A 56,616-nucleotide genomic window follows, 5' to 3' on the forward strand; every position below is an offset into this window, starting at 1 on the left:
GCCCCTGCGGCTTCAACCGTCCTTGGAGCTAGATGACCATGAGTGTGGAAACTCAAAAAGAAACCCTGGGCTTCCAGACCGAGGTGAAGCAACTGCTTCACCTGATGATCCATTCCCTCTATTCGAACAAGGAAATCTTCCTCCGCGAGCTGATTTCCAACGCCTCCGACGCCGCCGATAAGCTGCGTTTCGAAGCCCTGGCCAAGCCTGAGCTGCTCGAAGGCGGTGCCGAGCTGAAGATCCGCGTGAGCTTCGACAAGGACGCCAAGACCGTCACCCTCGAAGACAACGGCATCGGCATGAGCCGCGATGAGGTCATCGCCCACCTCGGCACCATCGCCAAGTCCGGCACCGCCGACTTCCTGAAGAACCTGTCGGGCGACCAGAAGAAGGATTCGCACCTGATCGGCCAGTTCGGCGTGGGCTTCTACTCCGCCTTCATCGTCGCCGACAAGGTGGACGTGTTCACCCGTCGCGCCGGCCTCTCCGCCGCCGATGGCGTGCACTGGTCCTCCCGCGGCGAGGGCGAATTCGACATCGCCAACGTCGAGAAGGCCGAGCGCGGCACCCGCATCGTCCTGCACCTGAAAGCCGGCGAGGAAGAGTTCGCCGATGGCTGGCGCCTGCGCAACGTCATCAAGAAGTACTCCGACCACATCGCCCTGCCCATCGAACTGCCGAAGGAGCACCACGGCGAAGAGAAGGACAAACCGGCCGAGCCGGAGTGGGAAACCGTCAACCGCGCCAGCGCCCTGTGGACCCGCCCGCGCACCGAGGTGAAGGACGAGGAGTACCAGGAGTTCTACAAGCACATCGCCCATGACTTCGAGAACCCGCTGTCCTGGAGCCACAACAAGGTCGAGGGCAAGCTGGAATACACCTCGCTGCTCTACGTACCGGGCCGCGCACCGTTCGACCTGTACCACCGCGAAGCGCCGAAGGGCCTCAAGCTCTACGTCCAGCGCGTGTTCATCATGGACCAGGCCGAGCAGTTCCTGCCGCTGTACCTGCGCTTCATCAAGGGCGTGGTGGACTCCAACGACCTGTCCCTGAACGTCTCCCGCGAGATCCTCCAGAACGGCCCGGTGATCGACTCCATGAAGTCGGCACTGACCAAGCGCGTGCTGGACATGCTGGAGAAACTGGCCAAGAACGAACCCGAGCAATACAAGGGCTTCTGGAAGAACTTCGGCCAGGTCCTCAAGGAAGGCCCGGCGGAAGACTTCGCCAACAAGGAGAAGATCGCCGGCCTGCTGCGCTTCGCCTCCACCCACGACGAGAGCGGCGAGCAGAGCGTCGGCCTGGCCGACTACCTCGGCCGCCTGAAGGATGGCCAGGACAAGGTCTACTACCTCACCGGCGAGTCCTACGCCCAGGTGAAGAACAGCCCGCACCTGGAAGTCTTCCGCAAGAAAGGCATCGAAGTGCTGCTGCTCACCGACCGCATCGACGAGTGGCTGATGAGCTACCTCACCGAGTTCGACGGCAAGCAGTTCGTCGACGTCGCCCGTGGCGACCTGGACCTCGGCAAGCTGGACTCGGAAGAGGACAAGAAGGCCCAGGAAGAAGTCGCCAAGGCCAAGGAAGGGCTGGTGGAGCGCCTGAAGGGCGCACTGGGCGAGCAGGTGGCCGAGGTGCGTGTCTCCCACCGCCTGACCGACTCCCCGGCGATCCTCGCCATCGGCGAACAGGACCTGGGCCTGCAGATGCGCCAGATCCTCGAAGCCAGCGGGCAGAAGGTGCCGGACTCCAAGCCCATCTTCGAGTTCAACCCCAGCCACCCGCTGATCGAGAAGCTGGACAACGAGCAGGATGAAGAGCGCTTCGGCGAGCTGTCCCACATCCTCTTCGACCAGGCCGCCCTGGCCGCCGGCGACAGCCTGAAGGACCCGGCCGCCTACGTGCGCCGCCTGAACAAGCTGCTGGTGGAACTCTCCGCCTGAGTCGAACGGTCGTAACCGCTGCCATGAAAAAGCCCGCGTCAGCGGGCTTTTTCATGGGGCATTGGCGATCAGAAGATGCCTTTCTTGCTGGCCTCCAGGATGGTGGCCTTGTTGTTGTCGTAGTGAACCTGGTTGATTTTGGTGAAGGGGTTGGCCACGAAGGCGCCCGGAAGCAGGAGGATCTGGATCCAGGTGCGGACGCCATCCTCCTTGGTCAGCGTGGCCAGCACCTGCCCGTTGCGATCGCGGTAGATGGTTTCGGTGATCACGCGGTCTTCACCGGTTGCCGGGATGACGCCGAGTGTGAAGCCGCTGATGAACGCTAGCGCCATGCTCCCGTGGCCATCGTTGGTCACCTTGACCTCCGCCGTGATGTCGGCATCGCCAAAGCCTTCGTTGACCGACGAGAACAGGTTCGACTCCTGGTAGGCCTTGCCAACGATGTCGGACCACGACTTGACCACGGCCGGTGCAGCCGTGCTGTCCGCATCGTTCATCTTCATCCGGCCTTCCACGACATAACGCAGCGAAGGCTTCTGTTCCTTGGCCGCCGGCCAGGCGCCCAGGTCAGCGGTTTCGCCGGAGCGGAAGCCCGCGCAACCGGTGAGCAGGGCCAGGCCCAGGAAGAGGGCGGAGATTCGCAGGAGACGGGTCATTTCGTGTGTTTCCCAAGGTCGGATTGATACTGGTTGAGCAGGTCGTCGAGCGCGCTGCGGCGCTCCGGGCTGCCGTTGACGGTGCCCATCGAGTAGAGCGAGACGCTGTGTTCGGCGTGCTGGCGGGTCTGGTAGCTGTAGAGCAGCTTGCCCTGCGCATCGCTGACCTGGAGGCGGCCGCTGACGTTGGACTCGTCGATGTGGGTCGTGCCGCCGAACCAGATGTAGCCGGTCAGGGTCACGATGGCGAAGGGGAAGTAGCCGCCATAGGGCCGACGGTGGACGTTGTAGGTGTCGAAGCTGAACGAGAGCACCTGGTCATCGGCCGCGACGGCCTGGCCGGGCATGCGCACATTGCTGAACCGATTGCTCGCCTTGAGGTAGTTGCCCAGGCTGAGGGTCATGCCGGTGGACTGGGTCTTTCCGGCATTCCAGTTGACGAAGGTCTTGTCGGTGACCTCCACGCTGGCCAGGGCGACGCTTTGCTGGCTGGTGGTGGCGGTCTTGTCGGGAGTGGGGAAATCCGTGCCCTGGGGCACGGTAGCGCACCCCGTCAGCATGGACAGGGCGAGAAGGACAGCGGCGAAAGGCCCCTTCATGTCACGCTCCTTGTGAGGGAAATGGTCGAGTGTTCTTGGCGCCGGAAAAACGGCGGCGGAATGATGCCGATATGATGGCTCGCTCGCAATGGGGCGCGGTGAATCCGTGCAGCGAAACGCGAAACCCTGCACGAATGGCCGGCGGAGCCTGTCCAAACGGTCGCATGCGCTCGGTGCGCGGTGGCGCTAAGCTCCACTGCCGGCCGATGAGGCCCGCCGAGTGGCTGCCCAATCCCATCCGTCCCGAGAGAGGTGATCCATGACCCAGATCCGCGCCCATGCCATCCGTTACGAACTCGACGGGCAGGCCTTCGAAGGCCAACTGGTCTACGACCCCAGCGTGCAGGACCCGCGCCCCGGGCTGGTGATGGCGCCCAACTGGTTCGGCATCACCGAGACTGCCGTGGAAACGGCGCGCCAGGTGGCCGAGGAGCGGCGTGTGGTGCTGGTGGCGGATCTCTATGGCGCCGAGGTGCGGCCGAAGGATGCCGAGGCGGCGGCTGCCGCCATGCAACCGCTGAAGGAGGATCGTGCCTTGCTGCGCCGTCGCATGCAGGCTGCGCTGCAGGCCCTGCTGGAGCAACACGCGGTGGCCATCGACCCTCAGCGTCTTGCGGCCTTCGGCTTCTGCTTCGGCGGCACCTGCGCGCTGGAGCTGGGCCGAGCGGGGGCTGAGCTCAAGGCTTTCGTCTCCTTCCATGGCGCGCTGGACACCCCCGACCCCACCGACGCCCGCCACATCAAGGGCGCCGTGCTGGTGCTGGACGGCGCCTCCGACCCGCTGGTGCCGCGCACGCAACTGCCGGTCTTCGCCGAGGAAATGAGCGCCGCCGGGGTCGACTGGCAACTGCTCAGTTACGGCGGAGCGGTGCATTCCTTCACCGATCCCGAGGCGAATCGCCCCGGCGTCGCGCAGTACAACCCCAAGGTGGCGCGACGGGCCTTCGCCGCCATGGACGCGTTGCTGGACGAAGTCTTCCTGTAGCGGCCAGCCGGCGCTTGGCAAGGGGGCGGGATGATGGCATTTTGCCGGAGCCCCGCCCCCTGATTTCCGCTCATCGGCATTTGACCGGATGGGCAAGAGGGCATTGACTCCAGACACGCCAGTCGCTGCCCTCGAGACCCACCCGATGTTCGAGTTCTCCCGGTTCTTCTTCGACAACGACCAGCCCACGCTGCTGGTCTTCGGCAGTCACAATCCCTGGCTGGTGCTGTTGTCGGTCTGCATCGCCATCTTCACCTCCGGCATGGCCCTGCAACTGGCCGGCATGGCCCGTCTCAGCCGCGTCCCGCTGTACCGCCAACTGGCCATCGGCACCGGTGCCGTGGCCCTGGGTGGCGGGGTCTGGGCCATGCACTTCATCGGCATGCTGGCCTTCCAGCTGTGCGCCGCCGTGCGCTACGACCCCGGCCTGACCGTGCTCTCCATGCTGCCCAGCCTGTTCGCCTCCTGGGTGGCACTCAACCTGCTGGCCCGTCGCCGGGTGTCGCCGGTGCAGTTCGTCATGGGTGGCGTGCTGGTGGGGGCGGGGATCGGCGCCATGCACTACAGCGGCATGGCGGCCATGCAACTGGCGCCGCTGCTGCGCTACGACCCGCTGATGTTCGGGCTGTCGATCCTGGTCGCCGTGGTGCTGGCGATCATTGCCCTTTGGGTGCGTTTCGGCCTGCGGGGACGCGTCAGCGGGGTGCGCGCCATCCTGCTCAGCGGCACGGTGATGGGGCTGGCCATCAGCGGCATGCACTACACCGGCATGGCGGCGGCGCGTTTCACCGGCATCGAGGAATTCAGCATGCCGCAGCCGGTGGTGGGCGCGGCCTACCTGGCGATGGCGGTGGCCATGGCCACCGTAGCGCTGAGCCTGCTGGTGGCGGCGGTCAACGGCCTGTTGCGCTACCGCGAGCTGTTCCGCGAGCTGGAGGCCGGCCGCGACCACCTCAACTCGCTGCTGGATGCCGCCTTCGAGGTGATCTTCACCATCGACCACCAGGGCGTCATCCGCTCCGTCAACAATGCCGTCTCCGGCCTGTATGGCTGGCAACCCGAGGAGCTGATCGGGCGCCACATGAGCCTGCTGATGCCCGAGCGGCATTCCCGGCAGTTCACCGAGGCGCTGGAGCAATACCGGCTGACCGGGATGTCCCGTCTTTCCGGCAGCGAGCTGGAGGTGTCGGGCATCGGCCGCGATGGGCGGGAGATTCCCGTGCGGGTCAGCCTGGGCGTGACCCAGCGCGACGGCAACCCCTGGTTCGTGGTGTTCGTCGCCGACATCAGCGAGCGCAAGGCCATGGAGCAGGCCCTGCGTGACAGCGAGCAGCAGTACCGGTCGCTGATCCGCAACATACCCGGCGTGTCCTTCCGCTGCCTGATGGACGAGCGCTGCAGCACCCGCTTCGTCAGCGACGCGGTGCGCCGCGTCACCGGCTGGCCGGCGGAGTCCTTCATGAGTGGCGAGCGTTCGCTGATCGAGCTGTGCCACCCGGATGACCGCGAGCGGGTGCTGGACGAGGTCAACGACGCCGCCCGCCTGGGGCGCAGCTACGTGGTGGAGTACCGCCTGTTCGACCGCGATGGCCACGAGCACTGGGTGTGGGAGAGCGGTAGCGTCGACGTCGATGCCCAGGGCGTGCCGCGCTGGGTGGACGGCGTGATGCTGGACCAGACCGAGACCAAGCTGCGCAACGCCGAATACGAGGGCAAGGTGACCGCCATCAGCAAGGCCATGGCGCTGATCGAGTTCGACCTCACCGGCCACGTGCTGGAGGTGAACGAGAACTTCCTCGACCTGTTCGGCTACACCCGCGAGGAGCTGATCGGCCAGCACCACCGCATCTTCTGCGACGCCGACCTGGTGGCCAGCGAGCGCTACCGCCTGTTCTGGGAAGACCTGCGCGAGGGCCATTTCCGCTCCGGGGAGTACCGCCGGCTCGGCAAGGACGGGCGCGATGTGTGGATCCAGGCCACCTACAACCCGATCCTCGATGCCGACGGCCGCCCCTTCAAGATCCTCAAGCTGGCCACCGACCTGACCCCACGGCGGATGATGGAGCAGGACCTGCGCAACGCCCGCGACCGCGCCGAGCAGGCCGCCGCCGCCCGCAGCAGCTTCCTGGCCAACATGAGCCACGAGATCCGCACGCCGATGAACGCCATCATCGGCTTCACCGAACTGCTGCTGGACACGCCCCTGGGCGAAACCCAGCGCCGCCACCTGCGCACCGTGCAGCACTCCTCGCGCTCCCTGCTGGGGTTGCTCAACGACATCCTCGACACCGCCAAGCTCGACCGGGGCGCCATCGAGCTGGAGGACATCGATTTCTCCCTGCGCGAACTCTGCGAACAGGTCTGCGACTCCCAGCGCCTGGGCGCCGAGCGCAAGGGGCTGAGCCTGGAGCTGGACTACGCCGAGCACCTGGGCGACTACTTCCGCGGCGACCCGTTGCGCCTGCAGCAGGTGGTCACCAACCTGCTGGGCAACGCCGTCAAGTTCACCGAGCGCGGCCGCGTGCGCCTGGTGGTGGACGGCGCCCCCGGCGCCCTGCGCCTGGCCATCCACGACACCGGCATCGGCATCGCCGCCGATCGCCTGGAGAAGATCTTCGACCCCTTCGCCCAGGCCGACGCCTCCATGAGCCGGCGTTTTGGCGGCACCGGGCTGGGCACCACCATCTCCCGCCAACTGGTGGAGCTGATGGGCGGGCGCATCCGCGTCGAGAGCCGGGAAGGCGAGGGCAGCGTGTTCACCGTCGAGGTGCCGCTGGCCGCCGGTGAGCGTGCCCACGTCAATGCGCTGCGCCAGAGCGCACCCACTTTGCCGCCGTTGCGCATCCTGGCAGCGGACGACGTGGCGCAGAACCTGGAGCTGCTCACCCTCAACCTCGAACGCCTGGGGCACCGCGTGCACGGCGTGGAAGACGGTGCGGCCGCGGTCGCCGCCTTTGGCGAGCAGGCCTTCGACCTGGTCCTGATGGACGTGCAGATGCCCGGCATGGATGGCCTGGAAGCCAGCTGTGCGATCCGCCAGCGCGAGCAGGCCGAAGGCCGGCGCCCGGTGCCGATCATCGCCCTGACCGCCAGCGTGCTCGACCGCGACCGGCAGAACGCGCTGGACGCCGGCATGAACGGCTTTGCCGGCAAGCCCCTGGACATGGCCGAGCTGCTGCACGAGATGGCCCGGCTGCTGGGCGTGGAGCCGGGCCGTTATACCGACCCGGCAGCGGCCCAGGCGCCGGCGGACCCGGATGCGCTGTTCGACTGGGTCCGGGGCCAGCAGCTGTGGGGCGGCGCCGTGCAGATGGCCGCCGCCATCGTGCGCTTCCTCGACGAGCAGGAGCGGCTCCTCGGCCACCTGCGCGAGGCTGTCCGGCAGGGCGACTTCAGCGACGTGGTGGCCAACGCCCACCGCCTGCGCGGCGCCGCCGCCAACCTCGGGCTGGACGAGATGGCCGCCTGCGCCGCCGAGCTGGAACATGCCGGCAGCGGCGGCCAGCCGCAGGCCCTGGAGGCGCTGCTGCAGCAACTGGCGGCTATCATGACCAGGGTCCGCGCCGCGGTCCCGGTGTTCCCGGCGGAGGCCGAGGTGGCGTCTGCGCCGGTCCCGCGGGAGGCCCTGCTGGAGGCCAGTCGCCGTCTGGCCGCCGAGCTGGCCCGTGGCGGGCTGGACGACGACGCCCTCGCCCTGTTGCGCCAGGGGCTGGAGGGGCAGGCGGCCCAGGCACGCCTGCACGCGCTGCAACATGCCATTGACGATTTCGACTTCGACCAGGCCCTCCAGCAGCTCACCGAGCTGCAGGCCTGGCTGGAGACAGGAGAGCTATCCCCATCATGAGCCCGACTTCGCCGGACCCGCGCCAGTGCCTGCTGCTGGTGGACGACGAACCCACCAACCTGCAGGTGCTGCGCCACATCCTCCAGGACGACTACCGCCTGCTGTTCGCCAAGGACGGGCCCAAGGCCCTGGAACTGGCCGGCCGCGAGCGGCCCGCCCTGGTCCTGCTGGACGTGATGATGCCGGGCATGACCGGCCATGAGGTGTGCCAGCAGCTCAAGAACGACCCGGCCACCCGCGAGATCCCGGTGATCTTCGTCACCGCCCTGGCCGATACCGAGGATGAGGCCAAGGGCTTCGAGGTCGGCGCCGTCGACTACATCACCAAGCCGGTCAGCCCGGCCATCGTCAAGGCGCGGGTGCGCACCCACCTGTCCCTGGTGCGCATGGACGAACTCAAGCGCACCCGCCTGGAGATCGTCCAGCGGCTCGGCCTCGCCGCCGAATACAAGGACAACGAGACCGGCCTGCACGTCATCCGCATGAGCCATTACTCGCGCATCCTCGCCCGCGCCCTGGGCTGGAGCGAGGCCGACTGCGACGACCTGCTCAACGCCGCACCGATGCACGACGTGGGCAAGATCGGCATCCCCGATGCCGTGCTGCGCAAGCCCGGCAAGCTGGATGCGGACGAGTGGGCGGTGATGCGCCAGCACGTCAGCATCGGCGCCAAGATCATCGGCGAGCACCCCTCCGGGTTGCTGCGCATGGCCCAGCGCATCGCCCTGACCCACCACGAGAAGTGGGACGGCAGCGGCTACCCCAACGGCCTGGCGGGTGAAGGCATCCCCATCGAGGGCCGCATCGTCGCCATTGCCGACGTGTTCGACGCCCTCACCAGCGAGCGTCCCTACAAGCAGGCCTGGCCGGTGGAGGAGGCGGTGGCCTTCCTCCGCGAGCAGAGCGGCCAGCACTTCGACCCGGACCTGGTGGAGCTGTTCATCCAGCAACTGCCCGCCGTGCTGGAGGTCAAGGCGCGCTGGGCCGAGGGGCGCACGGCGTAACCGCGCCCCAGGTTGGGCCGGGCGGCGCTCGGCTTCAGCGCACCGCCGTCTTCACGCCAAAACAATGCCCCAGTTCGGGGAAGCGCCCCTGGCGCACGTCCTCGGCATAGGCCGCCAGGGCCTGCTCGATGCTCGGCGCCAGCGCCGCATAGCGCTTGACGAAGCGCGGCTGGTAGTCACCGAACAGGCCCAGCGCATCCTCGGCCACCAGCACCTGGCCGTCGCAGGCCGGTGACGCGCCGATGCCGATGGTGGGGATCGCCAGTTCCTCGCTCAGGTGCCGGGCCAGCGGCTCGGCGATGCCTTCCAGCACCACCGCGAAGGCACCGGCTGCCTGCATCGCCAGGGCATCGCGGCGTACCCGCTCGGCGCCGGCTGCCTCCAGCCCCTGGGCCTTGAAGCCGCCCAGCACGTTCACCTGCTGTGGCATCAGCCCCACGTGGGCCAGCACCGGTACGCCGCGCGCCACCAGGAAGGCCACGGTTTCGGCCAGTGCCTCGCCGGCCTCCAGCTTCACCGCGGCCGCTCCGGTTTCCCGCAGCACCCGCGCCGCGGCGTGGAAGGCCTGCTCCGGGCTGGCCTGGTAGCTGCCGAAGGGCAGGTCGACTGCCACGCAGGCCCGTTCTGAGCCGCGCATCACCGCCTGGCCGTGGGCGATCATCATCTCCAGGCTCACCCCCAGCGTGCTGGGCAGCCCGTAGAGCACCATGCCCAGCGAGTCGCCGACGATGATCAGGTCCGCCTGGGCGTCCACCCAGCGCGCCATCGGCGTGCTGTAGGCGGTCAGCGACACGATGCTGCCGGGGCCCTTGCGCCGGGCGAGTTCGGGGACGCTGATGCGGGAAACGCGGGTGTGGCTGCTCATGACGGACTCCGGGGGAGGGCAATGGAAACGCGAGGCAGGCTACCATCGGCCTTTCGCTTCCCACTTGAGCAGAAGAGACAGCCCATGCCGCACCGGGGACAAGATGCCGTGATCCCGCCGATACCCACCTGCGCGCGCCTGCCGCGCCCGGTGTACCCGCGCATGTTCGACATTCCGGGAGGCCACCCCATCGCCCTGCACAGCCACCCCTGGGTGCAGTTCACCTACGCCCGCTCCGGGCTCATGCAGGTGCTGACCGAAGACCACAGCTACCTGGTGCCGCCACAGTGCGCCCTGTGGGTCCCGCCGGGCCTGGCCCACACCGCCTCCAGCGAGGGCACCCTGGAATTCCGCAGCCTCTACCTGGACGCCAGCATCCTCGATGGCTTCCAGCGGCCCTGTGCCGTGCTGCAGGTCACCCCGTTGCTGCGGGAACTGATGGAGCGCGCCGCCAACTTCACCCCGGACTACCCCGAGGACGGCGTCGAAGCGCGCCTGCTGCGGGTGCTGGTGGACGAGATCCGCGCCTTGCCCGAGGCGCCCTTCAAGCTGCCGCTGCCCACCGACCCGCGCCTCAGGCGCATCACCGACAGCCTGCGCGCCGACCCCGGCGACGGGCGTGGCATCGAGGCCTGGGCCCAGGAGGTGGGCGCCACCCGCCGCACCCTCGCACGGCTGTTCCAGGCCCAGACGCGACTCTCCTTCAGCGAGTGGCGGCAACGCCTGCGCCTGCTCGCCGCGCTGCCACGCCTGGCCGAAGGCGTCAGCGTCACCGCCCTGGCGGGCGAGCTCGGCTACGACTCCACCTCCGCCTTCATCGCCCTGTTCCAGCGCCACTACGGCTGCACCCCGGGTGCCTGGGCCAAGCGCCTGGGCGGGGCCGCCTGACCGACGCGGGAGGCCGCCCAACCGGCGCGCCTTCCCCTGCCTGACCTGACCGTCGCCCGGGGGCGAGGGTGACCGATGCTGCCGATTTGGGTTAACGCGCCCGGGGGGATCTCCCTAGGATCGAACCTGCCTGTGATTGCACAACAACAAGCTCCATCCGGTTCCCGGGCGAACCTCACATCGGCTGCCTCATACAACAAGGTCAAGAAAATGAGCGTATCTATGTCGGTCAACGGCTCCTCATCCAACGAGCTGAGGCGCGGCGCACTGGGCGTCGGCTTCATCATCTTCTTCGTGGTCTCCGCCGCCAGCCCGCTGAGCGTCATCGCTGGCGGCTTCCCCATCGGCATCATGCTGGGCAACGGCCCGGGCACGCCGGCGCTGCTGGTCCTGGCGCTGCTGGTGCTGCTGGCGTTCTCGGTCGGCTACACCACCATGTCCCGCCATGTGACCAACGCCGGCGGCTTCTACGCCTTCTCCTCCCGGGGGCTTGGCGGGCTGGCGGGTGGTGCCGCCGGCGTCCTCGCCATGTGCGCCTATAACATCCTCCAGGTGGGGCTCTACGGCATGTTCGGCGGCGTCGCGGCCGGCACCCTGTCCAGCGTCTTCGGGCTGGACCTGCCCTGGTGGGCGTACTCGCTGCTGGCCATGCTGAGCATCGCGATCCTCGGCTACCGCAACATCGACCTCTCGGCACGGCTGCTGTCGGTCATCGTCATCGCCGAGTACCTGGCGATCCTCACCCTCGACGTGGCGATCCTGCGCAGCGGCGGCGACAGCGGCATCAACTTCGCCTCCTTCGAGCCGACCCACGTCCTCAGCGGCGCGCCCGCCATCGGCCTGCTGTTCTGCTTCGCCGCCTTCATCGGCTTCGAGGCCACCACCATCTACGGCGAAGAGGCCAAGGACCCGCAGCGCACCATCCCCATCGCCACCTACGCCTCGGTCCTGCTGATCGGCTGCTTCTACGCGCTGTCCATCTGGTCCCTGGTGATCGGCGTCGGGGTCGACAAGATCGTCCCGACCCTGCTGGCCCTGCCGGACCCGACCACCTTCATCTACGGCATGTCCGACCACTTCGTCGGGCCGGGCCTGACCTCGCTGATCCGCGTGCTGTTCATGGTCAGCATCTATGCCGGCCTGCTGGCCTTCCACAACGCCGCCGCCCGCTACTTCTACGCCATCGGCCGCGACGGCCTGCTGCCGCGCCAGCTCGGCACCACCCACCGGCTGCACCAGAGCCCGCACATGGGGTCGGCCCTGCAGAGCCTGATCGCGGCGGTGGTGGTGCTGGCCTTCGCCGCCCTGGGGGCCGACCCGATCCTGCAGCTGTTCGCCTGGTTCTCCAGCCTCGCCACCCTCTGCCTGGTGCTGCTGATGGCACTGACCTCGGCGGCGGTGCTGGTGTACTTCAGTCGCCACCCCGAGCTGCGCCTGGGCATCCTGCGCAGCCGCATCCTCCCGGGCTTCTCCTGCATCGCCCTGCTGGGTGTGCTGGGCATCGCGGTGCTGCACTTCGACGTGCTCACCGGCTCCAGCAAGCTCCTGTCCTACGGCCTGTGCGCGGTGATCCCGGTGGCGCTGCTGCTCGGCGTCGCCATGGCGGCGCGGCTGCGCAAGCTCTCCCCCGAGCGCTTCCACGCCCTGGGCAGCCACAAGCTGTAGCGGCGCCTTTCCCAACGCAAACCCTGTAGCCGCCGGCCCAAGCGGTGGCACGTGAATGGAAGACGGTCATGCACGACTATCGAATGCTCATCGACGGCGCCTGGGTAGCAGGCGAAAACGGTCACTTCGAGGTGATCAACCCCGCCAGCGGACGTGCCTTCGCGCAGTGTCCCGCCGGCTCCCTGGAGCAGGTCGACCAGGCCGTACACGCGGCCCAGGTGGCCTTCCGCCAATGGCGGCTTAGCAGCCACGCCACCCGCTGCACGGCCCTGCAGCGCATCGCCGACGACATCGAGGCCGAAGCCGAGGCCCTGGCCACCCTGGTGGTGCAGGAGCAGGGCAAGCCCTTCGCCCTGGCGATGTCGGAGATCATGGGCGGCGCCGCCTGGACCCGCTACAGCGCCGAGAGCGAGATCCCCGTGCGGCTGGTGGAGGACACCCCGACCCAGCGCATCGAACTGCACCACAAGCCGCTGGGCGTGGTGGCCTCCATCACCCCCTGGAACTGGCCGTTCATGATCGCCGTGTGGCACATCATGCCCGCCCTGCGCTCCGGCAACTGCGTGGTCAGCAAACCCTCCAGCCTCACGCCCCTGAGCACCCTCAAGCTGGTGGAGATCATCGCCCGCCACGTGCCCCGGGGCGTGATCAACATCGTCACCGGCGAGCGCGGCTTCGGCGGCGCCATCGCCAGCCACCCGGGCATCCGCAAGATCGTCTTCACCGGCTCCACCGCCACCGGCCAGAGCGTGATGCGTGCCGCCGCCGGCAACCTCAAGCGGCTGACCCTGGAACTGGGCGGCAACGATGCCGGCATCGTCCTGCCCGGCACGCCGGTGGAGCAGGTGGCCGAGGCCATCTTCCAGGCCGCCTTCCTCAACATGGGGCAGACCTGCGCCGCGCTGAAGCGCCTCTACATCCATGAGTCCCAGTACCAGGCGTTCTCCCAGGCCCTGGTCGAACTGGCCGGGCGCCAGGTGATCGGCGACGGCCTAGAAGCCGACGTCACCTTCGGCCCGGTTCAGAACGCCGAGCAACTGGCGCTCGTGGAGAACCTGGTGGCCGATGCCCAGGCCCAGGGCGGTCGCGTGCTGTGCGGTGGCGCACGGCTGGACCGGGAGGGCTTCTTCTACCCGCCGACCCTGGTTGCCGACGTCACCGACGGCCAGCGCCTGGTGGACGAGGAGCAGTTCGGCCCCGTGCTGCCGCTGATCGCCTACCGCGATGTCGAGGACGTCCTGGCCCGCGCCAACGCCAGCGACATGGGCCTGGGCGGCTCCGTCTGGGGCGCCGATGCCGGCGAGGCCCAGGCACTCGCCCAGCGCCTGGAAAGCGGCGTGGCCTGGGTCAACTGCCACGCCCAGATCCAGCCCAACACCCCCTTCGGCGGCTGCAAGCTTTCCGGCTTCGGCGTCGAGTTCGGATTGGAGGGCCTGCTGGAGTTCACCACCCAGCAGTTGCTCTACGTACGCAAGCAAGAAGGCCAGTGAGGAGCAGCACCATGTACGAGCGCTACAAGACCGCCGAGAAGAAGTTCTGGCACCCCATGAGTGCCTCCGCCGCCGCCCATCGCGGCAAGACCCTGGTCATCGCCCGGGGCGACGGCAACCACATCACCGACATCGACGGCAACCGCCTGCTGGATGGCGTCGGCGGGCTGTGGAACGTCAACGTCGGGCACAACCGCGCCGAAGTGAAGGCCGCCATCGCCGCGCAGCTGGACGAGCTGGCCTACTACCAGACCTTCGACGGCATCGCCCATCCCCGGGTCTTCGACCTGGCCGACCGGCTCACCGCGATGTTCGCCCAGGAGCGCATGACCCGGGTGCTGTTCAACTCCGGCGGATCGGACGCCGTGGAAACCGCCCTGAAGATGGCCCGCCAGTACTGGATCGCCGCCGGCCAGCCCGGTCGCACGCGCTTCCTGTCGCTGCGCAACGGCTACCACGGCGTGCACATCGGTGGCACCTCGGTGGGGGGCAACGGCGTGTACCACTACAACCACGGCCCGCTGCTGGGCGGCTGCCACCTGCTGGACACCCCCTGGCTCTACCGCAACCCCTGGGACTGCCGCGACCCGGAGCAACTGGTGGAGCACTGCATCCGCCAGCTCGAAGAGCAGATCGCCCTGCTCGGCGCCCAGACCATCGCCGCCTTCATCGCCGAGCCGGTGCAGGGCGCCGGTGGCGTGATCGTGCCGCCGGCCACCTACTGGAAGCGCCTGCGCGAGGTCTGCGACCGCCACGAAATCCTGCTGATCGCCGACGAAGTGGTCACCGGCTTCGGCCGCTCCGGCTGCATGCTCGGCAGCCGTGGCTGGGGCGTCGCCCCCGACATCCTCTGCCTGGCCAAGGGCATCTCCGCCGGCTACATCCCCCTGGGCGCCACGCTGTTCAACCAGCGCATCAGCGACGCCATCGAGCACGGCCCCGGCTTCAGCAACGTGGTCATGCACGGCTACACCTACAGCGGGCACCCCACCGCCTGCGCCGCCGCCCTGGCGGTGCTGGACATCGTCGAAGCCGAGGACCTGCCCGGCAACGCCGCACGGGTCGGGGCGGCGCTCATCGAGCAACTGCTGCCCCTGGCCGAACGCTACGACGTGGTGGGCGAGGTGCGTGGCAAGGGGCTGATGATCGCCCTCGACCTGGTGGCCGACAAACGCACCCGGCAACCCCTGGACCCGGCTGCTGGCCACGCCGCACGCATTGCCGAGAGCGCCCGTGCCGAAGGCGTGCTGGTACGTCCGGTGGGCAACAAGATCATCCTCTCGCCGCCGCTGACCCTGACCCAGGACGAAGCCGGCACCCTCGCGGCCGCGCTCGACGCAGCGCTCGCCCAGAACCGCTGACCACGCGGCCCCGCCCGCGCGGCCAGTGCCGCGCGGGCCTTCCTCTGCCCAGAAGACCTACAACAACCTCCCAGCGCGGATGAGGAGCATCAGTCATGCAGCAACGAAAAACCGGCAAGGCCATCACCGGCGGATTCATCCTGGCCCTGGGGCTCGGCGGCCAGGCCAGCGCCCATGAGCTCTACGCCGACGACGACACCCACCTGAACGCGGATGTCCTCGCCGTGTTCGGCTGGATGAACAGCCGCAAGAACTACGACGGCACCTCGGGCGGCTCCACCTGGCGCGAAGGCTTCGTCAAGTACGGCCTCAGCGGCGACCAGGGGCTTGGCGGCCGTGGCAGCGCCTACGGCGCCCTCAACTGGGTCAGCTCCGGCACCTGGGGCGATGGCGATGCCGGCGGCAACACGATCGGCCGCGAGCGCACCACCCGGATCGAGGACGCCTACCTGGGCTGGCGCTCCGGCGACCTGCTGCCGCAACTGGGCCAGGACGGCCTGGACCTCTCCGCCGGCCGCCAAGTGGTCAAGCTGGGGCGCGGCTTCATCGTCAACGACGACGGTCCCAACCTCGGCCAGGGCCCGGCCGACGGCGCCCTCGACCGCGGCGGTGCCTACTACATCGCCGCACGCCATGCCTTCGACCGCACCGCCGTCGTGCGCCTGGGCGGCGAGGACGGCCTGCACGGCAGCGCGGTGTGGCTGAAGTCGGACAACCGCGCCCAGGCCGAAACCGAGCTTGCCGCCGGCACCCTGGACTACACCGGCCAGGCCGGCACCCTGGGCCTGACCTGGGTACACGGCCTTGACGTGGCTGACCGCTGGGCCAGCGACTTCCAGAAGCAGCGCGAAGGCATGGACATCGCCAGCCTGCGCGGGGAGGGCGATGCCGGCATCGAACACGCCCACTTCGCCTTCGAGTACGCCTGGCAGGACAAGGACGCCGGCCGCGAGAAGGCCTGGTACGCCGAGGCCGGCTACACCTTCGCCGAGCTGCCCTGGACGCCGGACATCACCTACCGCTACACCCGCTACTCCGAAGGCTGGGATGCGCTGTTCACCGGCCTCAGCACCACCTACGGCACCTGGTTCCAGGGCGAGGTGGCGGCCAACTACGCCGGGCCGTTCAACCGCAACACCGGCATCCACCACCTTGGCCTGACGCTGCAACCCACCGAGACGGTGAAGGTCGGCGCGCTGTACTTCGACTTCCGCACCCTGCACGACCGCCAGAGCCTCGACCTGGATGCCCGCGAGCTGGACCTCTACGTCGAATGGGCGGCCACCGAGCACCTGATCATCACGCCGCTGATCGGTCTCTACCAGCCGGACAAAAGCGCCAGCAACGGCGGCAACCAGGTGGGCGGTAATGGCACCAATGTCTACAGCCAGTTGGTGGTGGCGGTGCCGTTCTAGGACAGGAGGCAGGCCTGCCGCTGGCGTTCAGGCCCGTTATCGACCCCATGCAGCGGATTGCAAATCCGCTGCATGTTCCCCCGGCGTCAGCCGCCCGAACCCCCTTGCCGCTGCATGTTGGCGGCGATGCGGCGGGTGGTGTCCACCAGCATGTCGGTCACCGTTTCCTGGCGCAGCAGCTTGAAGTCGTGGGTGGGGCCGACCACGGAGAGGCTGCCGAGGATGCTCTTGTCATCGAGGCTGAGGATGGGCGCGGCGATGCCGGTGAGGCCGATGTTCAGCTCGTCGCGGGTCAGGCAGTAGCCGTCCTTGCGGATGCGCTTGGCGGCCCGTGCGAACTCCGACCAGCTGCCGGCGCTGTAGGGGTTGCCGGGGTCCTTCGAAATGCGTTCCTCGAACAGCTTCTGCAGGCGCTTGCCCTTCTGGTAGGCCACCAGCACCTTCGACTGTGCGCCCCGGAACAGGGGCAGCGGCTGCCCCCGGCCGAAGGCGAAGTGGTAGGTGTCGCTGTTCTCGGTGATGTAGGTGTTGATGATGCGGTCGTCGTAGAAGACGCTGGCGAACACCGCCAGCCCGGTCTCTTCCGCCAGGGCATGCATCAGCTCGCGGCCGGCGCTGAGGATCGGGTCGTACTGCCGCATCATCCAGTCCAGTTCGATGATGCGTGGCCCCAGTCCATAGCTGCCGGCACCCACCCGGGTGAGCAGGCCGGCTTCGCACAAGTCCTTCACGTAGCGGTACACCGTGGCGCGGGAAAGCCCCATGCGCGAGGCGATGGTGTCCGGGTCCACCTGGAGTTGGTCGGGGCCGAAGAGGTCGAGGACGGCCAGGGTCTTGCTCAAGCTGCTCATTGGGGGCGTACCTGCGGGGCGGGCTGGGCGGTGGACGGAACGATACCGCGTTATGGCGTTTGAAAGGGGCTGGAAAATCTCATTTATCTCGTATTTTGAGCTTTTTGAGTCGTAATGCGTTGTGGTGCGTCATTCCGAGTGGAATAAATCTCACACCGAGTCATGCAACCCAGTGAGATCGCTTCCCATGAATGGTGCCGAACTGCTCATCAAGGCCGCTGTCGCCAGCGGGATCGAATACTGCTTCGCCAACCCCGGGACCACCGAGATTCCCCTGGTCGCCGCCCTGGCCGGCGAGCCCCGCCTGAAGCCCGTGCTGTCGCTGTTCGAAGGGGTCTGCACCGGCGCTGCCGACGGCTACGGCCGCATCGCCGAGCGACCGGCGCTGACCCTGACCCACCTGGGGCCGGGCTTCGCCAACGGCATTGCCAATCTGCACAACGCCCGCCGCGCCCACACGCCGATCGTCAACGTGATCGGCGACCACGCCTCCTGGCACGTCAACTACGACCCGCCCCTGGCCAGCGACATCGATGCCCTGGCCGGCGCCGTGTCCGGCTGGGTGCGCACCACCCGCAGTGCCGCGCTGATCGGTGAGGACTTGCAGAGCGCCGTGCAGGCTGCCTGGCAGCCCCGTGGCCAGGTCGCCAGCCTGGTGCTGCCGATGGACTTCCAGGCCCAGGCGGTCGGCCCGCTGCGGCCCCTCACGGCCATTCGCGCGCCGCAACGCCGCTACGACGACGCCAAGGTGGAGGCGCTGGCCCGCGCGCTGCGTGCCGGCAAGCGCCTGGTGTTCATCGTCGGCGACAGCGGCCTGTCGGAGGCCGGCCTGAAGGCGGCCGGTCGCCTGGCCGGCCTGCCGGGCGTGCGCTGCTTCGCCGAGACCTTCCCGCGTCTCAGCCAGCGGGGCGGCGGCCTGCCCGACCTGGACCGGCTGCCGTACTTCCCCGAGGTGGCCATCGAGATCCTCGACCAGTACGACGCGGTGGTCTGCGCCGGCGTACCCGAGCCCATCAGCTACTTCGGCTACGAGGGCATCCCCTCGCGCCTCGCCGAACGCGACCGGTTGCTGCACCTGGCCGAGGTGGGGGACGACGTGGCCGCCGCCCTCGATGCGCTGGCCGAGCTGATGGAGGCGCCGGACTGGGTGGCGACCCCGGTGGGTGTCGAGCTGCCGGCGGCCGATGCCGCCCTCACGCCGCAGTCCGTCGGCCGGGTGCTGGCGGCGGCCCTGCCGGAGGACAGCATCGTCTCGGTGGAGGGGGGCACCTGCGGCTACCCGTTCTTCACCGCCTCGGCCAACGCCGCGCGGCACCGGGTGATGACCAACACCGGCGGCGCCATCGGCCAGGGGATTCCGGTGGGCTTCGGTGCGGCCCTGGCCGAGCGCGGCAACCGGGTGTTCTGCCTGCAATCCGACGGCAGCGCCCAGTACACCATCCAGACGCTGTGGAGCATCGCCCGCGAGCAGTTGCCGGTGGTGATCCTCATCGCCGCCAACCACCGCTACGCGATCCTGCAGAACGAGCTGCGGCGCTTCGGCGTCAGCGAACTCGGCCCCGAAGCGCTGAGCCTCACCGAGCTGGACCGCCCCCGGGTCGACTGGAAGGCCCTGGCCAAGGGCTACGGCGTGCCCGCCAGCACCGTCCACAGCAACGCCGAGCTGCAGCGCGCCCTGGCGGTCGCCAGCGCGGCCGACGGTCCCTGCCTGATCGAAATGGCACTCTGACGGAGGCCCGCCCATGCACCCGATTCCCTTGCTTCCCAGCGTTCGCGCGTTCCTCGCCACGCCCCGCCAGCTGTTCATCGGCGGCACCTGGCAGGAGGCCGCCAGCGGGCGCCGCTTCAGCGTCGAGAACCCGGCCGATGAGTCGCCGATCGCCGAAGTGGCCCAGGGCGCAGCGGCGGATGTGGACGCCGCCGTCGCCGCCGCCCGTGCTGCCTTCGAAGGCCCCTGGCGGCGCGAGACCCCCGCCCGGCGCGGCCTGTTGCTGTGGCGCCTGGCCGAGCTGATCGAGGCCCACCAGGAGGAGCTGGCGCAGCTGATCACCCTGGAGAACGGCAAGCCCATCGCCAATGCCCGGGGCGAGGCCGCCAGCGCGGCCAACATCATCCGCTACTTCGCCGGCTGGCCCACCAAGATCGAGGGCGGCACGCTGCCGGTGTCGCCGGCCAGCGGGCCGATGCTCAACTACACCCTGCGCGAACCGGTGGGCGTCTGCGCGCTGATCGTGCCGTGGAACTTCCCGCTGACCATGTGCGTGTGGAAGCTCGGCCCGGCCCTGGCCACCGGCTGCACTGCGGTGCTCAAGCCCGCCGAGCAGACCCCGCTGGTGGCGGTGCGCCTGGTGCAACTGATCGAGGCGGCGGGCTTCCCCGCCGGCGTGGTCAACCTGGTGACCGGCTTCGGCGTGGACACCGGCGCGCCGCTGGCGCAGCACCCGGACGTGGACAAGATCGCCTTCACCGGCTCGACCCAGATCGGCCGGCTGATCGCTCAGGCGGCCACCGGCAACATGAAGAAGGTGTCCCTGGAGCTGGGCGGCAAGTCGCCGAACATTATCCTGCCGGATGCCGACATCGCCCGCGCCGCCAAGGGCGCTGCCGACGGCATCTTCTACAACCAGGGCCAGGTGTGCACCGCCGGCTCCCGGCTCTATGTCCACGACAGCGTGCTGGAGCCGGTGCTCGACGAGCTGCGCCGGCACGCCGCCGCCCATGTGCTGGGCGCGGGCCTGGTGCCTTCCACCACCCTCGGGCCGCTGGTCTCCGGCCGCCAGTGGGGCACCGTCAGCGGCTACCTGCAGCGTGGCCTGGCCGAGGGTGCCGAGCTGGTGTGCGGCGGGGCTCGCCCCGGGCACCTGGAGCGCGGCCACTTCATCGAGCCGACGGTGTTCCTCGACCGCGCCGAGCGCGCCTGCATCGCCCGGGAAGAGATCTTCGGCCCGGTGCTCACGGTGATGCGCTGGTCCGACCTGGACGACCTGGTGCTGCGCGCCAACGACTCGCCCTACGGACTGGCCGCCGGGGTCTGGACCCGCGACCTGCGCTCGGCGCACCGCATCGCCGCCGCGCTCAAGGCCGGCTCGGTGTGGATCAACTGCTGGAACGTGGTCGACCCGGCCTCGCCCTTCGGCGGCTACAAGCAATCCGGCTGGGGCCGGGAAATGAGCAAGCACGTGATCGACGCGTACACCGAGACCAAGAGCGTGTACGTCGATCTCGCCTGACGCACCCACGACAAGAGGAACGAACATGGATCTGGAACTGAACGGCCGCGTGGCCATCGTCACCGGCGGCGGCATGGGCATCGGCAAGGAGGTCGCCCGCTTCCTGTCCCAGGAGGGCTGCAAGGTGGTGGTCTGTGCGCGGCGCATGGAATACCTGAAGCAGGCCGCCGAGGAGATCAGCGCCGAAACCGGCAACGAGGTGCTGCCGCTGTTCTGCGACACCAACGACATGTCCGCCGTGGCCGACATGGTCAGCGAGACCCAGCGCCACTTCGGCCGCATCGACATCCTGGTCAATGGCGCCGCCGCGCCCTCGGGCGTGGTGCGCAACGACATCGAGCACGCCGGCGACGATGAGTTGCTGGCGGACCTGAACACCAAGGTCATCGGCTACTTCCGCTGTGCCAAGGCCGTGACGCCGCACATGAAGGCCGCCGGGTTCGGCCGCATCATCAACATCGGTGGCCTCACCGGGCGCGGCAGCAAGGTGCTCTCGGGCATGCGCAACCTGGCCATCGCCCACATGACCAAGACGCTCTCCGACCAGCTCGGCCCGTTCGGCGTCACCGTCAACCTGATCCACCCCGGCGTGGTGGACACCCCGCACATCCAGGAGCTGTACGAGCGTGAAGGCCTCAAGCAGGGCAAGACGCCGCAGCAGGTGGAGCAGGGCTACATCGACGCCACGCCCATCCGCCGCACCCTGCAACCCATCGAGATGGGCTGGCTGATCGGCTTCCTGGCATCACCCAAGGCCGGCGCGGTCACGGGCGAATCCATCGGCATCGATGGCGGCCTGACCCGCGGCATCTTCATCTGAGGAGGACCTGACATGAGTAACGGAACGCTGCTCGTCGCCACCGTCGGCCAGGCCGTGATCCGCAGTGCCGACCAGGGCCGCAGCTGGCACCGCCTGGGGCTCGGCCAGCCGCTGGAGTTCGACGCCATCACCCGCTCGCTGAGCCTCAGCCCGCAAGCGCCGGAGGTGATCTACGCCGGCGCCGACGTGGGCCTGATCGTCAGCCGCGACGTGGGCAACAGCTGGACGCGGGTGGAGTCGCCGTTCAACGGCCAGACCGTGTGGAAGGTCGCCGTGGACCCGCAGGACCCGCAGCGGATCTTCGTCGGCACCGGCGCCCCGTCCCGCGCGGTGCTCTGGCGCAGCCTGGATGCCGGCGCCAGCTGGTACCGGGTGCCGGTGGAGATCCCCGAGTTCTGCGGCGGGGTGAACCGCCCCCGGCTGCTGGCCTTCGCCTACGACCCGTCCGACCGCCAGCAGGTCTGGTTCGGCCTGGAGGAGGGCGGCCTGTTCCACAGCCGCGACGGCGGCGACACCTTCACCCGCGTCGATGACCGCCTGCTGTGGGACTACAACTCGGACATCCACAACATCCAGGTGCTGCCCAACCACGGGCGCAAGGTGATCGTGGTCGCCTGTGTCAACGCCGTCTACCGCAGTGTCGACGAGGGCCTGACCTGGGAGGGCACCCTGGCCCGCGAAGCCTTCGGGCTCTACTACGTGCGTGCGCTGAACGCCCCGCTGGGCAGCCAGGACACGCTCTTCCTGAGCATCTCCGACGGCACGCCGGGCACCACCAGCAAGATCCTGGTCTCCCGCGATTGCGCGGCGAGCTGGGAGGTCCTGCCCCTGCCGCAGCAGCCCAACTCCTGTGTCTGGGCCATCGCCTTCGACCCGTCCAATCCGCGTCGCATCGTCGCCGGGACCAAGTACGGCCACCTGTTCACCTCGGAGAACGGCGGCGATGGCTGGCAGAAGCAGTGGCGCGACTTCAGCGAGATCGCCGACGTGCTCTGGACCCCGGCGGTGGCCGACATCCGTCCGGCGCACCAGTCCATCGTCACCCCGACCATCGCCACCCAGCCCTGAGGAGACCGCCATGAAAGTCGAGGTCGTACGGACCCACCTGTCGCTCTTCGTGCGTGACCCGGCGCACTCCGCGCGCTGGTACGCGGACATCCTCGGGATGCACGAGAGCGCCCGTGGCGAGCGCTGGATCATGATGGCGTTCGGCAGCAAGCACCATGACATCGCCCTGATCGAGGCCGAGCCCGGCGCCCAGCAGGGCGGCCTGGGGTTGCAGCACTACGGGCTGGAGATCGCCGGCGACATGGACACGCTGCGGGGCCTCTACGGCATGTTGCTGGCCAAGGGCGTGGAGGTGGTGAAGATCACCGACCACGAGATCGGCCACGGGGTGTACTTCAACGACCCGGACGGCAACCGCCTCGAATTCTTCCTCGAAACCGACCACGACGACGCACGGGCCAAGGCGCGCTTCAAGGCCGCTGGCGCACCGAGCCGTCATTTCCATCTCGACCCCCTCTGAGGAACCGCCCATGAAACCGAACACCTTCGCCCACTACCACATCCGCAAGTGGTACAGCTTCGTCGAGGAAACCCTGGCCAACGAGAGCGGCCAACTGGCCGACGGCGAGCCACTGTTCAAGTACGTGGTCGCGGCGGCGATCCACAACCCCTATGCCGGTCGCTTCAGCCAGGACCTCGCCGAGCTGGTGGAGGGCTCGCCGGAACTGGGCCGCGAGTTCGGTCGGCGCATCCGGGAGCTGGCCGGCGAGCGCGCCATCGAGAGCTACGGCAAGGCCTGCCTGGTGGGCACCCAGTGCGAGTACGAGCACGGCAACGCCTTCCTCACCAACCCGGCGGCCGACCCGGTGCGCCTGGCGCTCGGGGGCGGCAAGTCCTGGGTGCCGTCCACCGGCAAGCGGAGCGCGCCGGGGGCGACCATCGACGTGCCGCTGGCCCACAAGGACGCGCTCTACGTGCGCTCCCACTACGACACGGTTTCCGTGTCCTTCGGCGACGGCCCCGCGCCGGACGAGGTGATCATCATCTGGGCTTTCGCCACCCGTGGCCGCCTGCATGCGCGCCTGGGCGGCCTGGCAGCCCAGGACATCCAGGGCGACAACGGCCTGGTCTGAGGTGCGCCTTGGCGCCGGGGAGACGTGATGGTTGCGCACAGCCTGTTCTTCAACAACCGCAGCGGCCTGCGGCTGCACCACCTGCGCTGGGGCGAGCCCGGCGGCATTCCGGTGCTGCTGCTGCACGGCTTGCGCGCCTATGCCCAGACCTGGGAGGCGCTGGCCGGCGCCCTGGGGCCGGGTTACTGCTGCCATGCCCTGGACCAGCGCGGCCGGGGCCTGAGCGACTGGGCCGACTGGCCCAGCTACCGCACCGAGGTCTACGTGGACGACCTGGAGGATTGGGTGGCGCACCTGGGGCTCGGGCGCTTCGTGCTGGTGGGGCACTCCCTGGGCGGCGCCAACGCGCTGGAGTATGCGCGGCGCAACCCGGGGCGGCTGCGGGCGCTGGTGATCGAGGACATCGGCCCCGGCTCCTCCAGCAGCAGCCAGGGCGCCGAGCGCATCCGCCGGGAGATGCGCGAGACGCCCCTGCGCTTCGCCGACTGGGCCGAGGCGGAGGCCTTCTGGCGCCAGGCGCGCAGCGGGCTCTCGGCGCAGGGGCTGGCCGCGCGCCTGGCCCATTCGATGAAGGCCGATGGCCAGGGCGTCACCTGGCGGCATGACCAGCAGGGCATCGCCGAGGCCCGCCTGAGCATCGAGCCGACGGACCTCTGGCCGGCTGTGCGGGCGCTCGACTGCCCGGCGCTGTTCATCCGCGGCGGCCGCTCGGACTTCCTGCCATCGGCGATGCTGGCGGCCCTGCGCGAGGCCAATCCGAACATTGCGACGGCGGAAATCGCCAATGCCAGCCACTATGTGCACGACGAACAGGGCACGGCGTTCAACCGCCTGGTGGCCCTGTACCTCGACGAGCAGCTGGCACGACAACAACAAGAAGCGGGTGAGAGAGCATGAGACGCGAACGCACGGAGGTGGTGATCGTCGGCGCGGGGCCGAACGGCATCACGGCGGCCCACTACATGGGCCTGTACGGCATCGATTGCGTGGTGCTGGAGCTGGCCGAGGAGATCCTGCCCTATCCACGCGCGGTGGGCATGGACGACGAGGCGCTGCGGGTGCTGCAGACCGTCGGCGTGGCCGACCTGGCCCACCGCGACATGATCAGCAACGTCCCGCTGCGCTACTACAACGCGCGGGGCGTGTGCTTCGCCGAGGTGAAGCCGAGCACCGCCCAGTACGGCTGGCCGATGCGCAATATCTTCATGCAGCAGTTGCTCGAACGCACCCTGCGGGACGAACTGGCCGGGCGCGAGCACGTGGATGTCCGCCTGGGCCATGAAATGCTGGCGCTGGAGCAGGACGACGACGGCGTGACGCTCCAGGTCAAGGATCGCCAGGGCGAGGTCTACGCGCTCCAGGCCCGCTACGTGATCGCGGCGGACGGCGGTCGTTCGGCGGTGCGCAAGCAGCTGGGCATCGAGCTGGTGGGGCTGACCCACCCACGCAAGTGGGTGGTGGTGGACGCCACCAACGATTCCCTGGATGCGCCCTACACGGCCCTGCACGCCGACCCGCAGCGGCCCTTCGTGTGCATCTACCTGCCGTACCGCCAGCGCCGCTGGGAATTCATGCTGATGGAGCACGAGGACGAGGCGAAGATGTGCGAGGAGGCCAACATCCGCCGGCTCATCCGTGGTCACATCGGCGAGGCCGTGGACCAGCTGGAGATCGTCCGCATCCGCGCCTACACCCACAACTCGCGGGTGGCCGAGCGCTTCGTGGAAGGGCGGGTGGCGCTGATCGGCGATGCCGCGCACATCTCCCCGCCCTGGGCCGGGCAGGGGCTCAACTCCGGCCTGCGCGACGTGGCCAACCTGTGCTGGAAGATCGCCGCCGTGCTCAAGGGCCGTGCGCGCCCGGCGCTGCTGCAGACCTACGACACCGAGCGCCGCGGGCACGCGCTGGACCTCATCTCGCTGGCCGACAACATGGGCGCGGTGCTGGGCCTGACCAACCCGCTGATGGCCGGGGTGCGGGACTGGATGTTCCAGGCGGTGAACACCGTCGACAGCCTGCGTTCGCACCTGCTGGAGTTCAAGTTCAAGCCCAAGGCGACCATCTCCAAGGGCTTCGTTCACCACGAGCGCCCCGACCTGCGCGAAGGCGACCTGGAGGGGCAGCTGTTCATCCAGCCCTTCGTCGAGGACGGCCAGGGCGGCCGCCAGCGCCTGGACGAGGTGCTGGGCCCCTGGTTCGCGGTGATCGGCTACCGGGTCAACCCCGCAGCGGGGCTGTCGGCACAGACCCGTGCCTTCTGGGACGGGCTGGAGACGCGCTTCATCCAGGTCAACCGCTCGCGCAGCGGCCCTGGTCGTCACCAGCCCCTGGTGGCCGAGGGCGCCATCAGCGTGGAGGACGTCGATAACCAGCTGGGCGACTGGTTCGCCAGCGCCCGCGACAGCATCGTGGTGGTGCGGCCGGATCGCTTCATCGCCGCCATCACCACCCCCGAGCGCCTGGACGAAGTGCTGGGCAAGCTGGCGAGGCAACTGGCGTGAGCCGGGGTGCCGGGTTGGCGGCCGCCCTGTTGCAGGCCCAGGCCCGCGCGACGCCTCTGGCGCCCGCCTGCGGCGAGGGGCTGACGCTGGACGACGGGTTGCAGGTGCAGCACCAGGCACTGGCCCGGCGCCTGGCGGCAGGTGAACGCCTGACGGGGTGGAAGGTGGCCTTCGCCGGCGCTGCTGCCCAGCGCCGCTTCGGCCTGAGCGAGCCGGTGTACGGCGCGCTGACCGACGCCATGTGTGTGCCGCCGGGTGCCACGCTGGCGCTGGGCGGGCTGGTCCAGCCGAAGCTGGAGGTGGAACTGGCGCTGATCCTCGGTGCGCCGCTGCGGCCGGGCACCTGGGACGACGCGGCACTGCTCGGGGCGGTGGCGGCGGTGGCGCCGGCGTTCGAGGTGGCGGATTGCCGCTGGTCGGGATGGCGGTTCGGCGCGGGGGCGTTCCTTGCGGACAACGCGGCGGCGGCCCTCTACTGCCTGGGCGAACCCCAGGCGTTCGGCCCGGCGCATCACGCCGGGCTGGACTGGCGGCTGGAATCCGAGGGTGCCGTGCTGGGTGCGGGCAGCAGCCCGGGAGAGGGCGATGCGCCGTTGCCCAATGCCTGCTGGGCCTTGCGTCGCCTGCTGGCCGACGGCGCCTCGTTGCAGCCCGGCCAGGTGATTCTCAGCGGGGCGCTGCTGCCGCCGCTGGACATCCGGCCGGTGGAGTACCGCTTGCGGATGCTGGGCACGGAACTTGCCCTGAGGTTCGTCCAGGACGATTCCTGAGCCAGGGAGGCGTGCTCAATGGCTGGCGCCGCTCGGCGCCGGAGGAGAGACCCAGATGTTGGCTGAAGTGCGTTCCTTCGATGATTCCCAGCAACACGCCGGCTCGATCCTGGGCTGGAACCAGGTCTACGACCAGCTGGGGCGGGGCCACCTGTCCAGCGAGCTGCAGCAGGTGGCCGCCGAGCGCTTCCAGATCTTCCAGGAAACCCTGGACAAGCGGGTGGTGCAGCACGGCTGCGCGCCCCGTGGGCGGCTGTGCATCGCCATGTCGCTGGGGGCGGGGCGCTTCCCGGTGGTGCAGGGCTACGAGGCCGGCCCGCAGAGCGTGCCGTTGCTGCGCGACGGCGAGGAGTTCCTGCTGCACGCGCCGGAGGGCATGAGCTTCTTCGCCATCAACATCGACGCCGAGCGGTTCGCCCGCCTGGCGGAGGTCGAGCTGTCCCGCGAGCAGCTCGGTGCCCTGCGCACTCAGCCGCAGATGGCCGTCTCCCGTGCGGTGCTGGAGCGGGTGCGGAGCCGGATCCAGCCGGTGTTCAGCGCGCTGGTCAAGGGTGACATAGCCCTGGACCGGGCGTGCGAGGCGCGTCTGGAAGAGCAGTTGCTGGAGACCTTCCTCGACCTGTTCATCCATGCGCGGGACACCCCCCGGGACCGCCGTGGCAATGTCGCCGTGTCGGCCTACCTGGTGCGCAAGTGTCAGGAGATCGCCCTGGCCAACACCGACGAGTTGCCGAGCATCCTCGCGCTCTGCGAGCAACTGCGGGTCAGCCGTCGCACCCTGCAGAGCAGCTTCCAGCTGGTGGCCGGCATGCGCCCGGTGGAATACCTGCGCACCCTGCGCCTGAATGCGGTGCGCCGCCGCCTGACCAGCACGCCCGCGAGCGTGCTGAACGTCGGTGAGGCGGCGGCGGAGCAGGGCTTCTATCACCTCAGCCATTTCTCGGCGCGCTACCGCGAGCTGTTTGGCGAATGCCCCTCGGAAACGCGGCGGCCCTGAACGGGCGCCCTCAACGGGCAGCGAAGCGCTGGGCGCCCAGGGCGGCCATCTGCTCGGGGTTGCTCGAGCGGGTGATGCTGCAGGCGTTCCAGAGATCTTCCAGGCTGTGCCGTTGTGCGGCGTCGAGGGCGGCCTGGAGGTAGCCGGGGTAGTGCAGGGTGCCCCCGCCCAGGACGATGCGCTGGGGGTTGAGCAGGTTGACCAGGGTGGCGATACCCAGGCCCAGGCAGTGGCCGGCCCGGTGGACGAGGGCCTGGGTGGTCGGATCGCCGGCGGCCAGCCGGGCGTTGAGGGTGGCGGCATCCACCCCGGCCCGGGCCAGGAGGCTGGCGCCGCTGGCCAACTGATCCAGCGTGCGCGGGCCGTCGTCGGTGGCGAGGGGGATGCTGCCCAGTTCGCCCGCCCAGCCACGGCTGCCCTCCAGCACCCGGCCGCCTTGCTGGATGGCCGCGCCAATGCCGGTGCCGATCATGACGACGGCGGTGTCGACATCCGGTTCGGCAGCGGTTTCGTGGTGCAGCGCGGCCCTGACGTCATTGATCAGTCGCACCCGGCCGGCGAGGGAGGTGAGGTCGTCGGCCTTCAGGCCCTGCAGGGCGGGCAGCACGTCCGACAGCCGCAGTTCGTGGTCGCCGATCACCAGCCCCGGCAGGGCGATGCCGATGCGCTCCACCGGCTCGCCCAGGTCCTGGATGAACGCCGCAAGGGCCTGTGTCAGTTGTGCCGGGGTGAAGTCCGGGCCGGTGGCCACCTTGCGGCTCCGGGGGTTGCCGGGCTCGCCGGCCAGCATGAGCAGCTTGGTTCCGCCGACATCGACGCCGAGTACGGCCATGGTGAGGCTCCTGGTCAGGGGGAGGGGCCTTATGAGACCACAGGCGAGGGGAAACGATGCAGGCCGTCAGGGGAGCGCGGCCAGGCCTCGCTGGAGGTGCTCGATGGCCCGTTCGGCCCGGCTGGACAGGGGCCACTCGGCGCGGTGGATCAGCCAGAGCCTGTCCACCACCTGCGCCTCCAGCTCGGCGACCTGGATTGCGGCCTGGTTGGCGAAGGCCTGGCGGGCGTAGCGCGGCAGCACGGCGAAGCCGAGGCCACGGGCGACCGGTTCGAGGATCAGGCCGACCTGGTTGCTGAAGCCGCGCAGCGGCAGGCTGTGCAGGCCCGGATGGCCGGGGAAGCAGCGGCTCAGCAGGCGGCCGGCCATGGCCTGGCCGTCGGGGTGGTCAATCATGCCCAGGCGCTGCAGGTCGCCCCAGTCGCGGGCCTGTTCGCCCGCCGGCAGGACCAGCTCCAGGGGCTCCTCGGCAAACAGCCGGGCCTCCAGGCGGGCGTCGTCCGGCCTGAGGCTGACCAGCCCCAGCTCGAAGCGGTTGTCCAGCACGGCGGCGAGCACTTCGCTGTCCGGCGCGAAACGGTGGCGCACCACCAGGCCCGGATTGGCCTGCTGCAGGTCCAGCAGCAGGGGGTAGAGCACCAGGCCGATGCTGCCGGGGCTGATGAGGCTGATGTCGCCCTCGTCGGCCCGGGCCTCGTCCAGCCGCTGCCGCAGACGCTGGTCGGCGCGCTGCAGTTCGCTGCAGTAATCCAGCAGGGCGTGGCCGGCGGGTGTCAGTTCGATCTGCCGGGGCCGGCGGATCAGCAGCGGGCCGAGGCGTTCTTCCAGGTGGCGGATGTGCTGGCTGACAGCAGCCTGGGTGAGGTCGAGGCGTTCGGCCGTGCGGGTGAAGTTGCCCAGCTCGGCCAGGTGTTCGAAGGTCAACAGCCATTGGGGATTGAGCATAACGATAACTTATCAATTCAATAATCGTGGCGTGGTTCTAATTATAGCGATGCCTCCTTAGGCTGCTCCCATCATCAACGACAGGAGCTTTCGCCATGACCGCGACCTATCCCCGCAGCTTTTCCCACATCGGCCTTTCGGTGACCGACCTCGATGCGGCGGTGACCTTCTACACCGAGGTACTCGGCTGGTACCTGATCATGCCGCCCACCACCATCACCGAGGACGACTCGGCCATCGGCGTGATGTGCACCGACGTGTTCGGTGCGGGGTGGGGCTCGTTCCGCATCGCCCACCTGTCCACCGGTGATCGCATCGGCGTGGAGATCTTCCAGTTCCCCAATGCCGAGCGTCCGTCCGGCGAGTTCCAGTACTGGAAGGGCGGGGTGTTCCACTTCTGCGTGCAGGACCCGGACGTGGAGGGCCTGGCGGCCCGGATCGTCGCCGCCGGCGGCAAGCAGCGCATGCCGATCCGTGAGTACTTCCCCGGCGAGAAGCCGTACCGGATGGTCTACATGGAAGACCCCTTCGGCAACATCCTGGAGATCTACAGCCACAGCTATGAGCTGACCTACGCCGCCGGCGCCTACCAGTGACCGGCTGCGCCGGCCGCCCTAGCCGTTCTCGGCGGGGCGGTCGTTGGCCTGGCGGAAGGCGTTGGGCGACTGGCCGCTGAGGCGGCGGAAGAAGCGCGAGAAGTAGGTGGGATCGCTGAAGCCCAGGCTGTCGGAAACCTGGGCGATGGTCATGTTGGTGTAGATGAGGCTGCGCCGGGCCTCCAGCAACAGGCGCTGATGGATGATCTGCAGCGCGCTCTGGCCCGCCAGCCGGCGGCACAGGGTATTGAGGTGGACGCTGGAGAGGTCCAGCCGGTGGGCGAGGGTCTCCACCGTGAGGTGTTCGCGGTAGTGCTGCTCCACCAGCTTGATGTAGCGGCCCAGCAACTGCCGGTTGCGCTCGTCGCGGCCACTGGGCGGGGTGTTCTGCTGGCGCTGGCGGGTGATCCACACCACCAGCACGTTGACCAGGGACGCCAGCACCAGGTCGCGGGAGGCGGCGCTGCCTTCGTACTCCTGCAGCAGGGCGGCGAACAGTGTGCTGATGTAGCGGCGGTCGCGGCCCACCGGGTAGCAGCCCGAGGAGGCCAGCACCGCCAGCGGCGCGCCCAGCTGCTGTTCCAGGCGCTCCACCAGCGGCGCGCCGAGGCTGAGCACGTAGCCTTCGATGTTCTCGGAGAACTGGAAGCCATGGACGCACAGCGGTGGCGTCACCTGGATGGAGGGTTCGTCGACGGGGCTGCGCCGGCCCTCCACCTCCACCACCGCCTGGCCGCGCTGCACGTAGAGCAGCTGGAACAGGTCGGCATGGCGGTGCGGCTTGATCTCCCAGTGGTGCAGGCTGCTGCGCTTGGGGATGGACTCGCAATGCAGCAGGTCGGGTGTCGGCCAGGCCTGGTTCTCGCCGTAGAGCTTGAACACGGGCACGCCGGGGATGCGGTCGGTCATGGAGGGCCTGGTACGGATCAGCGGTGGATGGCTGCCCGATAATCGGACGCTGTTTTCAAAAGTGCAATTCCTGGTGCGGAAAACACCCTTCTTTTCCCATTCTTGTCAGCAAAAATGCAGGGGCATCCAAGCCACTCGTTTGCGGTCGCTGCCAGCCATCGGGCCGCAACGCCTCACTGAGAGACAAGAACAATGAAAACCCAGGTTGCCATCATCGGTGCCGGTCCTTCGGGCCTGCTGCTCGGCCAGTTGCTGCACAAGGCCGGTATCGACACCCTCATCATCGAACGCCAGACCCCCGACTACGTTCTCGGCCGCATCCGTGCCGGCGTGCTGGAGCAGGGCACGGTGGACATGCTCCGCGAGGCCGGCGTGAGTGCCCGGATGGACGCCGAGGGGCTGGTGCACGAGGGCGTCGAACTGGTGTTCGACGGCAAGCGGGTGCCGATCCACCTGAGCGAACTCACCGGCGGCAAGAGCGTGATGGTCTACGGCCAGACCGAGGTCACCCGCGACCTGATGGAGGCCCGCGCCGCCAGCGGTGCGCCGACCCTCTACGGTGCCAGCAACGTGGCGCTGCACGAGCTGAAGGGCGAGCGCCCCTACGTCACCTTCGAGCACGCTGGCGAGCAGGTCCGGGTCGACTGCGACTACATCGCCGGCTGCGACGGCTTCCACGGCGTGTCGCGCCAGAGCATCCCGGCCGGGGTGCTCACCGAGTACGAGCGCGTGTACCCCTTCGGCTGGCTGGGCCTGCTGTCCGACACCCCGCCGGTTCACGAGGAACTCATCTACGCCCAGCACCCGCGTGGTTTCTCCCTGTGCAGCCAGCGTTCCCTGACCCGCAGCCGCTACTACCTGCAGGTGCCGCTGACGGACAAGGTGGAGGACTGGTCCGACGAGCGCTTCTGGACCGAGCTGAAGGCGCGCCTGCCGGAGGAGGTGGCCGCGCGCCTGGTGACCGGGCCGTCCCTGGAGAAGAGCATCGCCCCGCTGCGCAGTTTCGTGGTGGAGCCCATGCAGTACGGCCACCTGTTCCTGGTGGGGGATGCCGCCCACATCGTCCCGCCCACCGGCGCCAAGGGCCTGAACCTGGCGGCGTCTGACGTCTGCTACCTCTACCGCATCCTGGTCAAGGTCTATCGCGAGGGGCGCACCGACCTGCTGGAGAAGTACTCCGAACTGGCCCTGCGCCGGGTCTGGAAGGGCGAGCGCTTCAGCTGGTTCATGACCAACCTGCTGCACGACTTCAACGGCCACCAGGACGCCTGGGACCAGAAGATGCAGCAGGCCGACCGCGAGTACTTCCTCAGCTCCCGGGCGGGGCTGGTGAACATCGCCGAGAACTATGTGGGCCTGCCTTACGAGCGGGTGGAGTGAGGCCTGTCCGGTGATTGTGGAAGGCCCCCGGTGACCCAGGTTGCCGGGGGCTTTTTCATGAGTCGAGCGCTTATGCTGCGGCGTTCGCCGGTCTAACGCGGCAGTTCGATCCGCTCCTGTTCCCCCGGCACCACCGGCCAGTCGGCTGCTGCCCAGCGCTGGCGGGCCGCGTCGATCAGGGCCGGGTCGCTGGCGACGAAGTTCCAGTTCATCCGCCTCGGGCCGTCCAGGGGGGCGCCGCCGATCATCACCAGGTGCGCTTCGCTGCAGGCGCTGAGGCTGAAGGTCTCGCCCTCGGGGAGCACGGTAAGGCTGTGGCGTTCCAGGGGCTGGTCGTCGAGCAGGGCTTCGCCGTCCAGCAGGTAGAGGGCGCGCTGCGGGTGCTCGTCGGGCAGCAGCAGGGTGGCGCCGGTCTGCAGGCGCAGCTCGGCGTAGAGGGTGGGGCTGGTGACCGGCACGGGGGATTCCAGGCAGAAGCCGTGGCCGGCGATGAGGCGGATGCTCACCCCCAGGCTGTCCTGCTGCGGCAGGCTGGCGGCGGGGTGGTGGCTGTAGCGGGGGGCGCCTTGTTCCTGCTCACGGGGCAGGGCGAGCCACACCTGCAGGCCGTGCAGGCGCGAGCCGCTGGCGAGCAGCTCGGCCGGGGTGCGCTCGACATGGGTGACGCCGGCGCCGGCGGTCATCCAGCTGACGTCACCGGGCCCCACGCGCTGGTCGGAGCCGAGGCTGTCCTTGTGCTGCAGCGTGCCCTCGAACAGGTAGGTGAGGGTGGAGAGGCCGATGTGCGGATGCTGGCGCACGTTCATGCCCTGCCCGGGGGCGAAGGCGGTGGCGAGCATGTGGTCGAAGAACACGAAGGGGCCGACGCTGCGGCACTGGGCCGAGGGGATCGGCCGGAGGATGGGCAGCCCCGCCACGTCTTCGGGGCGGGGGCGGATCACGAGGGGGTTGGTCATGGGCGGCTCCGGCGGGCTGAGCGGCAAGCATAGCGCCGCGCCGGAGCCGGTGGCGTCACTGGCTGAAGTTGCCTTCGGCCAGGCGCGTTTCGATCTTCACCTCGGTGGTGGTCATCAGCTTGTGGATCGGGCACTTGTCGGCGATGCGCAGCAGGGTGGCGCGCTGCTCGTCGGTGAGGGCGCCGCGCAGGGTCAGCTTCACGCTCACGCCGTAGTGGCCCTCCTTCTCGCGGCTGCTGTCGTGGACCACTTCCACGCCCACGCCGGTCAGCGGGATGTCGTGCTGGCGGGCGTAGTAGGTGACGGTCAGCGCCTTGCAGGCGCCGAGGGCGGTGTCGAAGTAGTCATGGGGTTCGGGCGCGCTGCCGTCGCCGCCCAGGGTCTTGGGCATGTCGGTGAACAGCTCGTGGGTTTCGTCGACGCGGATGGCGTGGCGGTAGCCGTCGGCGGATTCGGTGGTGACGGTGATGGTCATCGGCAGTCCTCGGGTCGTGGGTTCATGGGGCTCCCGGCGTGTGCACGGGGGGCGTGGTGTTTGGAGCCTGCAAGCGGGCCGGGTGTTCCCGGGATTTTCCGTCCATGGCGTTGCGGGGGCTGGCCGGGCGCGCCAGCGGGTCGTACCAGAGCTCCGCGCGGCCGAGGGGCGCCGTGTCGGGCAGGTCGGGGTTCTGCAGTTCGATCACCCGGCGCTGGTCCAGGCGGGCGCGGCGGATGCTCTCGCCGTGGCGGCGCTGGAACAGCTTCTCGAAGCTGCCATCGGCAATGGCCCGCTCCAGCCCGAGCTCGAGGGCAGCCGTGAGGTCTGGGCGCGCCTTCGAGGTGAAGAAATAGAGGGCGGTGGGGTAGTGCAGCACCAAGTGCTCGTCGACGACAAGGTCGAGCCCCTGCTCGCGGGCTCGCTGCTCCTCGTCCCAGGCCACCACCACCTCGCGTGGGAACAGCTCGAAGCGCTTGGCCTGGAGCATGCGGAACAGGCCTTCGTAGCTCGGCGAGGTGAGCACGGTCAGGCCGTTGGCACGCAGGATGGCGGTGTCGGGCCAGTCATGGCGCTGGCCGATGCGCAGCGTCTTGAGGTCGTCCAGGCTGTTGATGCTGGCCAGGCGCTGGGCCTGGTCTGCCCGTACCAGCGGGACGCGCCAGCCGATCAGGCCCTTGTAGATGGGGATGCGGATGGGCGCGAGCACCGCTTCGCGCTCCCGCGTGGTCATGGCCCACATCACCTGGAAGTTGCCGTCGTTCTGCTCCAGGGAGTACTGGGCGCGGGACTGCGGCACCGGTTCGAGGCTGGGCTCCAGGCGGTAGTCGCCGCCGCTGTGGTCCAGGGCCAGCCGCAGCAGCTCGACCACGTATGCCTCCGGGTCGGCACCGTGGGAATGCATCGGGTAGACCAGGCGCTCGGCGGCGCCGACGGTGCAGGCAACACAGGCGAGAAGCAGCGGGAGGCAGCGTTTCATGGCGAAGGCTCTCGTGGCAGCTGGGCAAGCATAATCCGTAAATCCGGTCAGATCATTCTCTGAACCCGGCAAGCGAAGCGCGGGTCTACCTCGGCAAGCACCCTGGAGGACTTTGCCTTGCCCCTGACCCGAACCTGCCTGGCCACGCTGCTGGCGTTCTGCGCACTGGCGGCGAAGGCGCGTGATTACCACTACAGCGACGCGCACCTGCATTACGTGGACTTCTTTCAGGAAAGCGACGGCATGCGCCCGCTGCTTGAGGCCATGGACAAGGGCGCCATCGACCACGTGATGATTGCCGGCGTGCCGGTGGCCAAGAAGTGGCACGAGGACGAGCCCAAGCGCCCGCGCTACTACGCCGGCGACGATGCCGGCGCCTACTGGTACAGCGCCACCGACGTGCTGGTGGCCGATGCGGTGAAGCGCCTGCCGGAGGCGCAACGCGGGCGCTTCCATCCCTTCCTCAGCGGCTTCAACCCCAACGACAAGAACGCCGATGCCCACATCCGCCGGATGCTGGAGCTGGACCCGGGGCTGTGGCAGGGGATCGGCGAGGTGTTCACCCGCCACGACGACCTCACCGCCCTGATCGACGGCGACACGCCACGGGCCAACAACGAGGCCATGGCCCGCGTCTACCACCTGGCCGCCGAATACGACCTGCCGGTGATGCTGCACTCCAACATCACCTCCAAGCGCGAGCGCAACCCGCTGTACCTGGCGGAACTGGAAGAGCCGCTGCGCAACCACCCCCATGTGCGCTTCATCTGGGCTCACGCCGGCACCAGCAAGGAGATCCACCGCCACCAGACGAAGCTGGACTTCCTCCTGCCGACCCTGGAGCGCCTGCTGGAGAGTTACCCGAACCTTTATGTCGACCTGTCCTGGACGGTGCTGCAGCCCTACCTGCTGGACCGGGACGGCCGCGCCGACCCGCAGTGGGTGGCGCTGGTGAAGCGCTACCCCGAGCGCTTCATGCTCGGCTCCGACGTGGTCGGCCGCTTCGACGGCCTGGGCGAGTACCTGAGCGCCTACGACCCCTTCCTTGACGCCTTGCCCGAGGCGGTGGCGCGCCAGGTGGCACGGGACAACTTCCTCGCCGTGCTGCCGCGCCACGTGCGCCCGGCCAAGGGCGCGGCCGACTGAGCCGGCCCGGCCCAGGGCGCCTGGGCCGGGGGGCTCACAGGGTGAGCTGCAGGCGCTTGACCAGGGCGCCGGGGAGCAGGGAGGAGAGGGTCTGGCGTTCGCCGTAGGTGCTGGCGGAGAGGCGCAGCTGGCGTTCGGCGGTGAGGGCTTCGAGCTGCTCGCCGAAGAGGTCGAAGAGGCTGTCGTCGAAGCGCATGGTGCTGACCGGCGCCTGGATGTGGCCGTCCTCCACCCAGAAGGTGGCGAAGCGGGTCATGCCGGTGATGCGGGCGGCGGGCAGGTCGGACCAGTTCAGGTACCAGAGGTTGCCGATGTAGAGGCCGGTGCCGAGGGCGGCGAGGGCGTCCGCCTCGGGCAGGGTGCCGGCGTCCATCACCAGGGCCTGGGGGCTCTCGTCGCCGCTGGCGCCGTTGCCGGCCAGGCCGTATTCCCGGGCGCTGCGCGAACCCACCAGGCGACCGGTGAGGCGCCCTTGTTCGATGAGGGCGACATCGCTGCGCGGCGAGCCTTCGGCGGTGAAGGCCGGGGACAGGGCACCGGCCACCTGCTCGTGCAGGCCCAGCAGCGGGCTGAAGCGGGCGCCGTCGCCGTCCAGGCGTTGCAGCGGGCTTTCCTTGGTCGCCAGGGCGCGGGCGGAGAAGCCGCCCCAGCAGAGCATGCCGGTGATCTCCTCCAGCGCCGCCGGGGCGATGTAGGCGCGGTAGCCGCCGGGTGCCAGCACGCGCAGCGGCTTGCCCAGGTGCTCCAACTGGGCGCGGGCGGCGGCGAAGCGGCGATGGAATTCGTCGTCGTTCCAGCCCTGGCCGGCGTAGTCGGCCTTCACCGCCTGGCCGTTGGCGTGGAACAGGCTGAAGTCGAAGTTGAAGCAGTGGGCGCTGTGCCAGCCGAAGGCGCCCCAGCTGTTGGTAAAGCCCCGGTAGAGCGGGCCGGCGGCATAGATGCCGACCAGGTCCAGGCCTTCGGCGGCGGCGCTGATGCAGGGCAGCACGGCGGCCGGGTCGGGCAGCGGCTGGGTGTCGACGTGGCGCCGCTGCCAGGGCGTGCGGTCGGGCATCAGGTAGGGATCGGGCGGCAACTGGCCGATCACCGCGCGCAGGCGTTCCAGGCCGTCGGCCAGGCGCTGGCGGTCTTCGTCCGGCTGGCCGGAGAGGGTGACGGCCATCTGCGCCTGGCGCTCGGCGGCGATCAGCTGCAGGGTGGCCCCGGCCTGGGACACGTGGCCGGCCTGGCGCACGCGGGCGTGGTTGAAGCGGATGAAGTCGGAGGCCTCGGCGCTGTACCACAGGGTGAAGTCCTCGCCGGGGCGCATGGCCTGGCGCAGGGCGTCGGCGAGGGCGGCGAAGCCGGCTTCGCGGGCGTCGATCTGGATGCTCATCAGGCGGCACCTCCGAATACGTCGACCTGGCTGAATACGCAGGCGGGGGAGGCATGGCCCACCCGCACCACCTGGTTGGGCTCGCCCTTGCCGCAGAAGGGCGTGCCGAGCACTTCGAAGGTGCTGGCGTCGCCCACTGCCGCGAGGCTGCGCCAGAAGCTGGCGGAGATGCCCCGGTAGTTGGGGTTCTTCACCACCCCCTTGAGCTCGCCGTTTTCGATGAGCTGACCCCATTCGCAGCCGAACTGGAACTTGTTGCGCGCGTCGTCGATGGACCAGGAGCGGTTGGTGGTCATCAGGATGCCGCGCTCGATGCCGCCGATCAGCTGCTCCAGGCGCTGGTCGCCGGGCTCGATGTTGAGGTTGGCCATGCGGTCGATGGGCGCGCGGTTCCAGCTGCAGGCGCGGCTGTTGGCGACGCCCGGCAGGCCGCTGCGTTGCTGCGAGAGAGCGCCGCCGAGGGGGCGCAGGAGCAGGCCCTTCTCGATCAGCAGGGTTTTTTGCGCGGCGCTGCCGTCGTCGTCGTGGCCGTAGCTGGCCAGTTCCTCGGGGATGCCCGGGTCGAAGCTGACGTTGAGCAGCGCCGAGCCGTACTGGTAGTGGCCGAAGTCTTCCTGGCGGATGAAGCTGGTGCCGGCGTAGTTGCGCTCGTCGCCGAGGATGCGGTCCAGCTCCAGCGGGTGGCCGATGGATTCGTGGATCTGCAGCATCATCTGCTCGGGCATCAGCAGCAGGTCGCGCGGACCTTCCGGGGTGTTGGGCGCCAGCAGCAGCTGCAGCGCCTCGTCGGCCACGCGCGGGGCCGCGCCGCGCAGCCCGAGCCGCTGGATGACCTCGGCGCCACCCTGCTGGCCGCCGTGGTAGCCGCCGAAGCTGCGGGTCTGGCTGTCGTGGCCGTCGAAGGCGGTGACGCTGGCGCCGGGGTAGACGAATTGCAGTTCCTGCCAGTGCTCGGCGCCGGCGCTATTGAGGTAGAGCTGCTCGTGGCGGTCGACGCTGAGCAGCAGGGTCCAGTTGACCAGGCGCGGGTCGGCGGGCACCGCGGCGGACTCCTCGCGCAGCAGTTCGATGCGCTCGGCGATGCCGGGCAGCGGCCGGTCGAGGCCGGGGGAGCGGTAGTCGGCGTGGCCCTGGGGCGGCGCGACGCGGGCGTCGACCAGGTTGTACGGGGCGATCAGCCGGGCGCGCGCTTCGGCCAGGTCGAGGGCGCGCTGCAGGCCGGCGGTGCTGAGGTCGCTGGTGGCGGCATAGGCTTCGACGCCGCCGATGCGCACGCTGAGCATGGCGCCCAGGTCGCTGGAGAAGAACGGCGGCTCGGCGACGTTGCGCCGTACCTGGCAGTGCTCACCGCTCTGGCGGACGATGCGCAGGGCGTGGAAATCGGCGCGGCTGCGCAGGGTGGAGAACTGCTGCTTGAGTCGTTCGAACACGGGGCACTCCCAGGAAGCGGAAAGGCGAGCGCGCATGGTCGCGCGGCACGCGCGGATGGACAAGAACGGGGGCGGAAAGGTGTTGTGACATTTGCACGGTGGGTCGCCGAGGGCCGTCATCGCTCAAGGGCGCGACTTCGCTGGAGTCAGGAATGGGTAAATAGGCGGTAAAGAGGCTTTGCCTGGCCCCGCCGAGTGCTTATCGTGCACGCTCTCGCACGAACCGACCGCAGAATCATGCCCTCGATCCAAGACCCGCACGCTCGTCCCGCCCGGCGCTGGCCGCTCATCCTCGTCTGCCTGTTCGCCCTGGTGGCGCTGATCTGGTGGCTGTGGCCCGCCGCCTCTGGCCACAAGGCCGAGGAGCCCCGCACCCGTCCGGGAGCGGCCGGCATGGCGCGCCCGGGCTTCGGCCCGTTCAGCGGCCCGGTGCCGGTGCGCGTGGCCGCCGCCGCCCAGGGTGACTTCCCCGTCTACTACAAGGCCCTCGGCACGGTCACCGCGCTGAACACGGTGAACGTCAAGGCTCGCGTCAGCGGCGAGGTGGTCAAGCTGGCCTTCGAGGAAGGCCAGCAGGTCAAGGCCGGCGACCTGCTGGCGGTGATCGACCCGCGCCCCTACGAGGTCGCCCTGCAGCAGGCCGAAGGCACGCTCTTGCAGAGCCAGGCGCAGCTGAAGAACGCCGAGATCGACCTGGCCCGCTACCGTGGCCTGTACGCCGAGGACAGCATCGCCAAGCAGACCCTGGACACCCAGGAAGCGCTGGTGGGCCAGTACAAGGGTACGGTCAAGGCCAACCAGGCCGCCGTCGCCGAGGCCAAGCTGAACCTCAGCTTCACCCAGGTGCGCGCGCCGGTGGCCGGTCGCGTCGGCCTGCGCCAGGTGGACCTGGGCAACCAGGTCGGCACCGGCGACACCACGCCGCTGGTGGTGATCACCCAGAACCGCCCCATCAGCGTCACCTTCACCCTGCCGGAGAACCAGTTGCCCGGCGTGGTCAGCCGCTTCCGCAGCGGCCAGGCGATGCCGGTGGAGGCCTGGGACCGGGGCGACACCCTGAAGCAGGCCGAGGGCGTGCTGCAGAGCCTGGACAACCAGATCGACACCACCACCGGCACCCTGAAGTTCAAGGCGCGCTTCGCCAACGACAGCGAGACCCTGTTCCCCAACCAGTTCGTCAACGTGCGCCTGCTGGCCGACACCCTGGCCCAGGCCGTGCTGGTGCCCTCGGCCGCGGTGCAGTTCGGCAGCCAGGGCACCTTCGCCTACGTGCTGGACGGTGAGAAGAAGGTGCGGGTGCAGAAGCTCGAAGCCGGCCCCAGCGACGGCGAGCGCACGGTAATCCGCAGCGGCCTCAAGGCCGGCGAGCGGGTGGTGCTGGAAGGCACCGACCGCCTGCGCGACGGCAGCGAAGTGGAAGTGGTGCACGACAGCGATGCCGTGCCGGCCGCGCCGAGCGAGCAATTGCAGGGCGCCGACAAGGGCGAGCAGGGCGGCAAGGCTGAACAGGGCGTATGAACATCTCCCGCCTGTTCATCCTGCGGCCGGTCGCCACCACGCTGAGCATGCTGGCGATCCTGCTGGCCGGCCTGATCGCCTACCGCCTGCTGCCGGTGTCGGCGCTGCCGGAGGTGGACTACCCGACCATCCGCGTGATGACGCTCTACCCGGGTGCCAGCCCGGACGTGATGACCAGCGCCGTGACCGCGCCGCTGGAGCGCCAGTTCGGGCAGATGCCGGGGCTGGACCAGATGTCCTCCACCAGTTCCGGCGGCGCTTCGGTGATCACCCTGCGCTTCAACCTGGACGTGCAGCTGGACGTGGCCGAGCAGGAAGTGCAGGCGGCCATCAACGCCGCCACCAACCTGCTGCCCAATGACCTGCCGGCGCCGCCGGTCTACAACAAGGTCAACCCCGCCGACACCCCGGTGCTGACCGTGGCGGTGATGTCGCGCACCTTGCCGCTGCCGCAGCTGCACACCCTGGTGGACACGCGCATGGCGCAGAAGCTGTCGCAGATCAGCGGCGTCGGCATGGTCAGCATCGCCGGCGGCCAGCGCCAGGCGGTGCGCATCAAGGTCAACCCGGAGGCACTTGCGGCCAACGGCCTGAACCTCTCCAGCGTGCGTTCGCTGATCACCGCGTCCAACGTCAACCAGCCCAAGGGCAACTTCGACGGCCCGACGCGCACCTCCATGCTGGATGCCAACGACCAGCTGAAGTCGGCGGACGAGTACGCCAACCTGATCCTCGCCTACAAGAACGGTGCGGCGCTGCGCCTGAAGGACGTGGCCACCATCGTCGAAGGCGCCGAGAACGAGCGCCTGGCCGCCTGGGCCAACCAGAACCAGGCCGTGCTGCTGAACATCCAGCGCCAGCCCGGCGCCAACGTCATCGAGGTGGTGGACCGCATCCAGGAGCTGCTGCCGAAGATGACCGCCAACCTGCCGGCGGGCCTGGACGTGATGGTGCTGACCGACCGCACCCAGACCATCCGCGCCTCGGTGCGCGACGTGCAGCATGAGCTGATGCTGGCCATCGCCCTGGTGGTGATGGTGACCTTCCTGTTCCTGCGCCGCTTCAGCGCCACGCTGATCCCGTCCATCGCCGTGCCGCTGTCCCTGGTGGGCACCTTCGGGGTGATGTACCTGGCCGGCTTCTCGGTGAACAACCTGACGCTGATGGCCCTGACCATCGCCACCGGCTTTGTGGTGGACGACGCCATCGTCATGCTGGAGAACATCGCCCGCCACCTGGAGGAGGGCGCCACGCCGCTGGAGGCTGCGCTCAAGGGCGCCCGGCAGATCGGCTTCACCCTGATCTCCCTGACCTTCTCGCTGATCGCGGTGCTGATCCCGCTGCTGTTCATGGCCGACGTGGTGGGGCGGCTGTTCCGCGAGTTCGCCATCACCCTGGCGGTGGCCATCCTGATCTCCCTGGTGGTGTCGCTGACCCTGACGCCGATGATGTGCGCGCGGCTGCTCAAGCCCGAGCCGGAGGAGAAGGAGCAGGGCCGCTTCTACCGCGCCAGCGGCGCCTTCATCGACGGCATGATCGAGCGCTATTCCCATGGCCTGCGCTGGGTGCTGCGCCACCAGGTGCTGACCCTGCTGGTGGCCCTGGGCACCCTGGCGCTGACCGTGGTGCTGTACCTGGCGGTGCCCAAGGGCTTCTTCCCGGTGCAGGATACCGGCGTCATCCAGGGCATCACCGAGGCGCCGCAGTCGGTGTCGTTCCGCGCCATGGGCGAGCGCCAGCAGCAGGCGGCCGAGGTGATCCTCAAGGACCCGGCGGTGGCCAGCCTGACCTCCTACATCGGCGTCGACGGCGACAACGTCACCCTCAACAGCGGGCGCATGCTGATCAACCTAAAGCCCCACGGCGAGCGCGACGTCACCGCCAGCGAGGTGATCCAGCGCCTGCAGCCGCAGCTGGAGCGGCTGGTGGGCATCCGCCTGTACCTGCAGCCGGTGCAGGACCTGACCATCGAGGACCGGGTCAGCCGTACCCAGTTCCAGTTCAGCATGGAGTCCCCGGACGCCGAGCTGCTGCGCGAGTGGACCGGCAAGCTGGTGGACGCCTTGCGCCAGCAGGCGGAGCTGTCCGACGTGGCCAGCGACCTGCAGGACAAGGGCCTGCAGGTGTACCTGGACATCGACCGCGACATGGCTGGGCGCCTGGGTGTGGAGGTCTCGGCCATCACCGATGCGCTCTACGACGCCTTCGGCCAGCGGCAGATCTCCACCATCTTCACCCAGGCCAGCCAGTACCGCGTGGTGCTGGAGTCCGCCACCGGTGATCGCATCGGGCCCAAGGCCCTGGAGCAGCTGCGGGTGGCCGGCACCGACGGCGTGCAGGTACCGCTCGCGGCCCTGGCGCGCATCCAGGAGCGCCAGTCGTCCCTGGTGGTGAACCACATCAGCCAGTTCCCGGCGGTGAACCTCTCCTTCAACCTGGCGCCGGGCGTGGCCCTGGGCGAGGCGGTGCAGGTGATCGAGCGGGTGCAGCAGGAAATCGGCCTGCCGGAAGGCATCCAGACCCGCTTCCAGGGTGCGGCGGCGGCCTTCGAGGCCTCGCTGTCGAGCACGCTGCTGCTGATCCTGGCGGCGGTGGTGACCATGTACATCGTCCTCGGCGTGCTCTACGAGAGCTACATCCACCCGGTGACCATCCTCTCCACGCTGCCCTCGGCCGGCGTCGGCGCCCTGGCGGCGCTGCTGCTGTCGGGCAATGACCTGGGGCTGATCGCCATCATCGGCATCATCCTGCTGATCGGCATCGTCAAGAAGAACGCAATCATGATGATCGACTTCGCCCTGGAGGCCGAGCGCCACCAGGGCATGGCGCCGGAGGAGGCCATCTACCAGGCGGCGCTGCTGCGCTTCCGGCCGATCCTGATGACCACCCTGGCCGCGCTGTTCGGCGCCGTGCCGCTGATGCTCGCCAGCGGTTCCGGCGCGGAGCTGCGCCAGCCCCTGGGCCTGGTGATGGTGGGTGGCCTGCTGGTGAGCCAGGTGCTGACGCTGTTCACCACGCCGGTCATCTACCTGTTCTTCGACCGCCTCTCGCGGCGCTTCACCGGCCGCAGCGCGGCAGGGGTGGCGGCATGATGCGCCTCGTGCCGGCTGCCCCGGCCGGAGCGGCGTCGTGAACCTGTCCGCTCCCTTCATCCGCCGGCCGGTGGCGACCCTGCTGCTGAGCCTGGCGATCATGCTGCTGGGCGGGGTGAGCTTCGGCCTGTTGCCGGTCTCGCCGTTGCCGCAGATGGACTTCCCGGTGATCACCGTGCAGGCCAGCCTGCCCGGTGCCAGCCCGGAGATCATGGCCTCCAGCGTCACCACGCCGCTGGAGCGCTCCCTGGGCACGCTTTCGGGCATCACCCAGATGACCAGCCGCACCAGCCAGGGCTCGACGCGGATCATCATCCAGTTCGACCTGGACCGGGACATCAACGGCGCCGCCCGCGACGTGCAGGCGGCCATCAACGCCTCGCGCAACCTGCTGCCCAGCGGCATGCGCAGCATGCCCACCTACAAGAAGGTCAACCCCTCCCAGGCGCCAATCATGGTGCTGTCGCTGACCTCCGATGTGCTGGAGAAGGGCCAGCTGTACGACCTGGCCTCGACCATCCTGGCCCAGAGCCTGTCCCAGGTTAAGGGCGTGGGCGAGGTGCAGATCGGCGGCAGTTCGCTGCCGGCGGTGCGGGTGGAGCTGGAGCCGCAGTTGCTCAACCAGTACGGCATCGCCCTGGATGACGTGCGCAAGACCATCGCCGCCGCCAACCAGCGCCGCCCCAAGGGCGCGGTGGAAGACGCCGAGCGCCACTGGCAGGTGGGCGCCAGCGACCAGTTGGAGAAGGCTGCCGACTATGCGCCGCTGATCCTCCGCTACCAGGACGGCGCGGCCCTGCGCCTGGGCGATGTGGCCAAGGTGCGCGACGCCGTGGAGGACCGTTACAACAGCGGCTTCTTCAATGACCAGGACGCGGTGCTGCTGGTGATCAACCGCCAGGCCGGCGCCAACATCATCGAGACCATCGAAAGCATCAAAGCGCAGTTGCCGAGCCTGCAGGCGGTGCTGCCGGCCAGCGTCAAGCTGAACCTGGCGATGGACCGCTCACCGGTGATCCGCGCGACCCTGCACGAGGCCGAGCGCACCCTGCTGATCGCCGTGGCGCTGGTGATACTGGTCGTCTACCTGTTCCTCGGCAGCCTGCGCGCCTCACTGATCCCGGCGCTGGCGGTGCCGGTGTCACTGGTGGGCACCTTCGCGGTGATGTACCTGTGCGGCTTCTCCCTCAACGTGCTGTCGCTGATGGCGCTGATCCTCGCCGCCGGGCTGGTGGTGGACGACGCCATCGTGGTGCTGGAGAACATCGCCCGGCACATCAACGAGGGCATGCCGCCGTTCAAGGCAGCGCTGCAGGGCACCCGCGAGGTGGGCTTCACCCTGCTGTCGATGAACCTGTCGCTGGTGGTGGTGTTCGTCTCCATCCTGTTCATGGGCGGCATCATCGACCGCATGTTCCGCGAGTTCTCCCTGACCCTGACGGCGGCCATCCTGGTGTCGCTGCTGGTGTCGCTGACTCTCACGCCGATGCTCTGCGCGCGCTGGCTCAAGCCCCACGTGCCGAATGCCGACAGCCGCATGCAACGCTGGAGCGAGGCCATCCACGAGCACATGACGCGGCTCTATGACGTGAGCCTCGGCTGGGCCCTGCGCCACCCACGCCTGACCCTGGCCAGCCTGCTGGTGACCATCGGCCTCAACGTCGCGCTCTACGTGATCGTGCCCAAGACCTTCCTGCCGCAGCAGGACACCGGCCAGTTGATCGGCTTCATACGGGGTGATGACGGCCTGTCGTTCAGCGTGATGCAGCCGAAGATGGAAACCTTCCGCCGCGCGGTGCTCAAGGACCCGGCGGTGGAGAGCGTGGCCGGTTTCATCGGTGGCAGCGGCGGCATCAACAACGCCTTCATGATCGTGCGGCTGAAGCCGATCAAGGAGCGCCAGCTTTCTGCCCAGAAGGTGATCGAGCGGCTGCGCAAGGAAATGCCCCAGGTGCCCGGCGGCCGGCTGATGCTGATGGCCGACCAGGACATCATGACCGGCGGCTCCCGCGAGCAGCGCAGCTCCCAGTACGAGTACGTGCTGCAGGCCGGCGAGCTGGCCGACCTGCGCACCTGGCTGCCCAAGGTGACCGACGCGTTGAAATCCCTGCCTGAGCTGACCGCCATTGACGCGCGGGAAGGCGAGGGCGCCCAGCAGGTGACCCTGAAGGTGGACCGGGACGCGGCCAAGCGCCTGGGCATCGACATGGCGATGGTCACCACGGTGCTCAACAACGCCTACAGCCAGCGGCAGATCTCCACCATCTACGACACCCTCAACCAGTACCAGGTGGTGATGGAGGTGAACCCGAAGTACGCCCAGGACCCGTCGACCCTGGAGCAGGTACAGGTGATCACCGCCGACGGCCAGCGCGTGCCGCTCTCGGCCATCGCCCGCTACGAGCGCAGCCTGGAGAACGACCGGGTCAACCACGAGGGCCAGTTCGCCTCGGAGAGCATCTCCTTCGACCTGGCGCCGGGGGTGAGCCTGGACCAGGCCACCGTGGCCATCGAACGGGCGGTGGCGGCCATCGGCATGCCCAGCAGCGTGATCGCGCGCCTGGGCGGCACCGCCGACGCCTTCGCCAGCAGCCAGCAGAACCAGCCGTGGATGATCCTCGCTGCGCTGCTGCTGGTGTACCTGGTGCTGGGCATTCTCTACGAGAGCTACATCCACCCGCTGACCATCCTCTCGACGCTGCCGTCGGCGGGGGTGGGCGCGCTGCTGACCATCCAGCTGCTGGGCGGCGAGTTCAGCCTGATCTCGCTGCTGGGGCTGTTCCTGCTCATCGGCATCGTCAAGAAGAACGCCATCCTGATGATCGACCTGGCGCTGCAACTGGAGCGCAACGACGGCCTGTCGCCGGCGGAGTCGATCCACCGCGCCTGCCTGCTGCGCCTGCGGCCGATCCTGATGACCACCCTGGCGGCCATCCTCGGTGCCGTGCCGTTGCTGATCGGCGGCGCCGAGGGCGCGGAGATGCGCCAGCCGCTGGGCGTGACCATCATCGGCGGCCTGGTGCTGAGCCAGATCCTCACCCTCTACACCACCCCCGTGGTCTACCTGTACCTCGACCGCCTGCGCCATCGCTTCAACCGCTGGCGCGGCGTGCGCACCGACGCTTCGCTGGAGACACCGCTATGAACCCCCATGCCCGCCTTCTGTTCCCGGCCCTGGCCTTTGCGGTCGCCCTGGCCGGCTGCGCTGTGGGCCCCGACTACCAGCGCCCGGACGCAGCCAGCGCTGCCCAGTTCAAGCACGTGGAGGGCTGGAAGGCCGCCGCGCCAGCCGACACCCTGGCCCGTGGCGCTTGGTGGGAGCTGTACAACGACCCGATGCTGAACGACCTGCAGCAGCGCCTGGAGCGTTCCAACCAGACCCTCGCCCAGTCCGTCGCCCAGTACCGCCAGGCCCAGGCGCTGGCCCGTGGTGCGAGTGCCTCGTTCTTCCCCTCGGTGAACGCCAACGCCAGCAAGACCCGCTCCGGCCAGGGCGGCGGCAGCAGCACCGTGCGCCTGTCCGACGGCTCCACCGTCAACAGCGGCGGGGGCAGCGGCGCCATCTCCAACAGCTACAGCGCCACCCTGGGCGTGAGCTGGGAGCTGGACCTGTGGGGCAAGCTGCGCCGCCAGCTGGAGGCGGACGACGCCAGCCTCCAGGCCAGCGCCGCCGACCTGGCGGCCGTGCGCCTCAGCCAGCAGTCGCAGCTGGCGCAGAGCTACCTGCAGTTGCGCGTGCTCGACGCCCAGAAGCGCCTGCTGGACGCCACCGTCGAGGCCTACAAACGGGCCCTGAAGCTCACCGAGAACCAGTTCCGCGCCGGCATCGTCACCCGCGCCGACGTGGCCCAGGCCACCACCCAGCTGAGAAGCACCGAGGCCCAGGCCATCGACCTGAAATACCAGCGGGCGCAGCTGGAGAACGCCATCGCGGTGCTGATCGGCGAGCCGCCGTCGGCCTTCAGCCTGGCGGAGGTGGAGGGCATCCCCAGCCTGCCGGCGGTCCCGGCCCTGGTGCCGAGCCAGTTGCTGGAGCGCCGCCCCGACGTGGCCTCGGCCGAGCGCAAGGTTATGGCTGCCAACGCCCAGATCGGCGTGGCCAAGGCCGCGTACTACCCGAGCCTCAACCTCACCGCCAGCGGCGGCTACCGCACCAGCAGCCTGCACGACTGGATCACCACGCCCAACCGCTTCTGGTCCATCGGCCCCGAGTTCGCCCTCAACCTGTTCGATGGCGGCCGCATCCGCTCCCAGGTGGAGCAGGCCGAGGCCAGCTACGACCAGACCGTCGCCACCTACCGGCAGACCGTGCTCACCAGCTTCCGCGAGGTGGAGGACTACCTGGTGCAACTGGCCGTGCTGGAAGAGGAGAGCGGGGTGCAGCAGCAGGCGCTGGACGCTGCCCGCGAGGCCCTGCGCCTGGTCAGCAACCAGTACAAGGCCGGCACGCAGGACTACAGCAGCGTGGTCAGCAGCCAGGCCACGGCGCTGTCCAATGAGCGCAGCGTGCTCACCCTCACCGGCAGCCGCCTCACCGCCAGTGTGCAGCTCATCGCCGCCATGGGCGGTGGCTGGGATCGCGCCGGGCTGGAGCAGGTGGATGCGGATGATAAGGACCTGCCGACCCGCTAGGCTTTGTACGACAAGTGCCTGCGCATCGGTGATGCTGCGTTGAAAACGCTCTCAGAATGCTCATTTACAGCACGTAAACTGCGCTTCTTCGAGCGTTTTCGCCTTGCCTGACCTTCGCTCGACGACTTTTCGTACAGAGCCTACGGCCTGCGTGCTGTCTGGTGGGGGACGGGGGTAAATCGGGCGCTGCCGAGGGATGGGCAGCGGGGGAGGCCCGGCGCGGCGAGCGCCGGCCGGGCGAGGGGATCAGCGGGACTTGCGGTTGACCACCTGGGCGGCCTTGACGATGTCTTCGCCGATGTCGGGGGTGTACTGGTCCCAGACCGGCTTCATGGCGGCACGCCAGGCTGCACGTTCCTCGGGGGTGAGGGTGATGATCTGGGCCTTGCCGGCCGCCTGGATGCGCTGGCGGTCCGCCTGGTTCTGCTGGGCGGCGGCGTTGTTCACGGCGAAGGTGACCTCGTCGATGATGGCTTCCAGCTCGGTGCGGGTCTGGTGCGGAATGGCGAACCAGAAGCGCGAGTTGCTCACCAGCATGTAGTCCAGGGCGCCGTGGTTGGTCTCGATGATGTAGGGCTGCACGGTGTCGAGGTTCTGGCTGGCGAAGTTCGACCAGGTGTTCTCGGTGCCCTGCACCTGGCCACCCTTGAGCGCGTCGAAGGTCTGGGCGAAGGGCATGGGCACGGCCTTGGCACCGATCTGGGCGAACTGCGACTCCAGCACGTTGGATGCCTGGATGCGGAAGGCCAGGCCCTTGGCATCCGCCGGGGTGTGCAGCGGGCGGTTGGCGGAAAGCTGCTTCATGCCGTTGTGCCAGAAAGCCAGGCCGATGATGTTCTTGTCTTCCATGGCGCGCAGCAGCTGGCGGCCCTTGGCACGCTTCTGGAAGCGGTTGACCGCGTCCTGGTCATCGAACAGGAAGGGCAGGTCGAACAGCTGCAGCTGCTTGGTGTACTGGTCGAACTTGGCCAGGGAGGGGGCGAGCATGTCCACCTTGCCGTCCTGCAGGGCCTGCAGCTCGTCGGCATCGCCGAACAACGTGGAGTTGGGGTAGACCTCGACCTTCACCAGGCCGGGCAGGCGTTTCTCCACCAACTGCTTGAACAGCAAGGCGCCCTGGCCCTTCGGGGTGTCGTCGGCGACGACATGGGAGAAGCGGATGGTGATGGGGCCGGTTTCCGCCGCGAGGGCGTGGCCGCTGGCGAGGGTAAGCGCGCAGGTCAGGGCAGCGATGTACTTCTTGATCATGGTGTGTGCCTTTCTTGTTCTGGGCAGACAGTAGGTGGCCGCGACATGCGGACAATGCCGGCTGGACGGCGCCGCTCGTGGCAGCTCCGACAGGCGCGGTTCTCATGGTATCGCCCCGTCCGGTACATGGCCGGGAGGTGACGGTTCGGCAGGGTGTGGCAGGGCCAGGCAGTCCTTCGCCGACCGGCGATTATCCCAGAGTAGACGCTGCTACGAGGGGTAGCACTGCTCAGTTCTGCGATGCGGTCGTGGTTGTGACGGGGAAGTCCATCTGGAAGCGTGTCCAGCCGTCCGCGCTCACGCAGCGGACTTCGCCGCCGTGGGCGCGGACGATGGAGCGGGTGATGGCCAGGCCGAGCCCGGCATGCTCGGCCTGGCCTTCGCGGCGGGCCGGGTCGGCGCGGAAGAAGCGGTCGAACAGGCGCAGTTGCAGTTCGGCGGGGATGGCCGGGCCCTGGTTGGCCACCTCCAGGCGCAGCGCATGGCCGGCGGGATGGGCGCTGAGTTCGATGGCGCCGCCGGCCGGGGTGAAGCGCAGGGCGTTGTCCAGCAGGTTGGAGAGGGCGCGGCGCAGCATGGCGCGGTCGCCCTCCAGCTGGCCGTTGCCGGAGCAGGTGAGGTGGATGCCGCCTTCCTCGGCCAGGGGGGCGAAGAACTCGGCCAGTGCCTCCAGCTCGTCGGCCAGTACCAGGGGCTCGCGGCGGGTGGTGAGCAGGCCGTGCTCGGCCTTGGCCAGGAACAGCATGTCGTTGACCATCTGCGCCAGGTGCTGCAGCTCTTCCAGGTTGGAGTGCAGGGCTTCGCGGTAGGTGGCCAGGTCGCGGGGCTGGGCGAGGGTGACCTGGGTCTGGGTCAGCAGGTTGGATAGCGGGGTGCGCAGCTCGTGGGCGATGTCGCCGGAGAAGGCGGAGAGCCGCTGGAAGGCGTCTTCCAGGCGCGCCAGCATGGCGTTGAAGGCGCTCACCAGGTCGCTCAGCTCGGCCGGCACGCTGGCCGGGTCGAGGCGGGTGGTGAGGGAGTGGGCGGAGATGCCGGCGGCCACCTCGGCCATCTGCCGCAGGGGGCGCAGGCCGCTGCGCACGGCCCAGGCACCGAGCAGTGCGGTGGCCAGGGCGCTGAGGCCGACGGTGAGCCAGATCAGCCGCTGCATGCGTTCGAGGAAGTGCTGGTGGTGGGTGATGTCCAGCCGCAGGTCCAGGCGCGGGCTGTCGGCTTGGCCGGGGAGCAGCTCGGTGCCGTAGGCACGCCAGGCGGTTTCGCCATGCTGGGCGTGGGCGGCAACGGCCTGGCTGTCGAACCACAGCTCGCCCTGGGGGCCGAGGATGCGCAGGGCGAGGTCGGGCTGGCGTTGCAGCTCGGCGTGCAGGTCGTCTTCCCGCGCGGCGAGGGCTTCGGCGCTGCCCACCGGGCCGAGCAGGCTGCGCAGGGCTTCGGCGCGGCTGGCCAGCAACTGGTTATCCAGTTCGAGGAAGTGCGCTTCGCTGGCCCGGTCGAACAGGGCGCCGGCGATAAGCGAGACGCTGGCGGTGGCTGCGGCGAACAGCAGGCTGAGGCGGGCGCCGAGGGACAGGCGCATCAGGCGTCTCGCGCCTCGAGCACGTAGCCCATGCCGCGCACGGTGTGGATCAGGCGGGTGGGCCAGGCGTCGTCCACCTTGGCCCGCAGGCGGCGGATGGCGACTTCGATGACGTTGGTGTCGCTGTCGAAGTTCATGTCCCAGACCTGGGAGGCGATCAGCGATTTGGGCAGCACTTCGCCCTGGCGCCGCAGCAGCAGCTCCAGCAGGGCGAACTCCTTGGCGGTGAGGTCGATGCGCTGGCCGCCGCGTTCCACCCGGCGGCGCAGCAGGTCGAGGCGCAGGTCCGCCAGTTGCAGGCTGGTGTCCTGCTGGCCGGTGGTGCCTCGGCGCAACAGGGTGCGCACCCGCGCCAGCAGTTCGGCGAAGGCGAAGGGCTTGACCAGGTAGTCGTCGGCGCCCAGCTCCAGGCCGCGTACGCGGTCCTCGACAGCATCGCGGGCGGTGAGGAACAGCACGGGCGTCTCCAGGCCGGCTTCGCGCAGGGTGCGCAGCACCTGCCAGCCGTCGCGGCCGGGGAGCATCACGTCGAGGATGATCAGGTCGTGGTCGCCGGTCAGCGCCAGGTGCTGGCCGGCGATGCCGTCGCTGGCCAGGTCGACCAGGAAGCCGGCTTCGCCCAGCCCCTGGCGCAGGTACTGACCGGTCTTGGGTTCGTCTTCGACGATGAGCAGTTTCATGGCGGGCCTGTGTCGTGGGGGTTCCTTTATACCGTGCCGGGACGGCGCGGTGGGCCTGGCTGACAAAGTTGTAATGTGCCGGTAAGCCAGGCGCCAGTGGCAGGGCGGCAGGATGGGTGCCTGTCCATCAGGAGACCCTGTCATGAAACGATCCGCCCTTGTTCTCGCCTGCGGCCTGTTCCTCAGCCTGCCTGTGCTGGCCGACGGTGCCGCCACCTTCGCGTTCGGCCACCCGGCCAAGGCGGCCGACGCCGGCCGTACCTTGGAGATCACCCTGGGTGACATGTACTACGAGCCCGCCAGCCTGCAGGTGAAGGCCGGCGAGACGGTGCGCTTCGTGCTGAAGAACACCGGCAGCCTGCTGCATGAGTTCAACCTGGGCGATGCGGCCATGCATGCCCGCCACCAGCAGGAAATGCTGAAGATGCAGCAGATGGGGATGCTCACCCCCACCGGCATGAACATGAAGCACGACATGGGCGCCATGGATCACAGCCAGATGGGGCACGACATGGCTGGCATGGACATGGCTGGCATGGATCACGGGGCGATGATGAAGCACGACGACCCCAACAGCGTGCTGGTGGAGCCGGGCAAGACGGCCGAGCTGACCTGGACCTTCACCCAGGCCACCGGGCTGGAGTTCGCCTGCAACATTCCCGGCCACTACCAGGCCGGCATGGTCGGCAAGATGGAGGTCAAGCCCTGATGCGCGCGCTGATGGGCGCCGGCTTGCTGGCCCTGGCGGCCGACGCCGGGGCCGGCACCTATGAGCTGGTGATCGATGAGGGGCGCGTGGCCTTGAGCGATGGCAGCCGGCCGGCGCTGACCATCAACGGCCAGTCGCCCGCGCCGGAGCTGCGTTTCAAGGAAGGCGAGGAGGTGCAGATCCGCGTGACCAACCGCCTGGAGCGCGACACTTCGCTGCACTGGCACGGGCTGATCGTGCCCTACGACCAGGACGGCGTGCCGGGCATCAGTTTCCCGGGCATCAAGCCCGGGCAGACCTTCACCTACCGCTTCCGCGTGCAGCAGTCGGGCACCTACTGGTATCACGCCCACAGTGACTTCCAGGAGCAGGAGGGGCTGTACGGGCCGCTGGTGATCGAGCCGAGCGGGCGCGAGCCGTACCGCTACGACCGCGAGTACACGGTGATGCTGTTCGACTGGCAGGACGAAAAGCCCGAGCGCACCCTCGCCAACCTGAAGAAGGACGCCGAGTACTACAACGACCACAAGCGCACCCTGGGGGACTTCTTCACCGATGCCGCCCGCGATGGCGTCTGGGCGACCCTCAAGGACCGCTGGGGCTGGGGCGACATGCGCATGTCGCCGACGGACATCGCCGATGTCAGCGGGTTTCGCTTCCTGGTCAACGGCCGCGACGCGGAGCAGAACTGGACGGCGCTGTTCAAGCCGGGCGAGCGGGTGCGCCTGCGCATCATCAACGCTTCGGGCATGAGCTACTACGACCTGCGCATCCCCGGCCTGCCGATGACGGTGGTGCAGGCGGATGGCAACGACGTGCTGCCGGTGACGGTGGACCAGGTGCGGCTGGCGGTGGCCGAGACCTATGACGTGATCGTGCAGCCCCGGGAAGATCGGGCCTATACGCTGTTCGCCGCTTCCATGGACCGCCGTGGCTACGCCCGCGCCACCCTGGCGCCCCGGCCGGGCATGGTGGCCGAGGTGCCGACCCTGGGGCCACCGCGCCTGCTGAGCATGGCCGACATGGGCATGGATCACGCCATGCCGGGGATGGACCACGGTGCGATGGCGGGCATGGGCGATGCAGAAATGGCCGGGATGGACCATGCCGCCATGGGCCACGGGATGCCGGCCGCCGGTGGCAACCCGGATTACGCGCCGGGCAGCGGCATCGCTCCCGAGCCGGTGGAGGGCGGGCGGGTGCTGGTCTACGGCGACCTCAAGGCGATGCGTCCGGATGCCCGCTACCGCGCGCCGGACCGCACCATCGAGCTGAAGCTCACCGGCAACATGGAGCGCTACTTCTGGTCCTTCGACGGGGTGAAGTACTCCGAGGCCGAGCCCATCCGCCTGCGCTACGGGGAGCGGGTGCGCTTCCGCTTCGTCAACCAGACGATGATGAACCACCCGATGCACCTGCACGGCATGTGGATGCAGCTGGACAAGGGCAACGGCCGGCTCAACCCGCTCAAGCACGTGGTCAACGTGGCGCCCGGCAGCACGCTGGAAGTGGACGTGCCGGCCGATGCCATCGGCCAGTGGGCGTTTCACTGCCACCTGATCTACCACATGGCCAGCGGCATGTTCCGTAAGGTGATCGTCGAGGCGCCCGACGGCAGCAGCCGCTCCCTGGGCGAGGCCATGCAACCGATGGAGGAGGCTGCTCATGCGGGTCATTGAATGGGGGTTGCTGGCGGCATTGGCCAGCCCGTTGTCCTGGGCGATGGAGATGGACGCCATGCCGGTCGGCTACCTGGGGTTCGATCGCCTGGAGCAGCGCTTCCACGGCAACGACACCCAGCTGGCCTGGGAGCTGGAGGGCTGGTACGGCACCGACACCCACAAGCTGGTGCTGAAGAACGAAGGCGCCCGGGATGCCGGTGGGCCGACCACGTCGAGCCACACCGAGCTGCTGTACCGGCGGATGTTCAGCGACTTCTTCGACTGGCAGGCGGGCGTGGCCCATGACGACCAGCCAGGGCCGGCGCGCAGCCATGCGCTGGTGGGGATCAAGGGGCTGGCACCGCAGTGGTTCGAGGTGGAGGGCAACCTGCTGGTGAGCGAACGGGGCGATCCCTCGCTGCGCCTGGAGGCGGAATACCAGGTGCTGCTGACCCAGCGGCTGGTGCTGGAGCCCCGGCTGGAATACGACCTGGCCCTGGCGGACGACCGCGACCTGGACCGTGGCGCCGGCAGCGGCACGCTGGAGGCGGGGTTGCGCCTGCACTGGCGGGTGACGCCGGCGTTCTCGCCTTACCTGGGCTATGAGTGGGAGCGCACCCACGGCCGCAGCGGGGACTGGCTCCGCGCAGCCGGCGAGCCGGACGAGGAGGGCGCCTGGGTGCTGGGGCTGCGCTTCTGGTTGTAAGGGGCCGGGCGTGTCGCCGAGGTTTTGCGGCAGGCCCGGGCTGTATACAATTGCGCGGTTTTCTCCCCCGCCAGGTCGCCTCTCATGCAGCATCCCGCCGAACACTCGCCGCTGGGCAAGTCCAGTGAGTACATCAGCACCTACAGCCCACAGCTGCTGTTCCCCATTTCCCGCGTGACGAAGTGGAACGAGCTGGGGCTGACGGCGGAGACCCTTCCTTATAAGGGCGTGGATTTCTGGAACTGCTACGAGCTGTCGTGGCTGACCCCGTCGGGCAAGCCGGTGGTGGCCATCGGCGAGTTCGCCATCCCGGCCGATTCGCCGAACATCATCGAGTCGAAGTCCTTCAAGCTGTACCTCAACTCCCTCAACCAGAGCGCCTTTGCCACGGCGGCGGAACTGGTGGCGGTGCTGGAGAAGGACCTGTCGGCCGCGGCAGGGGCCGAGGTGAAGGTGCGCGTGCGCAGCCTGGCGGAGGTGGAGGCCGAGGGTGTGGCCCGCGCCGCCGGCACCTGCATCGATGACCTGGATGTGAGCATTGACCACTACGACCATCCGCAGCCGGAGCTGCTGCGCGCCGATGCCGCCGAGGTGGTGGAGGAGGCACTGCACAGCCACCTGCTGAAATCCAACTGCCCGGTCACCGGCCAGCCGGATTGGGGCACGCTGGTGGTGCAGTACAAGGGGGCTCGCCTGGACCATGCCAGTTTCCTGGCCTACCTGGTGAGCTTCCGCCAGCATTGCGACTTCCATGAGCAGTGCGTCGAGCGGGTCTTCCTCGACCTGCTGCGCCTGCTCGAGCCCGAGCACCTGACGGTGCAGGCACGCTATGTGCGCCGCGGCGGGCTGGACATCAACCCCTACCGCAGCACGCACCCCATCAGTCCGGAGAACGGCCGGCTGGTACGGCAGTAGCTGATTCCGGGCTGCGCCCGGCGGCAAGCTGAAACGAAAGAACCCCGGCACCTGGCCGGGGTTCCTGCATTCGGGGTAGGGGGTCAGATGCCCATGCTGACCAGGCTCTGCATGATGTTGCGCAACGTGCCGGCCAGGGTCGGGTGGCTCAGCTCGAAACGCTCGACGGCCAGGTTGACGCCGTCCACCAGGCTGTCTTCCGAGGTGTGGGCTTCGTTCGCCAGCTTCAGTTCGATGTCGCGGATCAGGCCGTTGAGGTGGGCGCGCTCTTCCGCATCCATCGGGGCGTCTTGGGCCAGTTGGTCGCGCAGTTCGTTCAGTTGCTGCTGCAGGCGTTCGGACATGGTGTTCTCCCTTTTGACATGACTCAGGAGTGGACCGCCGTCTGACGGCAAAAGGTCCCGGTGCCTGTGAGATTAATCCAGGCGGGGCGGCGCTGCCTGATCGTGATCAATGCCGTTACAAAACGGGGTCAGGGCTTCTCGCCCTTCTGCCGGCGGCTCGCCAGGTCGTCGAGGCAGTCGGGCAGCTCGCCGAGGTGGTCGATCACCGAATGGGCGCCGAGGCGATACAGCTCCAGGGTGGCGCGGGCGCGCCGGGCGTCGCGCTCGTTGGCCGGCAGTGCCTGCCAGTCCCCCAGGGCGTGGCCGCAGAGTCGGCCACTGGCGGCGAGGCCGACGGTCCACAGCCCGGCGTTGAGGCCGGCCTGGAGCAGGCGGGGTTCGCCGCTGACCAGCACGCAGCCTTCCAGGCATTCGACGCCGAGGCCGGCGAGGGCGTTCCAGCAGCTGTCCGGGGCTGGCCAGGGGCGCCCGGTGCCGGCCTGGGCCG

47 protein-coding genes (1 of these 47 only partly in view) are annotated in these 56,616 nt (G+C 68.9%); 30 read left to right on the plus strand and 17 right to left on the minus strand.

The window, feature by feature from the left end:
- The first annotated feature begins 38 nt into the window (after positions 1 to 38).
- On the plus strand, positions 39 to 1,943 hold the full coding sequence (gene htpG, locus RTK35_RS27945; protein ID WP_142010632.1) for a molecular chaperone HtpG: 1,905 nt from the start codon (positions 39 to 41) through the stop codon (positions 1,941 to 1,943).
- Positions 1,944 to 2,011: 68 nt separating this feature from the next.
- Here the strand turns inward: htpG and RTK35_RS27950 are convergent, their stop codons facing one another.
- Together RTK35_RS27950 and RTK35_RS27955 are read right to left on the minus strand one after the other, a co-directional pair.
- On the minus strand, positions 2,012 to 2,599 hold the full coding sequence (locus RTK35_RS27950; protein ID WP_044407901.1) for a hypothetical protein: 588 nt from the start codon (positions 2,597 to 2,599) through the stop codon (positions 2,012 to 2,014).
- Positions 2,596 to 3,198, minus strand: coding sequence for a hypothetical protein (locus RTK35_RS27955; protein ID WP_052807616.1), 603 nt, complete (start codon positions 3,196 to 3,198; stop codon positions 2,596 to 2,598). Before RTK35_RS27955 ends, RTK35_RS27950 begins: the two co-directional genes overlap by 4 nt.
- A gap of 259 nt (positions 3,199 to 3,457) precedes the next feature.
- On the opposite strand from RTK35_RS27955, the gene RTK35_RS27960 reads away from it, so the two are divergent.
- The 3 genes from RTK35_RS27960 to RTK35_RS27970 all read left to right on the plus strand — a co-directional run bounded on the left by RTK35_RS27960 (position 3,458) and on the right by RTK35_RS27970 (position 9,031).
- The gene (locus RTK35_RS27960; RefSeq protein ID WP_316909501.1) at positions 3,458 to 4,183 is read left to right on the plus strand and encodes a dienelactone hydrolase family protein; all 726 of its coding nucleotides are present in this window, start codon (positions 3,458 to 3,460) and stop codon (positions 4,181 to 4,183) included.
- Positions 4,184 to 4,328: 145 nt separating this feature from the next.
- Positions 4,329 to 8,027: a PAS domain S-box protein gene (locus RTK35_RS27965; protein ID WP_316909502.1), complete on the plus strand. Its 3,699-nt coding sequence runs from the start codon at positions 4,329 to 4,331 to the stop codon at positions 8,025 to 8,027.
- Positions 8,024 to 9,031: a two-component system response regulator gene (locus tag RTK35_RS27970; RefSeq protein ID WP_316909503.1), complete on the plus strand. Its 1,008-nt coding sequence runs from the start codon at positions 8,024 to 8,026 to the stop codon at positions 9,029 to 9,031. The genes RTK35_RS27965 and RTK35_RS27970 overlap by 4 nt, the downstream gene beginning before the upstream one ends.
- A 34-nt stretch (positions 9,032 to 9,065) precedes the next feature.
- On the opposite strand, the gene panB is transcribed toward RTK35_RS27970, so the two are convergent.
- A complete protein-coding gene (panB, locus tag RTK35_RS27975; RefSeq protein ID WP_316909504.1) occupies positions 9,066 to 9,896 on the minus strand; it encodes a 3-methyl-2-oxobutanoate hydroxymethyltransferase in 831 nt (276 codons plus the stop codon).
- An 84-nt stretch (positions 9,897 to 9,980) separates the two neighbouring features.
- On the opposite strand from panB, the gene RTK35_RS27980 reads away from it, so the two are divergent.
- The 5 genes from RTK35_RS27980 to RTK35_RS28000 all read left to right on the plus strand — a co-directional run bounded on the left by RTK35_RS27980 (position 9,981) and on the right by RTK35_RS28000 (position 16,715).
- Positions 9,981 to 10,784, plus strand: a complete 804-nt coding sequence (locus RTK35_RS27980) for an AraC family transcriptional regulator (RefSeq protein ID WP_044407889.1) — start codon at positions 9,981 to 9,983, stop codon at positions 10,782 to 10,784.
- A 210-nt stretch (positions 10,785 to 10,994) separates the two neighbouring features.
- The gene (locus RTK35_RS27985; RefSeq protein ID WP_142010616.1) at positions 10,995 to 12,449 is read left to right on the plus strand and encodes an APC family permease; all 1,455 of its coding nucleotides are present in this window, start codon (positions 10,995 to 10,997) and stop codon (positions 12,447 to 12,449) included.
- 68 nt (positions 12,450 to 12,517) lie between these two features.
- Entirely contained in the window at positions 12,518 to 13,939 is a 1,422-nt protein-coding gene (locus tag RTK35_RS27990; protein WP_316909505.1) for an aldehyde dehydrogenase family protein, read from the plus strand.
- Positions 13,940 to 13,950: 11 nt separating this feature from the next.
- On the plus strand, positions 13,951 to 15,300 hold the full coding sequence (locus RTK35_RS27995) for an aminotransferase class III-fold pyridoxal phosphate-dependent enzyme (RefSeq protein WP_316909506.1): 1,350 nt from the start codon (positions 13,951 to 13,953) through the stop codon (positions 15,298 to 15,300).
- 95 nt (positions 15,301 to 15,395) lie between these two features.
- Positions 15,396 to 16,715 (plus strand): alginate export family protein, encoded by a 1,320-nt coding sequence (locus tag RTK35_RS28000; RefSeq protein ID WP_316909507.1) that lies wholly within the window; start codon positions 15,396 to 15,398, stop codon positions 16,713 to 16,715.
- A gap of 86 nt (positions 16,716 to 16,801) precedes the next feature.
- Here the strand turns inward: RTK35_RS28000 and RTK35_RS28005 are convergent, their stop codons facing one another.
- Complete coding sequence (locus tag RTK35_RS28005) at positions 16,802 to 17,566, minus strand: IclR family transcriptional regulator (RefSeq protein WP_074969440.1); 765 nt, start codon at positions 17,564 to 17,566, stop codon at positions 16,802 to 16,804.
- 187 nt (positions 17,567 to 17,753) lie between these two features.
- Here RTK35_RS28005 and RTK35_RS28010 point away from each other — a divergent pair, with 187 nt between their 5' ends.
- The 10 genes from RTK35_RS28010 to RTK35_RS28055 are packed head-to-tail and all read left to right on the plus strand — an operon-like array spanning position 17,754 to position 28,025.
- Positions 17,754 to 19,295, plus strand: coding sequence for an acetolactate synthase large subunit (locus RTK35_RS28010; RefSeq protein ID WP_316909508.1), 1,542 nt, complete (start codon positions 17,754 to 17,756; stop codon positions 19,293 to 19,295).
- Positions 19,296 to 19,308: 13 nt separating this feature from the next.
- Positions 19,309 to 20,796: an aldehyde dehydrogenase family protein gene (locus RTK35_RS28015; RefSeq protein ID WP_074969444.1), complete on the plus strand. Its 1,488-nt coding sequence runs from the start codon at positions 19,309 to 19,311 to the stop codon at positions 20,794 to 20,796.
- Between the two features lie 25 nt (positions 20,797 to 20,821).
- Positions 20,822 to 21,616 carry an SDR family NAD(P)-dependent oxidoreductase gene (locus tag RTK35_RS28020; RefSeq protein WP_074969446.1) on the plus strand — a complete coding sequence of 265 codons (795 nt, stop codon included), beginning with the start codon at positions 20,822 to 20,824 and terminating at the stop codon, positions 21,614 to 21,616.
- Positions 21,617 to 21,628: 12 nt separating this feature from the next.
- A complete protein-coding gene (locus RTK35_RS28025; protein WP_316909509.1) occupies positions 21,629 to 22,684 on the plus strand; it encodes a glycosyl hydrolase in 1,056 nt (351 codons plus the stop codon).
- 10 nt (positions 22,685 to 22,694) lie between these two features.
- Complete coding sequence (locus tag RTK35_RS28030) at positions 22,695 to 23,144, plus strand: VOC family protein (protein WP_074969451.1); 450 nt, start codon at positions 22,695 to 22,697, stop codon at positions 23,142 to 23,144.
- A gap of 10 nt (positions 23,145 to 23,154) precedes the next feature.
- Positions 23,155 to 23,757 (plus strand): amino acid synthesis family protein, encoded by a 603-nt coding sequence (locus RTK35_RS28035; RefSeq protein ID WP_316909510.1) that lies wholly within the window; start codon positions 23,155 to 23,157, stop codon positions 23,755 to 23,757.
- A gap of 27 nt (positions 23,758 to 23,784) precedes the next feature.
- On the plus strand, positions 23,785 to 24,654 hold the full coding sequence (locus RTK35_RS28040; protein WP_316909511.1) for an alpha/beta hydrolase: 870 nt from the start codon (positions 23,785 to 23,787) through the stop codon (positions 24,652 to 24,654).
- On the plus strand, positions 24,651 to 26,258 hold the full coding sequence (locus tag RTK35_RS28045; RefSeq protein ID WP_236210824.1) for a bifunctional 3-(3-hydroxy-phenyl)propionate/3-hydroxycinnamic acid hydroxylase: 1,608 nt from the start codon (positions 24,651 to 24,653) through the stop codon (positions 26,256 to 26,258). Before RTK35_RS28040 ends, RTK35_RS28045 begins: the two co-directional genes overlap by 4 nt.
- Positions 26,255 to 27,028 (plus strand): 2-keto-4-pentenoate hydratase, encoded by a 774-nt coding sequence (locus RTK35_RS28050; RefSeq protein WP_410478717.1) that lies wholly within the window; start codon positions 26,255 to 26,257, stop codon positions 27,026 to 27,028. Before RTK35_RS28045 ends, RTK35_RS28050 begins: the two co-directional genes overlap by 4 nt.
- 55 nt (positions 27,029 to 27,083) lie before the next feature.
- A complete protein-coding gene (locus RTK35_RS28055; RefSeq protein ID WP_284546692.1) occupies positions 27,084 to 28,025 on the plus strand; it encodes a helix-turn-helix domain-containing protein in 942 nt (313 codons plus the stop codon).
- Between the two features lie 10 nt (positions 28,026 to 28,035).
- Here the strand turns inward: RTK35_RS28055 and RTK35_RS28060 are convergent, their stop codons facing one another.
- Positions 28,036 to 28,857, minus strand: a complete 822-nt coding sequence (locus RTK35_RS28060) for an ROK family protein (RefSeq protein WP_316909512.1) — start codon at positions 28,855 to 28,857, stop codon at positions 28,036 to 28,038.
- 66 nt (positions 28,858 to 28,923) lie between these two features.
- Positions 28,924 to 29,802 carry a LysR family transcriptional regulator gene (locus tag RTK35_RS28065; RefSeq protein WP_316909513.1) on the minus strand — a complete coding sequence of 293 codons (879 nt, stop codon included), beginning with the start codon at positions 29,800 to 29,802 and terminating at the stop codon, positions 28,924 to 28,926.
- 95 nt (positions 29,803 to 29,897) lie between these two features.
- On the opposite strand from RTK35_RS28065, the gene RTK35_RS28070 reads away from it, so the two are divergent.
- Positions 29,898 to 30,398 (plus strand): lactoylglutathione lyase family protein, encoded by a 501-nt coding sequence (locus RTK35_RS28070; RefSeq protein ID WP_044407880.1) that lies wholly within the window; start codon positions 29,898 to 29,900, stop codon positions 30,396 to 30,398.
- Positions 30,399 to 30,416: 18 nt separating this feature from the next.
- Here RTK35_RS28070 and RTK35_RS28075 read toward each other — a convergent pair whose 3' ends face one another.
- Complete coding sequence (locus RTK35_RS28075) at positions 30,417 to 31,307, minus strand: helix-turn-helix domain-containing protein (protein WP_236214974.1); 891 nt, start codon at positions 31,305 to 31,307, stop codon at positions 30,417 to 30,419.
- Between the two features lie 192 nt (positions 31,308 to 31,499).
- On the opposite strand from RTK35_RS28075, the gene pobA reads away from it, so the two are divergent.
- Positions 31,500 to 32,687 carry a 4-hydroxybenzoate 3-monooxygenase gene (gene pobA, locus RTK35_RS28080; protein WP_316909514.1) on the plus strand — a complete coding sequence of 396 codons (1,188 nt, stop codon included), beginning with the start codon at positions 31,500 to 31,502 and terminating at the stop codon, positions 32,685 to 32,687.
- A gap of 92 nt (positions 32,688 to 32,779) precedes the next feature.
- Here pobA and RTK35_RS28085 read toward each other — a convergent pair whose 3' ends face one another.
- The 3 genes from RTK35_RS28085 to RTK35_RS28095 are packed head-to-tail and all read right to left on the minus strand — an operon-like array spanning position 32,780 to position 35,097.
- Complete coding sequence (locus tag RTK35_RS28085; protein WP_316909515.1) at positions 32,780 to 33,643, minus strand: pirin family protein; 864 nt, start codon at positions 33,641 to 33,643, stop codon at positions 32,780 to 32,782.
- Between the two features lie 55 nt (positions 33,644 to 33,698).
- Complete coding sequence (locus RTK35_RS28090; protein WP_074969475.1) at positions 33,699 to 34,118, minus strand: OsmC family protein; 420 nt, start codon at positions 34,116 to 34,118, stop codon at positions 33,699 to 33,701.
- A 22-nt stretch (positions 34,119 to 34,140) separates the two neighbouring features.
- Positions 34,141 to 35,097 carry a hypothetical protein gene (locus RTK35_RS28095; RefSeq protein ID WP_316909516.1) on the minus strand — a complete coding sequence of 319 codons (957 nt, stop codon included), beginning with the start codon at positions 35,095 to 35,097 and terminating at the stop codon, positions 34,141 to 34,143.
- A gap of 102 nt (positions 35,098 to 35,199) precedes the next feature.
- On the opposite strand from RTK35_RS28095, the gene RTK35_RS28100 reads away from it, so the two are divergent.
- Entirely contained in the window at positions 35,200 to 36,243 is a 1,044-nt protein-coding gene (locus tag RTK35_RS28100; protein ID WP_410478719.1) for an amidohydrolase family protein, read from the plus strand.
- A 34-nt stretch (positions 36,244 to 36,277) separates the two neighbouring features.
- On the opposite strand, the gene RTK35_RS28105 is transcribed toward RTK35_RS28100, so the two are convergent.
- Positions 36,278 to 37,618: a TldD/PmbA family protein gene (locus RTK35_RS28105; protein WP_316909518.1), complete on the minus strand. Its 1,341-nt coding sequence runs from the start codon at positions 37,616 to 37,618 to the stop codon at positions 36,278 to 36,280.
- A complete protein-coding gene (locus tag RTK35_RS28110) occupies positions 37,618 to 39,048 on the minus strand; it encodes a TldD/PmbA family protein (RefSeq protein WP_316909519.1) in 1,431 nt (476 codons plus the stop codon). The genes RTK35_RS28105 and RTK35_RS28110 overlap by 1 nt, the downstream gene beginning before the upstream one ends.
- A 237-nt stretch (positions 39,049 to 39,285) precedes the next feature.
- Between RTK35_RS28110 and RTK35_RS28115 the strand changes: the two genes are divergently transcribed.
- Genes RTK35_RS28115 through RTK35_RS28130 form a run of 4 tightly spaced genes read left to right on the plus strand, consistent with a single transcriptional unit; the run spans position 39,286 to position 48,290 of the window.
- Positions 39,286 to 40,566 (plus strand): MdtA/MuxA family multidrug efflux RND transporter periplasmic adaptor subunit, encoded by a 1,281-nt coding sequence (locus RTK35_RS28115; protein ID WP_316909520.1) that lies wholly within the window; start codon positions 39,286 to 39,288, stop codon positions 40,564 to 40,566.
- Positions 40,563 to 43,658, plus strand: coding sequence for an MdtB/MuxB family multidrug efflux RND transporter permease subunit (locus tag RTK35_RS28120; RefSeq protein ID WP_316909521.1), 3,096 nt, complete (start codon positions 40,563 to 40,565; stop codon positions 43,656 to 43,658). The genes RTK35_RS28115 and RTK35_RS28120 overlap by 4 nt, the downstream gene beginning before the upstream one ends.
- Before the next feature lie 37 nt (positions 43,659 to 43,695).
- Positions 43,696 to 46,803 (plus strand): efflux RND transporter permease subunit, encoded by a 3,108-nt coding sequence (locus RTK35_RS28125; RefSeq protein ID WP_316909522.1) that lies wholly within the window; start codon positions 43,696 to 43,698, stop codon positions 46,801 to 46,803.
- Entirely contained in the window at positions 46,800 to 48,290 is a 1,491-nt protein-coding gene (locus tag RTK35_RS28130) for an efflux transporter outer membrane subunit (protein ID WP_316909523.1), read from the plus strand. The genes RTK35_RS28125 and RTK35_RS28130 overlap by 4 nt, the downstream gene beginning before the upstream one ends.
- A gap of 246 nt (positions 48,291 to 48,536) precedes the next feature.
- Here the strand turns inward: RTK35_RS28130 and RTK35_RS28135 are convergent, their stop codons facing one another.
- From RTK35_RS28135 to RTK35_RS28145, 3 genes are all read right to left on the minus strand, one after another.
- Positions 48,537 to 49,538: a DctP family TRAP transporter solute-binding subunit gene (locus RTK35_RS28135; RefSeq protein ID WP_052807561.1), complete on the minus strand. Its 1,002-nt coding sequence runs from the start codon at positions 49,536 to 49,538 to the stop codon at positions 48,537 to 48,539.
- Between the two features lie 229 nt (positions 49,539 to 49,767).
- Positions 49,768 to 51,114 carry a heavy metal sensor histidine kinase gene (locus RTK35_RS28140; RefSeq protein WP_410478718.1) on the minus strand — a complete coding sequence of 449 codons (1,347 nt, stop codon included), beginning with the start codon at positions 51,112 to 51,114 and terminating at the stop codon, positions 49,768 to 49,770.
- A complete protein-coding gene (locus RTK35_RS28145) occupies positions 51,114 to 51,794 on the minus strand; it encodes a heavy metal response regulator transcription factor (RefSeq protein ID WP_044404171.1) in 681 nt (226 codons plus the stop codon). Before RTK35_RS28145 ends, RTK35_RS28140 begins: the two co-directional genes overlap by 1 nt.
- A 142-nt stretch (positions 51,795 to 51,936) precedes the next feature.
- On the opposite strand from RTK35_RS28145, the gene RTK35_RS28150 reads away from it, so the two are divergent.
- From RTK35_RS28150 to queF, 4 genes are all read left to right on the plus strand, one after another.
- Complete coding sequence (locus RTK35_RS28150) at positions 51,937 to 52,503, plus strand: plastocyanin/azurin family copper-binding protein (protein ID WP_316909524.1); 567 nt, start codon at positions 51,937 to 51,939, stop codon at positions 52,501 to 52,503.
- Entirely contained in the window at positions 52,503 to 54,182 is a 1,680-nt protein-coding gene (locus tag RTK35_RS28155; RefSeq protein ID WP_316909525.1) for a copper resistance system multicopper oxidase, read from the plus strand. The genes RTK35_RS28150 and RTK35_RS28155 overlap by 1 nt, the downstream gene beginning before the upstream one ends.
- Positions 54,169 to 54,870, plus strand: a complete 702-nt coding sequence (locus tag RTK35_RS28160) for a copper resistance protein B (RefSeq protein WP_107331620.1) — start codon at positions 54,169 to 54,171, stop codon at positions 54,868 to 54,870. Before RTK35_RS28155 ends, RTK35_RS28160 begins: the two co-directional genes overlap by 14 nt.
- 84 nt (positions 54,871 to 54,954) lie before the next feature.
- Positions 54,955 to 55,785, plus strand: a complete 831-nt coding sequence (gene queF / locus RTK35_RS28165) for an NADPH-dependent 7-cyano-7-deazaguanine reductase QueF (RefSeq protein WP_316909526.1) — start codon at positions 54,955 to 54,957, stop codon at positions 55,783 to 55,785.
- Positions 55,786 to 55,868: 83 nt separating this feature from the next.
- Here the strand turns inward: queF and RTK35_RS28170 are convergent, their stop codons facing one another.
- Positions 55,869 to 56,129: a DUF4404 family protein gene (locus RTK35_RS28170; RefSeq protein WP_074969512.1), complete on the minus strand. Its 261-nt coding sequence runs from the start codon at positions 56,127 to 56,129 to the stop codon at positions 55,869 to 55,871.
- 128 nt (positions 56,130 to 56,257) lie between these two features.
- Positions 56,258 to 56,616, minus strand: partial view of an HAD family phosphatase gene (locus RTK35_RS28175; RefSeq protein ID WP_316909527.1) — the end only. It continues 382 nt past the right edge of the window; the window shows 359 of its 741 coding nt (coding positions 383-741); its start codon lies off the right edge, out of view — the gene reads right to left on this strand; the stop codon is at positions 56,258 to 56,260.

Origin of the sequence: Pseudomonas sp. zfem003 (genome assembly GCF_032621675.1) — a bacterium.
GTDB lineage: Bacteria > Pseudomonadota > Gammaproteobacteria > Pseudomonadales > Pseudomonadaceae > Metapseudomonas > Metapseudomonas otitidis.

Excerpts from the sequence above, each read along its gene's own strand:
- htpG (WP_142010632.1), top strand. The coding sequence starts at position 39 with ATGAGTGTGGAAACTCAAAAAGAAACCCTGGGCTTCCAGACCGAGGTG.
- RTK35_RS27950 (WP_044407901.1), bottom strand. The coding sequence starts at position 2,599 with ATGACCCGTCTCCTGCGAATCTCCGCCCTCTTCCTGGGCCTGGCCCTG.
- RTK35_RS27955 (WP_052807616.1), bottom strand. The coding sequence starts at position 3,198 with ATGAAGGGGCCTTTCGCCGCTGTCCTTCTCGCCCTGTCCATGCTGACG.
- RTK35_RS27960 (WP_316909501.1), top strand. The coding sequence starts at position 3,458 with ATGACCCAGATCCGCGCCCATGCCATCCGTTACGAACTCGACGGGCAG.
- RTK35_RS27965 (WP_316909502.1), top strand. The coding sequence starts at position 4,329 with ATGTTCGAGTTCTCCCGGTTCTTCTTCGACAACGACCAGCCCACGCTG.
- RTK35_RS27970 (WP_316909503.1), top strand. The coding sequence starts at position 8,024 with ATGAGCCCGACTTCGCCGGACCCGCGCCAGTGCCTGCTGCTGGTGGAC.
- panB (WP_316909504.1), bottom strand. The coding sequence starts at position 9,896 with ATGAGCAGCCACACCCGCGTTTCCCGCATCAGCGTCCCCGAACTCGCC.
- RTK35_RS27980 (WP_044407889.1), top strand. The coding sequence starts at position 9,981 with ATGCCGCACCGGGGACAAGATGCCGTGATCCCGCCGATACCCACCTGC.
- RTK35_RS27985 (WP_142010616.1), top strand. The coding sequence starts at position 10,995 with ATGAGCGTATCTATGTCGGTCAACGGCTCCTCATCCAACGAGCTGAGG.
- RTK35_RS27990 (WP_316909505.1), top strand. The coding sequence starts at position 12,518 with ATGCACGACTATCGAATGCTCATCGACGGCGCCTGGGTAGCAGGCGAA.
- RTK35_RS27995 (WP_316909506.1), top strand. The coding sequence starts at position 13,951 with ATGTACGAGCGCTACAAGACCGCCGAGAAGAAGTTCTGGCACCCCATG.
- RTK35_RS28000 (WP_316909507.1), top strand. The coding sequence starts at position 15,396 with ATGCAGCAACGAAAAACCGGCAAGGCCATCACCGGCGGATTCATCCTG.
- RTK35_RS28005 (WP_074969440.1), bottom strand. The coding sequence starts at position 17,566 with ATGAGCAGCTTGAGCAAGACCCTGGCCGTCCTCGACCTCTTCGGCCCC.
- RTK35_RS28010 (WP_316909508.1), top strand. The coding sequence starts at position 17,754 with ATGAATGGTGCCGAACTGCTCATCAAGGCCGCTGTCGCCAGCGGGATC.
- RTK35_RS28015 (WP_074969444.1), top strand. The coding sequence starts at position 19,309 with ATGCACCCGATTCCCTTGCTTCCCAGCGTTCGCGCGTTCCTCGCCACG.
- RTK35_RS28020 (WP_074969446.1), top strand. The coding sequence starts at position 20,822 with ATGGATCTGGAACTGAACGGCCGCGTGGCCATCGTCACCGGCGGCGGC.
- RTK35_RS28025 (WP_316909509.1), top strand. The coding sequence starts at position 21,629 with ATGAGTAACGGAACGCTGCTCGTCGCCACCGTCGGCCAGGCCGTGATC.
- RTK35_RS28030 (WP_074969451.1), top strand. The coding sequence starts at position 22,695 with ATGAAAGTCGAGGTCGTACGGACCCACCTGTCGCTCTTCGTGCGTGAC.
- RTK35_RS28035 (WP_316909510.1), top strand. The coding sequence starts at position 23,155 with ATGAAACCGAACACCTTCGCCCACTACCACATCCGCAAGTGGTACAGC.
- RTK35_RS28040 (WP_316909511.1), top strand. The coding sequence starts at position 23,785 with ATGGTTGCGCACAGCCTGTTCTTCAACAACCGCAGCGGCCTGCGGCTG.
- RTK35_RS28045 (WP_236210824.1), top strand. The coding sequence starts at position 24,651 with ATGAGACGCGAACGCACGGAGGTGGTGATCGTCGGCGCGGGGCCGAAC.
- RTK35_RS28055 (WP_284546692.1), top strand. The coding sequence starts at position 27,084 with ATGTTGGCTGAAGTGCGTTCCTTCGATGATTCCCAGCAACACGCCGGC.
- RTK35_RS28060 (WP_316909512.1), bottom strand. The coding sequence starts at position 28,857 with ATGGCCGTACTCGGCGTCGATGTCGGCGGAACCAAGCTGCTCATGCTG.
- RTK35_RS28065 (WP_316909513.1), bottom strand. The coding sequence starts at position 29,802 with ATGCTCAATCCCCAATGGCTGTTGACCTTCGAACACCTGGCCGAGCTG.
- RTK35_RS28070 (WP_044407880.1), top strand. The coding sequence starts at position 29,898 with ATGACCGCGACCTATCCCCGCAGCTTTTCCCACATCGGCCTTTCGGTG.
- RTK35_RS28075 (WP_236214974.1), bottom strand. The coding sequence starts at position 31,307 with ATGACCGACCGCATCCCCGGCGTGCCCGTGTTCAAGCTCTACGGCGAG.
- pobA (WP_316909514.1), top strand. The coding sequence starts at position 31,500 with ATGAAAACCCAGGTTGCCATCATCGGTGCCGGTCCTTCGGGCCTGCTG.
- RTK35_RS28085 (WP_316909515.1), bottom strand. The coding sequence starts at position 33,643 with ATGACCAACCCCCTCGTGATCCGCCCCCGCCCCGAAGACGTGGCGGGG.
- RTK35_RS28090 (WP_074969475.1), bottom strand. The coding sequence starts at position 34,118 with ATGACCATCACCGTCACCACCGAATCCGCCGACGGCTACCGCCACGCC.
- RTK35_RS28095 (WP_316909516.1), bottom strand. The coding sequence starts at position 35,097 with ATGAAACGCTGCCTCCCGCTGCTTCTCGCCTGTGTTGCCTGCACCGTC.
- RTK35_RS28105 (WP_316909518.1), bottom strand. The coding sequence starts at position 37,618 with ATGAGCATCCAGATCGACGCCCGCGAAGCCGGCTTCGCCGCCCTCGCC.
- RTK35_RS28115 (WP_316909520.1), top strand. The coding sequence starts at position 39,286 with ATGCCCTCGATCCAAGACCCGCACGCTCGTCCCGCCCGGCGCTGGCCG.
- RTK35_RS28120 (WP_316909521.1), top strand. The coding sequence starts at position 40,563 with ATGAACATCTCCCGCCTGTTCATCCTGCGGCCGGTCGCCACCACGCTG.
- RTK35_RS28130 (WP_316909523.1), top strand. The coding sequence starts at position 46,800 with ATGAACCCCCATGCCCGCCTTCTGTTCCCGGCCCTGGCCTTTGCGGTC.
- RTK35_RS28135 (WP_052807561.1), bottom strand. The coding sequence starts at position 49,538 with ATGATCAAGAAGTACATCGCTGCCCTGACCTGCGCGCTTACCCTCGCC.
- RTK35_RS28140 (WP_410478718.1), bottom strand. The coding sequence starts at position 51,114 with ATGCGCCTGTCCCTCGGCGCCCGCCTCAGCCTGCTGTTCGCCGCAGCC.
- RTK35_RS28145 (WP_044404171.1), bottom strand. The coding sequence starts at position 51,794 with ATGAAACTGCTCATCGTCGAAGACGAACCCAAGACCGGTCAGTACCTG.
- RTK35_RS28150 (WP_316909524.1), top strand. The coding sequence starts at position 51,937 with ATGAAACGATCCGCCCTTGTTCTCGCCTGCGGCCTGTTCCTCAGCCTG.
- RTK35_RS28155 (WP_316909525.1), top strand. The coding sequence starts at position 52,503 with ATGCGCGCGCTGATGGGCGCCGGCTTGCTGGCCCTGGCGGCCGACGCC.
- RTK35_RS28160 (WP_107331620.1), top strand. The coding sequence starts at position 54,169 with ATGCGGGTCATTGAATGGGGGTTGCTGGCGGCATTGGCCAGCCCGTTG.
- queF (WP_316909526.1), top strand. The coding sequence starts at position 54,955 with ATGCAGCATCCCGCCGAACACTCGCCGCTGGGCAAGTCCAGTGAGTAC.
- RTK35_RS28170 (WP_074969512.1), bottom strand. The coding sequence starts at position 56,129 with ATGTCCGAACGCCTGCAGCAGCAACTGAACGAACTGCGCGACCAACTG.